The sequence below is a fragment of the Pseudothauera lacus genome (genome assembly GCF_003034845.1).
Taxonomy (GTDB): Bacteria; Pseudomonadota; Gammaproteobacteria; order Burkholderiales; family Rhodocyclaceae; genus Pseudothauera; species Pseudothauera lacus.
The window spans coordinates 54,741-110,100 of the sequence record NZ_PZKC01000010.1 but is presented as its reverse complement, the minus strand read 5'-3'; the positions used below and the strand labels follow the sequence as shown (position 1 = coordinate 110,100).

The 55,360-nt window shown below is 64.5% G+C and carries 53 protein-coding genes and 1 tRNA gene (1 of these 54 running past the window's edge); 32 read left to right on the top strand and 22 right to left on the bottom strand.

From position 1 onward, the window contains the following. The first annotated feature begins 25 nt into the window (after positions 1 to 25). Positions 26 to 127, top strand: coding sequence for a ribbon-helix-helix domain-containing protein (locus C8261_RS17855; protein WP_408003218.1), 102 nt, complete (start codon positions 26 to 28; stop codon positions 125 to 127). A gap of 346 nt (positions 128 to 473) precedes the next feature. Here the strand turns inward: C8261_RS17855 and C8261_RS12655 are convergent, their stop codons facing one another. Further along, positions 474 to 692 (bottom strand): DUF3820 family protein, encoded by a 219-nt coding sequence (locus C8261_RS12655; protein WP_107494082.1) that lies wholly within the window; start codon positions 690 to 692, stop codon positions 474 to 476. Positions 693 to 708: 16 nt separating this feature from the next. Between C8261_RS12655 and C8261_RS12650 the strand changes: the two genes are divergently transcribed. Continuing rightward, positions 709 to 1,476 carry an alpha/beta hydrolase gene (locus tag C8261_RS12650; RefSeq protein ID WP_107494081.1) on the top strand — a complete coding sequence of 256 codons (768 nt, stop codon included), beginning with the start codon at positions 709 to 711 and terminating at the stop codon, positions 1,474 to 1,476. A gap of 319 nt (positions 1,477 to 1,795) precedes the next feature. On the opposite strand, the gene C8261_RS12645 is transcribed toward C8261_RS12650, so the two are convergent. Next, complete coding sequence (locus C8261_RS12645; RefSeq protein ID WP_107494080.1) at positions 1,796 to 2,095, bottom strand: CcdB family protein; 300 nt, start codon at positions 2,093 to 2,095, stop codon at positions 1,796 to 1,798. Beyond that, positions 2,095 to 2,340, bottom strand: coding sequence for a type II toxin-antitoxin system CcdA family antitoxin (locus C8261_RS12640; protein WP_107494128.1), 246 nt, complete (start codon positions 2,338 to 2,340; stop codon positions 2,095 to 2,097). The genes C8261_RS12645 and C8261_RS12640 overlap by 1 nt, the downstream gene beginning before the upstream one ends. A gap of 252 nt (positions 2,341 to 2,592) precedes the next feature. On the opposite strand from C8261_RS12640, the gene C8261_RS12635 reads away from it, so the two are divergent. From C8261_RS12635 to C8261_RS12615, 5 genes are all read left to right on the top strand, one after another. After that, positions 2,593 to 6,456 (top strand): DUF3427 domain-containing protein, encoded by a 3,864-nt coding sequence (locus C8261_RS12635; RefSeq protein WP_107494079.1) that lies wholly within the window; start codon positions 2,593 to 2,595, stop codon positions 6,454 to 6,456. Positions 6,457 to 6,851: 395 nt separating this feature from the next. Further along, entirely contained in the window at positions 6,852 to 7,982 is a 1,131-nt protein-coding gene (locus C8261_RS12630) for a tyrosine-type recombinase/integrase (protein WP_107494078.1), read from the top strand. Then, on the top strand, positions 7,979 to 8,443 hold the full coding sequence (locus tag C8261_RS12625; RefSeq protein ID WP_107494077.1) for a hypothetical protein: 465 nt from the start codon (positions 7,979 to 7,981) through the stop codon (positions 8,441 to 8,443). Before C8261_RS12630 ends, C8261_RS12625 begins: the two co-directional genes overlap by 4 nt. Positions 8,444 to 8,525: 82 nt before the next feature. After that, positions 8,526 to 8,756, top strand: coding sequence for a hypothetical protein (locus C8261_RS12620; RefSeq protein WP_107494127.1), 231 nt, complete (start codon positions 8,526 to 8,528; stop codon positions 8,754 to 8,756). A 417-nt stretch (positions 8,757 to 9,173) separates the two neighbouring features. Next, positions 9,174 to 11,996 carry a DUF927 domain-containing protein gene (locus tag C8261_RS12615; protein ID WP_107494076.1) on the top strand — a complete coding sequence of 941 codons (2,823 nt, stop codon included), beginning with the start codon at positions 9,174 to 9,176 and terminating at the stop codon, positions 11,994 to 11,996. A gap of 581 nt (positions 11,997 to 12,577) precedes the next feature. Here C8261_RS12615 and C8261_RS12610 read toward each other — a convergent pair. From C8261_RS12610 to C8261_RS12600, 3 genes are all read right to left on the bottom strand, one after another. Next, on the bottom strand, positions 12,578 to 12,901 hold the full coding sequence (locus C8261_RS12610) for a hypothetical protein (protein WP_181358943.1): 324 nt from the start codon (positions 12,899 to 12,901) through the stop codon (positions 12,578 to 12,580). 22 nt (positions 12,902 to 12,923) lie between these two features. Continuing rightward, positions 12,924 to 14,492 (bottom strand): NUDIX hydrolase, encoded by a 1,569-nt coding sequence (locus C8261_RS17490; protein ID WP_219905202.1) that lies wholly within the window; start codon positions 14,490 to 14,492, stop codon positions 12,924 to 12,926. Positions 14,493 to 14,635: 143 nt separating this feature from the next. Then, a complete protein-coding gene (locus C8261_RS12600) occupies positions 14,636 to 15,517 on the bottom strand; it encodes an HrgA protein (RefSeq protein WP_107494125.1) in 882 nt (293 codons plus the stop codon). 178 nt (positions 15,518 to 15,695) lie between these two features. Between C8261_RS12600 and C8261_RS12595 the strand changes: the two genes are divergently transcribed. The 10 genes from C8261_RS12595 (at position 15,696) to C8261_RS12560 (ending at position 26,598) form a co-directional block, all read left to right on the top strand. Next, entirely contained in the window at positions 15,696 to 16,028 is a 333-nt protein-coding gene (locus tag C8261_RS12595; protein WP_107494075.1) for a helix-turn-helix domain-containing protein, read from the top strand. A 246-nt stretch (positions 16,029 to 16,274) separates the two neighbouring features. Next, entirely contained in the window at positions 16,275 to 16,631 is a 357-nt protein-coding gene (locus C8261_RS17190) for a hypothetical protein (RefSeq protein ID WP_146161681.1), read from the top strand. 80 nt (positions 16,632 to 16,711) lie between these two features. Next, the gene (locus C8261_RS12590; RefSeq protein ID WP_107494074.1) at positions 16,712 to 17,203 is read left to right on the top strand and encodes a helix-turn-helix domain-containing protein; all 492 of its coding nucleotides are present in this window, start codon (positions 16,712 to 16,714) and stop codon (positions 17,201 to 17,203) included. Positions 17,204 to 17,377: 174 nt separating this feature from the next. Then, complete coding sequence (locus C8261_RS12585) at positions 17,378 to 18,937, top strand: class I SAM-dependent DNA methyltransferase (RefSeq protein ID WP_107494073.1); 1,560 nt, start codon at positions 17,378 to 17,380, stop codon at positions 18,935 to 18,937. Next, positions 18,927 to 20,264, top strand: coding sequence for a restriction endonuclease subunit S (locus C8261_RS12580; protein ID WP_107494072.1), 1,338 nt, complete (start codon positions 18,927 to 18,929; stop codon positions 20,262 to 20,264). Before C8261_RS12585 ends, C8261_RS12580 begins: the two co-directional genes overlap by 11 nt. Continuing rightward, positions 20,261 to 21,025: a hypothetical protein gene (locus tag C8261_RS17185; RefSeq protein ID WP_146161680.1), complete on the top strand. Its 765-nt coding sequence runs from the start codon at positions 20,261 to 20,263 to the stop codon at positions 21,023 to 21,025. Before C8261_RS12580 ends, C8261_RS17185 begins: the two co-directional genes overlap by 4 nt. Before the next feature lie 45 nt (positions 21,026 to 21,070). Next, positions 21,071 to 21,601 (top strand): hypothetical protein, encoded by a 531-nt coding sequence (locus tag C8261_RS12575; RefSeq protein ID WP_107494071.1) that lies wholly within the window; start codon positions 21,071 to 21,073, stop codon positions 21,599 to 21,601. A gap of 34 nt (positions 21,602 to 21,635) precedes the next feature. Beyond that, positions 21,636 to 22,445, top strand: a complete 810-nt coding sequence (locus tag C8261_RS12570; RefSeq protein ID WP_181358942.1) for a DUF2971 domain-containing protein — start codon at positions 21,636 to 21,638, stop codon at positions 22,443 to 22,445. A gap of 42 nt (positions 22,446 to 22,487) precedes the next feature. Then, the gene (locus tag C8261_RS12565; RefSeq protein WP_107494069.1) at positions 22,488 to 23,393 is read left to right on the top strand and encodes a DUF3800 domain-containing protein; all 906 of its coding nucleotides are present in this window, start codon (positions 22,488 to 22,490) and stop codon (positions 23,391 to 23,393) included. 58 nt (positions 23,394 to 23,451) lie between these two features. Continuing rightward, complete coding sequence (locus tag C8261_RS12560) at positions 23,452 to 26,598, top strand: type I restriction endonuclease subunit R (RefSeq protein WP_107494068.1); 3,147 nt, start codon at positions 23,452 to 23,454, stop codon at positions 26,596 to 26,598. Between the two features lie 201 nt (positions 26,599 to 26,799). On the opposite strand, the gene C8261_RS12555 is transcribed toward C8261_RS12560, so the two are convergent. After that, positions 26,800 to 26,876 (bottom strand) — tRNA-Arg (locus tag C8261_RS12555). Between the two features lie 140 nt (positions 26,877 to 27,016). On the opposite strand from C8261_RS12555, the gene C8261_RS12550 reads away from it, so the two are divergent. After that, positions 27,017 to 27,475, top strand: a complete 459-nt coding sequence (locus C8261_RS12550; RefSeq protein ID WP_107494067.1) for a c-type cytochrome — start codon at positions 27,017 to 27,019, stop codon at positions 27,473 to 27,475. Positions 27,476 to 27,583: 108 nt separating this feature from the next. On the opposite strand, the gene C8261_RS12545 is transcribed toward C8261_RS12550, so the two are convergent. Together C8261_RS12545 and C8261_RS12540 are read right to left on the bottom strand one after the other, a co-directional pair. After that, positions 27,584 to 29,575 (bottom strand): UvrD-helicase domain-containing protein, encoded by a 1,992-nt coding sequence (locus C8261_RS12545; protein WP_107494066.1) that lies wholly within the window; start codon positions 29,573 to 29,575, stop codon positions 27,584 to 27,586. A 6-nt stretch (positions 29,576 to 29,581) separates the two neighbouring features. Beyond that, complete coding sequence (locus C8261_RS12540; protein ID WP_107494065.1) at positions 29,582 to 30,274, bottom strand: DUF4197 domain-containing protein; 693 nt, start codon at positions 30,272 to 30,274, stop codon at positions 29,582 to 29,584. A 27-nt stretch (positions 30,275 to 30,301) separates the two neighbouring features. Between C8261_RS12540 and C8261_RS12535 the strand changes: the two genes are divergently transcribed. Both C8261_RS12535 and C8261_RS12530 read left to right on the top strand, forming a co-directional pair. Beyond that, on the top strand, positions 30,302 to 30,799 hold the full coding sequence (locus tag C8261_RS12535) for a TlpA disulfide reductase family protein (RefSeq protein ID WP_107494064.1): 498 nt from the start codon (positions 30,302 to 30,304) through the stop codon (positions 30,797 to 30,799). Between the two features lie 34 nt (positions 30,800 to 30,833). Then, positions 30,834 to 31,373, top strand: coding sequence for a DinB family protein (locus C8261_RS12530; protein WP_107494063.1), 540 nt, complete (start codon positions 30,834 to 30,836; stop codon positions 31,371 to 31,373). Between the two features lie 24 nt (positions 31,374 to 31,397). Here the strand turns inward: C8261_RS12530 and lipA are convergent, their stop codons facing one another. From lipA to C8261_RS12475, 11 genes are all read right to left on the bottom strand, one after another. Then, entirely contained in the window at positions 31,398 to 32,345 is a 948-nt protein-coding gene (gene lipA, locus C8261_RS12525) for a lipoyl synthase (protein WP_107494062.1), read from the bottom strand. A gap of 46 nt (positions 32,346 to 32,391) precedes the next feature. Further along, positions 32,392 to 33,054, bottom strand: coding sequence for a lipoyl(octanoyl) transferase LipB (gene lipB / locus C8261_RS12520; RefSeq protein WP_107494061.1), 663 nt, complete (start codon positions 33,052 to 33,054; stop codon positions 32,392 to 32,394). Next, complete coding sequence (locus tag C8261_RS12515) at positions 33,051 to 33,263, bottom strand: YbeD family protein (protein WP_408003219.1); 213 nt, start codon at positions 33,261 to 33,263, stop codon at positions 33,051 to 33,053. The genes lipB and C8261_RS12515 overlap by 4 nt, the downstream gene beginning before the upstream one ends. A 70-nt stretch (positions 33,264 to 33,333) precedes the next feature. Beyond that, positions 33,334 to 34,191 carry a D-amino acid aminotransferase gene (locus C8261_RS12510; protein ID WP_107494059.1) on the bottom strand — a complete coding sequence of 286 codons (858 nt, stop codon included), beginning with the start codon at positions 34,189 to 34,191 and terminating at the stop codon, positions 33,334 to 33,336. Between the two features lie 73 nt (positions 34,192 to 34,264). After that, positions 34,265 to 35,392, bottom strand: coding sequence for a D-alanyl-D-alanine carboxypeptidase family protein (locus C8261_RS12505; RefSeq protein ID WP_107494058.1), 1,128 nt, complete (start codon positions 35,390 to 35,392; stop codon positions 34,265 to 34,267). A 275-nt stretch (positions 35,393 to 35,667) separates the two neighbouring features. Next, positions 35,668 to 36,564, bottom strand: coding sequence for a septal ring lytic transglycosylase RlpA family protein (locus tag C8261_RS12500; RefSeq protein WP_219905201.1), 897 nt, complete (start codon positions 36,562 to 36,564; stop codon positions 35,668 to 35,670). 7 nt (positions 36,565 to 36,571) lie between these two features. Beyond that, on the bottom strand, positions 36,572 to 37,714 hold the full coding sequence (rodA, locus tag C8261_RS12495) for a rod shape-determining protein RodA (protein ID WP_107494056.1): 1,143 nt from the start codon (positions 37,712 to 37,714) through the stop codon (positions 36,572 to 36,574). Further along, positions 37,711 to 39,588 (bottom strand): penicillin-binding protein 2, encoded by a 1,878-nt coding sequence (gene mrdA / locus C8261_RS12490; protein WP_107494055.1) that lies wholly within the window; start codon positions 39,586 to 39,588, stop codon positions 37,711 to 37,713. Before mrdA ends, rodA begins: the two co-directional genes overlap by 4 nt. Before the next feature lie 12 nt (positions 39,589 to 39,600). After that, the gene (mreD, locus tag C8261_RS12485; RefSeq protein WP_107494054.1) at positions 39,601 to 40,122 is read right to left on the bottom strand and encodes a rod shape-determining protein MreD; all 522 of its coding nucleotides are present in this window, start codon (positions 40,120 to 40,122) and stop codon (positions 39,601 to 39,603) included. Positions 40,123 to 40,124: 2 nt separating this feature from the next. Further along, a complete protein-coding gene (gene mreC / locus C8261_RS12480) occupies positions 40,125 to 41,012 on the bottom strand; it encodes a rod shape-determining protein MreC (RefSeq protein ID WP_107494053.1) in 888 nt (295 codons plus the stop codon). Between the two features lie 52 nt (positions 41,013 to 41,064). After that, positions 41,065 to 42,108, bottom strand: coding sequence for a rod shape-determining protein (locus tag C8261_RS12475; protein ID WP_107494052.1), 1,044 nt, complete (start codon positions 42,106 to 42,108; stop codon positions 41,065 to 41,067). Between the two features lie 161 nt (positions 42,109 to 42,269). Between C8261_RS12475 and gatC the strand changes: the two genes are divergently transcribed. The 8 genes from gatC to C8261_RS12435 all read left to right on the top strand — a co-directional run bounded on the left by gatC (position 42,270) and on the right by C8261_RS12435 (position 50,425). Further along, on the top strand, positions 42,270 to 42,557 hold the full coding sequence (gene gatC / locus C8261_RS12470) for an Asp-tRNA(Asn)/Glu-tRNA(Gln) amidotransferase subunit GatC (protein ID WP_107494051.1): 288 nt from the start codon (positions 42,270 to 42,272) through the stop codon (positions 42,555 to 42,557). A gap of 38 nt (positions 42,558 to 42,595) precedes the next feature. Continuing rightward, positions 42,596 to 44,053, top strand: a complete 1,458-nt coding sequence (gene gatA / locus C8261_RS12465) for an Asp-tRNA(Asn)/Glu-tRNA(Gln) amidotransferase subunit GatA (RefSeq protein WP_107494050.1) — start codon at positions 42,596 to 42,598, stop codon at positions 44,051 to 44,053. A 5-nt stretch (positions 44,054 to 44,058) separates the two neighbouring features. Further along, positions 44,059 to 44,571 carry a hypothetical protein gene (locus C8261_RS12460; protein WP_107494049.1) on the top strand — a complete coding sequence of 171 codons (513 nt, stop codon included), beginning with the start codon at positions 44,059 to 44,061 and terminating at the stop codon, positions 44,569 to 44,571. 24 nt (positions 44,572 to 44,595) lie between these two features. Beyond that, entirely contained in the window at positions 44,596 to 46,065 is a 1,470-nt protein-coding gene (gatB, locus tag C8261_RS12455) for an Asp-tRNA(Asn)/Glu-tRNA(Gln) amidotransferase subunit GatB (RefSeq protein WP_107494048.1), read from the top strand. A gap of 136 nt (positions 46,066 to 46,201) precedes the next feature. Further along, entirely contained in the window at positions 46,202 to 47,275 is a 1,074-nt protein-coding gene (locus C8261_RS12450; protein WP_235864915.1) for a YeeE/YedE family protein, read from the top strand. Positions 47,276 to 47,315: 40 nt separating this feature from the next. After that, complete coding sequence (locus C8261_RS12445; protein ID WP_107494046.1) at positions 47,316 to 48,116, top strand: class II glutamine amidotransferase; 801 nt, start codon at positions 47,316 to 47,318, stop codon at positions 48,114 to 48,116. 249 nt (positions 48,117 to 48,365) lie between these two features. Then, positions 48,366 to 48,773 carry an HIT family protein gene (locus tag C8261_RS12440; RefSeq protein WP_107494045.1) on the top strand — a complete coding sequence of 136 codons (408 nt, stop codon included), beginning with the start codon at positions 48,366 to 48,368 and terminating at the stop codon, positions 48,771 to 48,773. Between the two features lie 47 nt (positions 48,774 to 48,820). Then, positions 48,821 to 50,425 (top strand): hypothetical protein, encoded by a 1,605-nt coding sequence (locus tag C8261_RS12435; protein WP_107494044.1) that lies wholly within the window; start codon positions 48,821 to 48,823, stop codon positions 50,423 to 50,425. 18 nt (positions 50,426 to 50,443) lie between these two features. Here the strand turns inward: C8261_RS12435 and phoR are convergent, their stop codons facing one another. Both phoR and phoB read right to left on the bottom strand, forming a co-directional pair. After that, positions 50,444 to 51,769, bottom strand: coding sequence for a phosphate regulon sensor histidine kinase PhoR (gene phoR / locus C8261_RS12430; protein WP_107494124.1), 1,326 nt, complete (start codon positions 51,767 to 51,769; stop codon positions 50,444 to 50,446). 27 nt (positions 51,770 to 51,796) lie between these two features. Further along, complete coding sequence (gene phoB, locus C8261_RS12425) at positions 51,797 to 52,507, bottom strand: phosphate regulon transcriptional regulator PhoB (RefSeq protein ID WP_107494043.1); 711 nt, start codon at positions 52,505 to 52,507, stop codon at positions 51,797 to 51,799. 143 nt (positions 52,508 to 52,650) lie between these two features. Between phoB and C8261_RS12420 the strand changes: the two genes are divergently transcribed. From C8261_RS12420 to C8261_RS12405, 4 genes are all read left to right on the top strand, one after another. Further along, on the top strand, positions 52,651 to 53,073 hold the full coding sequence (locus C8261_RS12420) for a gamma-butyrobetaine hydroxylase-like domain-containing protein (protein ID WP_107494042.1): 423 nt from the start codon (positions 52,651 to 52,653) through the stop codon (positions 53,071 to 53,073). Between the two features lie 51 nt (positions 53,074 to 53,124). Continuing rightward, positions 53,125 to 53,862, top strand: coding sequence for a bifunctional demethylmenaquinone methyltransferase/2-methoxy-6-polyprenyl-1,4-benzoquinol methylase UbiE (ubiE, locus tag C8261_RS12415; protein WP_107494041.1), 738 nt, complete (start codon positions 53,125 to 53,127; stop codon positions 53,860 to 53,862). Between the two features lie 22 nt (positions 53,863 to 53,884). Beyond that, positions 53,885 to 54,742: a Tim44 domain-containing protein gene (locus tag C8261_RS12410; RefSeq protein ID WP_107494040.1), complete on the top strand. Its 858-nt coding sequence runs from the start codon at positions 53,885 to 53,887 to the stop codon at positions 54,740 to 54,742. A gap of 100 nt (positions 54,743 to 54,842) precedes the next feature. Beyond that, positions 54,843 to 55,360, top strand: the 5' portion of a protein-coding gene (locus C8261_RS12405; protein ID WP_107494039.1) for a ubiquinone biosynthesis accessory factor UbiJ. It continues 67 nt past the right edge of the window; only the first 518 of its 585 coding nucleotides appear in the window; its start codon is at positions 54,843 to 54,845; its stop codon lies off the right edge, out of view.

The following is a 55,360-nucleotide window of genomic DNA, read 5'->3' as shown; positions in this document are numbered from 1 at the left end:
TTGCCAAGAAGCCCAAGCTGAACCCATGAGCACGATGAACATCTCGCTGGCTGCCAGCGTCAGGGCCTTCGTCGACGGGCTGGTCTGCCAGGGTGGCTACGGCACCAGCAGCGAGTACGTGGGCTAACTGATCCGCAAGGGTCAGGACCGCCAACAGCTGCGCGACCTGCTGCTTGCCGGTGCGGCATCTGCCCCACCGCGCCGGTGACCGAGGCCTACTTCGACGGGCTGCGCGCACGGGTGCGCAGGGGTACGAGGATTTGCATAGGATGGTCATGCGAGGCGAAATCAGCCGTGTCAGGTTTGCTCATGAACTCTGGCGTGGAATGCCAGCGGCTTCATACAAAAATTTCGTTGTCGAGCTCATCAGGCTGAACCTGTGAGTCGCTTTCTGAGAAGACTTGTTGATAGCCACCTCCAATGCCAAGATTTCCAGAATCAGGGCGAACCGTGTGACGTCTTTCGTTGCCGGGCTAATAACTTCGCCGGCGCAGCGGATCGAGCAACCCACTCAGGTTGTTGTGGTCGAGTTCGTGCATCAGCGCCAGCAACTGGCCCAGCTGCCCGGGCGGAAAGCCGTTGCGCGCAAACCAGGCGAGGTAAGATCCGGGCAGGTCCGCGATCACCCGGCCCTTGTACTTGCCGAAGGGCATCGCGCGGGTCAGCAGCAATTCGAGGTGTTCTGGATTCATCCGTTTTCCGTCCTCCATGACGAGCGCCCCCACCCTGGCGCTCGGTTTCTGCAAGGTGAGCCGCTTGAACCTCCCCCTCTTCGACACCCCGCCCATCGAGCTGGAAACCGGCCCCGATCCGCGCTTCAGCGTGATCTGGATGCACGGTCTGGGCGCAGATGGCAGCGATTTCGAACCGATTGTCGCCGAACTGGGCCTGCCCCGCACCCCGGCGCTGCGCTTCGTCTTCCCGCACGCACCCTACCGCGCGGTGACCTGCAACGGCGGCTACGTCATGCGCGCCTGGTACGACATCGTCTCGCTGGCCCCCGACAGCCGGCAGATCGACGAAGCCGGGTTGCTCGAATCGCGTGCGCTGATCCGCCAGCTGATCGAGCGCGAAGCCGCGCGCGGCATACCCAGCGAACGCGTCATCCTGGCGGGCTTCTCGCAAGGAGGCGCGGTGGCCTACATGACCGGACTCACCCACCCCGCCCCGCTGGCCGGCATTGTCGCCCTGTCGACCTACATCCCCAGCCCCCGGTTGCTGATCGAAGGCTTCGAGGCGGCACGCCGCGACACCCCGGTCTTCGCCGCCCACGGCACCGACGACGATGTCGTCTCGCCCACACTCGGACTGCAGGCGGCCGAGCTGCTCAGGCAACTGGGCATGGCGCCGGAGTGGCGAAGCTATGAGCTGCCGCATTCGGTGAACCTTGAGGAGATCGCCGATATCGGCGCCTGGCTGCGGCGTGTGTGCGGAATGGACGGGCCCGGTGTCGAGGGCGGAGTGGTGAGCTATTAACCCGGCAATCAAATACCGTTCGGGCTGAGCCTGTCGAAGCCCAGTCGGCACGAACGCCCTTCGACAAGCTCAGGGCGAACGGAATAGCGTATTTCGTTGCCGGGTGAATAAGCGGCTTGGCCGCCGAATGAGAATGGGCGGTGCCATATCTGCATGGCTTGATGACCTTAGCGGCAACGAAGCGAAACAGGCCCCCAACTGAGGGCACGGCGGCGGCGGGCTGGCACCTTTGGGATGAGGAGCTGAGTTGGAATCCTTGCCCGTTCTTCCAGACACACGAGCCTTGAGGCAAACACGTTGTTGCCTGCGCAGTGACGGATCAGAAGCCCTGGAACAAGAGATCCAAAGCCGCAACGATTTCCGGGCGCCTGGATTCAAGTGATACCACTGGCTGCTTGAGCAACTGGTTCGGAACAGCGGCCAAGCCTTGGGTCATCATCACCACGCGATGCCCCTCAACTTCAAACACCGGGTTGAGCGTTTTCGCGAAGTGAGGAATTTCCCCTTCGGGGAACAGTGGAACCACCACGCGTGTTGCGAAATGGCCATTCACGTCCGCCTGCACATTGAGCAGATACCCAAGGTGACCAGGGTTTCGGTAGACCGTGAATTGCGCCATCAGAAGGTCCTGTACTTGGCCAAGGGCAAGCCGTTCTTTTCGACGTAGGCATTCCAGCACTCGAACGCTTCCGCGTTTTCGGCAACCCAAAGCGCTGCGCGCTTTTCTGCCACGGCTCTGGCCAAACCGGCCTCTGCCGCTTGTGAAACATTGATCCGCAATGCCTTTGCTTCTGCAAGGAGGGGTTCAGCCAACGAGACGTTGGTGGCCTTTTTTGGCGCCGTTGCGTACTGATCAATGGACATGGTTCGGGCCTTCTGATGAGGTATGGGCAAGAGCGTACTATGCATGCGCCTGGTTTGGAACATCATGAATGCGCATCGATGGCAACATCGGAGCCTCCGCATCCAGATTGATCTCGAAGCGGGCGACCAGCGCAGAATCGGACACGCCACCTTCTTGAATGCGCGCGCTCGCGGGAACCTGGTAGTCTCCCGGCATGTGCAGGAAGCCTGATCCACGACCCCGCCTCACTGTGCATTGAGGCAACTAGCCGAATGTCCCCGACCATCCGCTACTACGACATCAACGCCACCGAATTCGCCAAGGGCACGCTGGACGTAGATATGTCCGCGCTGCACAGCCGTTTCCTCGCCAACATCCCCGCAGGCGGGTTGATCCTCGACGCTGGCTGCGGCGCCGGGCGCGACGTCAAGGCCTTCGTTCGAGCCGGATTTCGAGTACGCGCCTTCGATGCTTCTGCCGAACTCGTTCGCCTCGCGCAAGAGAACGCGGGTCAGGCAGTCGAACTGCGCCGCTTCGAGGACGTCGATGAACGCAACTGTTATGACGGGATCTGGGCTTGCGCGAGCCTGCTACACGTTCCCGAGGCCGACTTGCCCGCGACCATTGGCCGCTTGTGGGCCAGCCTCAAACCGGGTGGCGTCTTCTATCTCAGCTTCAAACACGGCGAGGGCGAACGCTGCACAGGCGAACGCTGCTTTACCGATGCGACCGAGACACGGCTCGGCGAATGGGTCGCGGGGCTGCCCGAAATGGAATCGCTGGAGTGCTGGGTTACGGGGGACCAACGCCCTGGGCGCAGCGAAGACTGGCTTAATGGATTACTGCGGCGCAAGACCGTGCCGACCCGGCGCCTCTTCACTGGTGAGCCGCAACACCCACTGCTCTCTCAGCTTTGTCAATCGATCGCCCGCGCGGACGAGATTGATCTAGCAGTATCGTTCGTGCAGGCGAGTGGCCTGCGTCTGCTGCTGCCCGACCTTTATGACGCGCTCGGCCGACGAGCTCCCGAGTCTCGATCGCCGGCGCGCGTCCGTATCCTCACCAGCGACTATCTCGACATCACCGACCCCAAGGCGCTGCGCTTGCTGATCTTGCTGCAAGAGCAAGGCGCACAGGTGCGAATCTTCGAGGCTGGTGACCGCAGCTTTCATCTGAAGGCCTACCTGTTTACCCACTTACCCAACCCAAGCGCGCAGCACGGCACCGTCTTCATCGGTTCCAGCAATATCAGCCGACCCGCGCTCACCGACGGGCTGGAATGGAACTACCGCATCGACTACCCGGGTGACGATGGTTTCCTGGAAGCGCGCGCCCGCTTCGAAGAATTGTTCCGGGATTCACGTACGGTGGAACTCAACGACGCGTGGATTGAGCGCTACGAAGCGCGCCGCGTTATACCGCCACGGCCGCTCGAACCGAGCGCAGAGGAGAATGAGAAGCCCCCGACGCCAACGTCGATCCAGCAGGAAGCAATGGCCGCGCTCGCCCGCACACGGCACGAAGGTTATCGGCGGGGTCTGGTCGTCCTCGCCACAGGCCTCGGAAAAACCTGGCTCGCGGCCTTCGATGCCGAGCAGCTCGGCGCCCGTCGCGTGCTCTTCGTCGCCCATCGCGAAGAGATCCTCAAACAGGCTGCGGACACCTTTGTCCGCATCCGCCCACGCGCGCGTGTCGGTTACTACATGGGCCAGATTCGCGACACACAGGTCGACGTGCTATGCGCCTCGGTACAGACACTCGGTCGCAATGCACACCTCGAACGGTTCGCACCGCAGCATTTCGATTACGTCGTGATCGACGAATTCCACCACGCTGCAGCGCCGACCTACCGCCGACTGCTCACCCACTTCGCGCCGCAGTTCCTGCTCGGCCTCACCGCTACACCGGATCGCACCGACCAATCAGACATCCTGTCCCTCTGTGACGACAACCTAGTCTTCGACCGGAACCTTTTTGCGGGCATCGACGCTGGCCTGCTCGCTCCCTTCCACTACTACGGGGTCTGGGATGCTTCGGTCAACTACAAGGAGATTCCCTGGCGAAATGGCCGCTTCGACCCCGACAAGCTGTCGAACAAGCTCGCCACCCTCGCTCGCGCCCGCCACGCACTGAAGGAATGGCGCAAGCGCGCACAAAAACGCACGCTCGCCTTTTGCGTATCAGTACGACACGCCGAGTTCATGGCGACACAGTTCAGCCTGCAAGGCATCCCAGCAGCAGCCGTGTATGCCGGCTCGGGGCTGGCACGCGGCGAGGCACTGGAGCAACTCGCTGACGGGCGACTGGCGGTGGTTTTCTCGGTCGACCTCTTCAACGAGGGCGTCGACTTGCCCACCATCGACACAGTGCTGATGTTGCGGCCAACCGAATCGAAAATCCTCTTCCTGCAGCAACTCGGCCGCGGACTTCGCCGCGCCGAGGGCAAGGAACGTCTGGTGGTACTCGACTTCATCGGCAACCATCACAGTTTCCTGCACAAACCACAGGCACTTGGGCAGTTCGGCAGCGGATACAAGCAATTGGCGGAGTTCGCGCGCAGGGTAGAGACGCGCAGGCTCGAACTCCCCTCCGGCTGCTACATCAACTTCGACCTGGAGTTGATCGACTTCCTCAAATCACTCGATGGCGACGGCGTAGCCCGCGATTACGAGGCGCTGCGCGACGGCCTGGGACGCCGCCCGACGCTGGCCGAGTTCTACCGCAGCGGCGCTAACCTGGGACGGATGCGTCGGGAGTACGTGAGCTGGTTCGGGTTAGTGAAAACGCAGGGTGATCTAGGTGAGACCGAGTCGATCATTCTCGAAACGCACCAGATACTGCTGCGCGAACTCGAGACCACCGCGATGACCAAGAGCTTCAAGATGGTACTTCTCGAAGCCTTCCAGGAACTCGACGGCTGGCACACTGCACCCAGCCTCGGACAACTCGCGGAACGCTCATGGCAAGTTCTGCAGCGCCGCCGGCCGCTTCTCGCCGATCTCCCCGACATCGTCAGAAATACTGAAGACGGCACAACGGCCAGTTGGCAGCGCTACTGGCGGGACAATCCAGTAAACGCCTGGATCGGCGGTAATCAAACGGCAGAGAAGGACCGCCTGTTCCGTGTGCGCAGCGATTGCTTCGAGCCCGTTCTCGGAGTGCCACCCGAGCATCAGGATGCGCTCACGAATCTAGTCCAAGAACTGATCGACTATCGCCTCGCCGCCTATGAAGCCAGGCGCACCGCGACGCACAGTGCCGACAACGTGATTCCTATCCAGCGACAGCGTCCGGAGGGGACGGAGCTCCCCTACTTTCCCAATCTGCGCATCGCCTGTGGCCATTTCCGCACCGCCCGCGCCGATATCGAGGAACACCGCCGCGTGGGTGCAGACTATGGTCGCCTTGATCCCGCCCGCCACTTCATTGCCCGTGCTTCGGGCAACTCCATGAACGGCGGCAAAAACCCAATCCGTGATGGGGACTATCTGCTACTCGAACTCGTCACCCCAACCAACGCCGGCTCGATTACCGGCACCATCATGGCAATCGAGCGCCAGGATCGTACGGGGGATGATCAGTATCTGCTGCGGGCCGTCACCAAACAACGCGATGGCAGCTACGTGCTCGTCGCCAACAACCCAGACTATGAAGACATCCACGTCACGCCTGAAATGGCGGACGAACTGCGCACACTCGCCCGCCTGAAAGCAGTCATCGACCCGCTCGAACTCGCAATCGGCGAATCCTTCATGCGTGAAGAGATCCCGCCGCTGTTCGGTGTCGAGTTCAATCCGGGGAACTGGAACAGCGGGCACGTAGCGATCCCGGAGCGCAATGCCCAGGTGTTGTTGGTTACCTTGAACAAGCAAGGCAAATCCCAAGATCATCGCTATCTCGACCGCTGGATCGACGATCGCACCTTTCAATGGTCAAGCCAGAACTCGACCACCCCCGAGAGCAAGCGCGGACGGGAGATCATCGAGCACGAAAAACTGGGAATCGCCCTGCATCTCTTCGTACGAGAAACGAAGCTAACGAATGGGAAGGCCGCGCCGTTCGTGTATTGCGGGAAGGCCCGATACAGGAGCCACAGCGGCAGCGCACCAATCAGCGTCGTACTTGAAGTGGAGTGAGATGCCGCGGATACAACGCAACCACCGGCGTACTGGATCGGCTGCGCAACTACTTTGGCTGCAGGCTCAAGCAGTTGGTCGAGCACATTCCCGACAACCCGGTCAGGGCGAGCAAGGGTCAAACGGGGCCAGGGCCAGACTGACGTCACGCCGGCTTGGGCCAAGCGTGGGCACAAAAGAAAACGGGCCAGACCCGTGAGGATCTGACCCATTGATGTATCTGGCGCGCCCGGCGCGATTCGAACGCACGACCCCTGCCTTCGGAGGGCCGGGGAGTCAAGTAAATTGGTGTTCAGGCAAGTTCTTAACGTTCTGTTTTTTCGCATTTTTATATAATTGAAGTTCGCTTAAGTTCATGTTAGTTTTCCGTACGAATTCCGTACTCGGAGAAACGCATGGCAACCGCGATCAGTACAGTCGGCGACCGCAAGAAGCTTAAGGCCCGCCGCGAGCCTTACTGGAACCGCATCGAGGCCGGCTGCTATCTCGGCTACCGCAAGCTGGCAGACGGCACCGGCACCTGGATCGCACGCTGGCGCGCCGAGGACGGCGGGCAGAAATACAGAGCGCTGGGCAGTCTCGCCACCTATGACGACGCCGCGAAGGCGGCTCGCCAATGGTTCGAGCTGTGCCATGGTGGCAGCACCGAAGTCGTCGACGTCGAGGAAGCCTGCAGGCGCTACGTTGCTGACCGGCGCAGCGCGAAGGGCGACGCCACTGCCAAAGACGCCGAGGGTCGATTCAAGCGACTGGTATACGGAACGAAGTTCGGCCGTATCAAGCTACCCGCGCTGCGTACAGCACACATTACCGACTGGCGAAACTCCCAGGTCGACCGCGAGGACGACGAGGACGAGGACCCGGATGCAGCTCGCCGCGCGAAGGACTCCGCGAACAGGAATCTCGCCACACTGAAGGCTGCGCTGAACCTGGCCTACCGCATGGGCCTGGCTGGAAGCACTGCGCAATGGGACCGCGTCGAGGCCTTCAAGGGCGCGAGCAAGCGCCGCGACGTATCGTTGACGATGGCCGATCGGAAGAAGCTAATCGCTGCCGCCACGCCCGATTTGACTGTGTTCCTCCAGGTTATGTTGTTGACCGGCTGTCGCCCGGGCGAATTGGCGAGTTGCACCGTGGGCGATCTCGATCCGGCCGGCCTGCTGACTGTTAGCGGCAAAACCGGACGTCGCACCATCCCTGTTTCACCGAAGGCGCTTGCGCTGCTCAAGTCTGCCTCAGGACAGCGCGATGTTGATGAACCGCTGCTGACGCGCTCCGGAGTCGCCTGGACGCGTTTCGAGTGGCGCGACGCCTTCCAAGAGGCGCGAAAGGCCGCAGGACTGCCCGAGACCGTAGTGATGTATTCGCTGCGCCATGTCGCGATCTCGGAGATGCTGGTGAGCGGCATGGATCCGATGACCGTCTCGAAGATTTGCGGCACCAGTATCGAGATGATTTCTAGGCACTACGGCCATCTGATCCGCGAGCGCGTGCTCGCCCAGCTCGCGAAGGTACAGGCGATATGAGCCGCGAGTTCTTTGTCGACGGCGGGCTGCTGGAGCCCGGCAACAAACTGGCTGTACGCACGATGGCCAAGTACGCGCTTCGGTCGATCTCAGAGGATCGCCGAACCGCACAGGTGCGTCATGACGATGCGCTCGATTGGCTTGAAGCTGCGTTGGCTGCGATCGCAGCGGGCAAGGAGCCGAATCAGGCCTTCGGTTGGTCGCAGAGCCGCCGGGGCAACTCCGCAGGCAACCACGCATTGAGAGACTGGGAGATCAAGATGGCGGTCCGCGACCGCATGCGGGAAACCGGCGAGTCGAAGACCGTGGCCTGCGAAAACGTTTCGAGCGATTGTGACGGCGAGGTCCCGCTGAAGGCCGAGAGGATCAAGGAGATCTGCAAAGGCGTTACCGCGGACAGCGAACTTCCACAGCCCACTGATATATTTCCAATCAACCCGACGGCCTACCAGAGAGAGTGATCAATTCCGAATTGACCATTCGGTAGTGCTTTGTCTTGTGGGTGAATATCCCTGCTGACTTCAATTTATGGAGACAGCCCAGATGGAAACCCCGAGCACCACTACCCCGCGAGGCGCCTTTACCGTTGCTGAGTTTTGCAAGGCGCACAGCTTCACGAAGGTCCTGTTCTACAAGCTCATCAAAGAAGGTAGAGGTCCGAGGATCATGAAAGTCGGCTCCCGGACCTTGATCTCCATCGAGGCCGCTGCCGACTGGCGTCGCCAGATGGAAGATTGCGCCGCTCTAATGCCGTCGCGTCGCAGCAAGCACTGATAGAGGCTGCGGAATGACAGCCTCACATAAGAATGCTCCCATGCAGGTGGGCTCTCGCGGGTGCGCGATCAGCTTGGAAAGCGGGCATCCGCCTCCTTACGCCCCAACATTCTCGACGCCCCCCCAGCCGAGTGTTGATGAACTTGAGTTTACACGCGACGTTATCGCGCTTTTCGGCGCCGGCCGTCTAGTCTCGGTCGCACGCTACCTCTCGGTAGGCCGAGCGCATATCGAAGTTTATGGCCCGCTACCTCGCGGCTGGCAACGCATAATTCCTGCCTGCACCTACCGTCGTGAGGCGATGCGTATCGGCTGGCGTAACTCGCGCGGCTGGAGACTGCATCCGGTGGAGATGTGGCAAATTTGCGAGTTGGCAGCTGAGCTTGCCAGGCAGCAGACTGCGCGAAGGGGCACGTGATGACTGCCGCTACATATCAGCAGGACACGCCCGAGCGGGTCGCGAGCGCACTGAGCGTCCTCGATGCGAGTGACCGGGAGCTATGGGTCAAGATGGCCTTTGCGACGAAGGACGCCCTCGGCGAAGCAGGCCGCGATGTGTGGCTCGATTGGTCGAGCACGGCCATAAACTTCGACGAGCGTGCCGCAGCGGCAACTTGGAAGTCTGCCAAGGCGGGTGGTCCTGTCACGGCTGGGTCGCTGTACTTCGAGGCACGCCAGCGCGGCTGGCGCGACGACTCTCGCCCGATCGCGATCGATCCCGCCGAGGCCGAGCGCCGCCGTGTCGAGCGGGCCGAACGTGCCTCGCGGGCAGCCGCAGAGTTGGAAGCCGAGCGCGCGGAGGCCGCCGAGCGTGCGTGTGCGATCTGGAACGCAGCCTCCGCCAACCTCACCGATCACCCGTATGTCGAGCGGAAGGGCGGTCTCGGCTTCGGCTCGCTGGTGCGCCGCGGTCCTTGGCCGCAGGACGGCTGGTCTGACGCACTGCTGGCGCCGATCTTCGATCGGAATCAGAACCTCATGTCGATTGAGGCGATTAGCCCGGGCGGCGAGAAGCGATCGCTCCGGGGCGGCCAGAAAAGCGGCGGTTTCTGCGCGATCGGAAAGTTCTCGGATGGCGCGGTGAAGGAGGTTATCGTCGCGGAAGGCGTCGCCACGGCAGCCGCATGTGCCGACGCGACCGGCAAACCGGCGGTGGCGGCGTTCTGCAAGGGGAACCTGCGGGCGGCCGCTGAGGCAGTACGGGCGATCCGTCCGGACATCAAGATCGTCATCGCTGCGGACGTCGGCGCTGAGCGCGAAGCGCGCCAAGCTGCCGCGGCAGTTGGCGGGTATGTCGCGGTCCCGGAGGGCGTCGAAGGCGACGGCGTCGATTTTTGGGATGTTTGGTCTCAACTCGGCCCAAACGAGGCCGGACGGCAGTTGCTCGGCGTGCTGCATGGCAATCCGGTGGCGCCGGAGGTCGAAGACGCTCCAGCGGGCGATGCGCTGCTGGCCGAGCCCAATTCAGCCCTCGATCCGGCGGGCACGGCCAAGCAGCATGAAGCTACCCCTTCAGTGCCTGAAAGCGAGCGCCCATGCTTCCGTGTCTACGATGACTGGGTGGTTCTGGACACTGGCCGCAGGCTTCGACCCGGCGTGTGGCATCACACCATGTCCACCCCGAAGAGCGGCGAACCCTCGCCCGTCGATTCGTTTGTGTGCGGCCCGCTTTATGTGCTGGCCCAGACGTTCGATGGCACCGAGAGCAACTTCGGCCGACTGCTTCGTTTTCGGACCACGGCGGGCCGGTGGCGCACGTGGGCAATGCCCATGGAACTGCTAAAAGGTGACGGTGCGGACCTGCGCGGCGAGCTGCTTGCGATGGGCCTTGATATCGACCCGTGTGCGCGTCAGACGCTCTCGCGTTACCTGCAGGACCGGCCTCCGGTAAAGCGGATCCGCTGCGCCCTTCAGGTCGGATGGTGCGGCGCCGCGTTTGTGCTTCCCGATGCCGTTATAGGCCCTGATGCGTCCGGTGTAATCTTTCAGTCCGGGGAACGCGCACATGAAGAGCACGGGCAAGCTGGTACGCTCGAAGGGTGGCGAAAAGAGATAGCGGCGCGGGCGCAGGGCAACCCGATGTTCATCCTTGCACTTTCAGCAGCATTTGCTGGTCCGCTGCTAAAGCGAACGAACACGGAGGGCGGCGGGCTACACTTCGTCGGTGACAGTTCCACCGGAAAGACCACCATCTTGGAAGCCGCGTGCTCTGTATGGGGTGGTCCGGGCTACAAGCGCAGTTGGCGTGCGACCGCCAACGGCATGGAGGGCGCGGCGGCGATGTTCAACGACTGCTTGCTCGCTCTAGACGAAATCAGCGAGTGTGACCCGCGAGAAGTCGGCGCGATTGTGTATTCGCTCGGCAACGGCACCGGCAAGCAGCGCGCGAACAGAACCGGGTCAGCGAGGGCTGTGACGCGCTGGCAGGCTGTTGTTGTCTCAACCGGCGAGCGCAGCATCGGCACGACGATGGCGGATGGCGGGCACAGAACCAAGGCTGGGCAGGCGGTGCGCCTGCTCGACATTCCCGTGGTGCGGCGCTTCGGATGTTTTGACGAACTCCACGGGCTCTCGTCCGGGACTGCCTTGTCTGATGCCATCAAGCGGGCAGCACGCCAGCACCACGGAAACGCTGGGCGTGCATTCCTTGAGCGACTGACAGGGGACGCGCGAGATCTCGCGGCACAGCTTGAGAAGATCAAGTTGCTGCCGGAGTTGAACCCGAGTGACGGAGAGGGTCAAGATAGACGGGCTGCGGGCCGCTTCGCTCTGCTCGCGTTGGCTGGAGAACTGGCGACCGAGTACGGCATCACCGGGTGGAACAAGGGTGCTGCCACGGCTGCAGCCGTGACCGGTTTTGAACTGTGGCGATCGATGCGCGGAAAGGGCAACGACGAGCGTAGACAGATCCTTGATCGTCTCACGTCGTTCATCGAACGACATGGCGACAGCCGCTTTTCGGCCTGGACGGTGGACTCGACCGTGGTGCGTGATCGTGCGGGCTGGTGGAAGGCAGACGATACGGGCGGGCGGCTGTACCTGTTCACCGGCGATGGACTGCGCGAGGCGCTGAAGGGCTACGACTTCAAGCGCGCGCTCGATGTATTGGAGGCGTGCGGTGTTATCCCCAAGGCTGCGGGGACTGGCGAGCGCCGGCGGTCTGTGCGGATTCGCGGCGTGACCGCCAAGGTCTACGAGGTGAATTACTCCGCTCTGCAGGGTGGTTTCGACGTTGTGTGATCTCTTGTGCCGTCGGATGAACGAACCACGAAGCCGGTCTTGTCCCGGCTTTTTCCGTCATGCTGTGCATTCTGTGCCGGGCGTGAGACGTGCCGGCGGTACGGCAGAACTCGCTCCAGCACTGAATGTGCCGTCTGTGCCGCCTGTACGGCTCAATTTCGACAAGGTACGAGCAAGGTCGGGCACTGCGGCTTCAAGCCCTCCTGGTGGCTCGGGTTCTCTCACGCGACCCCTATTTGTAGACGGCACAAGCGGCACCAGCGGCACACTCAATAGCGACGCTGGATTCACTGTGCCGCCTAGTCAAATCGCAGGCGATACAGGTGGCACAAACCGGGAGTTCGGCTATCGGATGCCGGCACTCGCTGCTGTCGAGACCGGACCGATGTGGAGGCGGGTGTGGTGGTGTGCGCTGCCATCCCTGCCGGCCCGCTGGCCTCGCCTGCAGGCTGACCAGCGCGCACCGAGCCGCCCACGGCTGCGATACAGGCTCAACGCGGCCCGATCCGACCTGTGGCCTACGGGGGGCATCACCGGTGGGGCGTTCGGTCGTCTGGCGCGCTCCTGCGCTGCGCGGCGGATCAACGGTGAGATTTGTCATCCTGAAGACGCGCCATGACGCCCCAGACGCTCGTGCACGCGTTGTGCAGGGCTTCGTCGCGAACAGCCCCCTTGTAGTTCGGATACCGGATCGCCCGGACTTGCTCGGCCATCGCCAGAGCGACCTGCTCGCGGTCGATACGAGCACGATAGCGGTAGTCCGTGCCGGCGTTTTCAACGACGGGGGCATCAGGGAACACCGCCTCGATGTCGCCGCGGCGCCTGGCACGCACGAGCAGCGTGGCGCCGCTGGGGTCGCCCTTGTCGACGATGCTCAGGAACGAGTCGCTCAGAAAGATCCACATCAGGCATTCCTCCGGAAACGGTTCATTGTGATGCGAGCGCCTTGATGGCCTGGATGATGGGGGCGTCGTTCTTGCTCGTCAGCAGTGCGGCAAGCTCGGAGACCGGCGTCAACATTACGCACTGGCTCTCCCAGCCCATGTCCGCCGGGTTGCCACTTAGGCGGCGGGCCAGGTAGTAGCGCGTGTGGCTGGTGGAGCGGGCAACATCGACGAGGAACCCGGTGAGTTCAACCCGCAGCCCCGCCTCCTCGAACGCCTCTCGCAGCGCCGTACCCTGCAGGCTCATGCCGGCGTCGCGGGTGCCCTTGGGGAAGGTTGCCGGATAGTTCCCGAAGGCATTGCTGGGCGCCACGACCCACACGCGTCCGTCACGCTCCACGACTACCACCCCGGCCGCCGCCTTCTTGCCTGGGGGCGGAGCAAAGGGCGGTTCGTCGATCAGACTCTGTGCCGCCAGCTGCTCCCAGCCGGCGTTGTCCATGGGGGCTCCTCGCCAGGAGTCGAATCCGATGCCCGCCAGCTCCGTCGGCATGGGGCCGTCCGGGATCACCACCGCCGTGCTGGCGGCGTCCTGCCAGGTCCACAATGCGGTCGGCGTGCTGGGTGCGGTCAGCTTCACCGGCTTGCCCTTGTCGTCCGGCCGTGGATGCACCGGCGGGCCGGGGAGGAGATCCTCCTCCTCGCGAGCCTCCTGCCCCACTTCATCGTCAAGGCGCACGAAGCGCGTTCGACTCTCCCAGGTGAAGTCGCTAAGCGTGATGCCGGGGAAGAGCACCGTGTGCGTGCCCAGCACGACGCTGGTGGTGAACTGCTGGAGCACCGCAACGTAGTGCATCAGATCATCGAAATCGAGGGGGGCGTCTTCCTTCGCCCAGTCATCGACGATCCCGGTGATCTGGGAAGACACCCCCGCCAGACCTTCGCTGACGATGCAGCCGAGGTTCTCGTCCGCGTACCAGCCTGCGTCGAGGCCGAGTTGGTGGATGATCGCCTGGCCGAGACCCTTCTCGGTTCGCCAGGCTTCCAGCCCGTGAAATGCCTCATCCTCGCCGCACAGCACCGAGGTGATGCGCTGATTGATGGCCAGCAGATCGCTGTAGCTGGTTTCCTCAAACTCTGGCATGACTTCCAGCCCGGATACATGACGGGGGAGTTCCTTGCACAGCGCGCCTTTGAAAAACGGCAGCAGCAGTTCCCCGACCACCTGAGGCGAGCCCAGATAGTTGGGCTGTGTCGCTTCCTGCAGCGCGCTCACGAAGCTCGGCTCGTAGGGTTCGTGGGCCTCGTCCGAGGCGTAATACTGCAGCAGCTCGAGCAGCGTTTCTCGCGCTTCGTCCAGCGTGCCGGAGTAGCACTCGGGGTCGAGATTCACCCGTGCGAAGCGCGCCCGTGCAGGGTCGCCATCCGTCGCGAATACCACCTCGAACATCTTGTAGCCGGTCCAGCTGCGGTGGATATGCAGGGTGTCGTCCTCGAAGTAGAGAAACCACTTCTGGCCCTGGTCGACAGGGATGAAGCCCAGCCGCAGACTGCACATTTGCTGCGCGGTGAAGGCGAGGTCGAGCGAGATGCGCTCGTGGTCGCGCGGCATGGGTTGGAGGTTGTTCCAGTCGCGTTCAGTTGCTGCTCGCATCGGGATTGCCTAGTTCGGTACTACGTGATCGGCATTTCGGTGGCGTTGCTGGCGGCAGGTCGTAGCAGATGGCCAACGGAACGCTTGGGTTGCGGTTTGCCCTATTCGCCTTCCGGAATCGTGAGCGGCTTGTCCCACTCCTTCTCGGACGTTTCGCGCGTCTTGTAGAAGGCGGCAACAAGCTTGGCGAACTGCCTGAAATCCTTGTTTTCCTTGGCCAGTCGGTTGCTGGTCGTCCAGTCGACCGCATCGCGCTCTCGTGCGGGGATGCGGATGGCGCTTTCCGCAGGATTATCGACGTTGAGTTCGATTAATCCAATGCCATGCAGGCCATGCAGCATCATTAGCTCGGCATCAGTGTCTGGATCGATCTCAGCTGCCACGAGATACCCGAAGTTCGCCCATGACGAGTTCGAGACAGCTTGGAAATAGTCTCGGCGGACCGACGAGCGCGATACCCGAAGTTTGACCTCGAAGGACCACAAACGGGCTCGTTGATCACCTGCCTTTTCGGCGCAGTCTTGGATCTGTGGCTGCCAGTCGGCCATCAGATCCTCTAGGCCAACGACGTCCGGATGGAGCCACTCGTTTGCCTTGGGGCCGAGGTTGTTCGATGACGTCTTCTCGTCGATTCGCTTGGGATAGACCCGATTTTGCATAGGACCAACCCAAAGGAAGTGTGCGAGGAGCGGATAGAGGTCTGACTCCTTCAGCTTCTGCTGAGGCAACTCAAGCGTCGGTTCGCTGTCGGGGTTCGCCTCTGCGAGAGGTTCCATGTCTCCCCACGAATACTTCCGCGGTGAGGTGTCCGAGCACTTTAGCGCCGCGTATTTTTTCAGCCACTGGGGTCGGCGGCTGCTTATCTCGTTGGCGATCTGGGCCTCAATCTTCACGCCCGGCTTGCTGTTCTGCTGTTTCTTCGCGCACCAGTCAGGGAAGTTCTGAACGATGAGCCCCGCGAGCTCCGCGGAGCTGAGTTGCATTCCGGGGGTGTCGCTAAGGATCGTAACGACCAGATCCCCGAGGCTGGAGGTGACGCTAAGAGGTGAGGGTGTAGGCATTGTTGAAGGGGGAGCAGATTGCGGGAAACGATTATGCAAATCCGGTTAATCCTACGTTTTACGTAGAATCGCCACAAGAGCGTTCTTCGACTATCGAAGGATGCCGAAGTACACAACGCCCCGGACCCTGTTTGGCCGCCGCCTGCGCGAGGCGCGCTTGAGGGCGGGCATCCCTCAGGACAAGCTCGGTGTGTTGATTGGCATCGACGAGCTTTCAAGCAGTGCGCGTATCAGCCGATACGAAAACGGCACACACGAGCCCCCCTTCGCTATCGCGGAGAAACTGGCCGCTGTGCTTGGAGTTCCACCCCCATTCTTCTACTCGCCAGACGACGACCTGGCAGAGTTTGTCCGTGTGTTCGGATCCTTGCCGCCGGAGCAGAAGGCGACGCTTGTGAAACTTCTCGGGGATCTGACGAACGACGTGAAGTAGGGGGCTACGTTCGAGCGGTAGGAGAGTGCTGCGCTACAGTCTCTGGCGGTCGCAACAGGCGGGTTCGAAGATTCAGACCAGACTAGCGGCGAACTTTCGGCCAGGACTGCGTCGCCTTGCTCAGCGGCTACGTGATCGTTGCACTGCGTGGTGACCAAGGTAGAACAGCGGAGGGAAGCGTAGGCGACAACGGTAAGGCGCACCGCTCTGCTAATCTCATTGCCCTGGGCAAACCTTCGCTACGCAATGAGCATCGACAAATCTGACAAAGCGGCACCGATCGCTAAAACCTTCTCCAGTCTGGCAGCACTAGCCGAGGACGTTGAACGGGCCGAACTCGACATTCTCCGGCGGGCGCTGGATCGACTTACCGAGATCGTTGGTAAGCCGGAGTTTCTCGCGGAGCGCCAGGCCCTGATCAGAGTCGTAAATCGAGCGGTCGAAACCCTGTTTGGGAGTGACGCAGCGGTTAGCGGACCACTCGACGAGAACGGCTACTGCGGGGCCGCAATGCCCGGGCCGTGCTCATGCTTGAGCTCGCAATTTGCCAGGCTGGAGCAGCACCTACACGGTCGCCGGACAAAAGCCGATCCGCTGCCCTGAATTGCTCCACCACAGCACTACTGCGCTTCGTCCGACGTGACGCCAAACTGCTCCCTGTTCTCATTTAGAGCGGTATCGACATGGCCCAGCGTCTCACCTCCGAGCAATGGACGATTGTCCGCCAGAAGTACGAAACTGATCCGCGGCTATCGTTCTCGGATCTCGCCTCGCAGTTTGGTGTTTCCAAGCAAGCGGTCCACAAGCGTGCAACGGCCGAGAAATGGGAGCGCGTGGTCAGCCTTGCGGAGTTGGCCGCCCGCGCGCAGACAAAGGCTGATCACCTGGTTGACGGTGAAGTTGACGCTGCAAGGCTTGCGTCAATCAGGGAGTCCGGTGTCGATGAAGCCGCTGCCCGGCGCGCTGCGATTCTTGAGCGGCACCGAAGAGAGGTCGACGGCCCGCGCAAGATCGTCTATCAGGCGCTTCAAAGTGGCGACGTTGAGAAGGCGAAGCTGGCAAAGGTCATCGCAGACTCACTGAAGACCGTTCAGGATCTCGAGCGTAAGGCCTGGGGGCTGGACGCAGTGGTCGCGCCAAGAGGTGAGCACGTAATCGTGATTGAACGAGACTGAAAGCGCGATAGCGCCCAACCCTCCCCGGAGACTAACAGGCCCGCAGAAAGCGGTACTACCCTCGTTATCGAACACCGCCAACGCTGCGCCTGCCGTTGTAGTCTACTCACCTCTCAATCTAGTGGCATGTCATCCCGCCTGGCTCATCACTGCTTGGCGCAACAGTACCCATCTATGCTCGACGACATCAAGAAGACCCTCTGGGCCACGGCCGACAAGCTGCGCGCCAACATGGACGCGGCCGAATACAAGCACCTGGTGCTTGGCCTGATCTTCCTCAAGTACATCTCCGACACCTTTGCCGCCCGCCGCGTCGAACTCACCCGCCGCTTTGCCGACGAGGCCGACGACTACTTCCTGCACGACTGCGACGACGAACTCCTCGCCGAGGAACTGGAAGACCGGGACTACTACAAGGAGGTCAACGTCTTCTGGGTGCCCGAAGCCGCCCGCTGGGAAAGCATCCGCGCCGCCGCCAAGCAGCCGGACATCGGCAAGCGCATTGACGAGGCGCTGACCGTCATCGAGCAGGAAAACCCCCGCCTCAAGGGCATCCTGGACAAACGCTACGCCCGCGCTGAGCTACCGGACGGCAAGCTGGGCGAACTGGTGGATCTGATCTCCAGCATCGGCTTTGGCGAAGATGCCAACATCGCCCGCGACGTACTGGGTCAGGTCTATGAATACTTCCTGGGTCAGTTCGCCAGCGCCGAAGGCAAGAAGGGCGGCCAGTTCTACACCCCGGCTTCCATCGTCAAGACCCTGGTGGCCGTGCTCGCCCCCCACCACGGCAAGGTGTATGACCCCTGCTGCGGCTCCGGCGGCATGTTCGTGCAGTCCGAAAAGTTCATCGAAGCCCACGGCGGCAAGCTGGGCGATGTCTCCATCTACGGCCAAGAATCCAACCCCACCACCTGGCGGCTGGCGGCCATGAACCTGGCCATTCGCGGCATCGACTTCAACCTGGGCAAGGAATACGGCGACACCTTCACCCGCAACCAGCACCCGGACCTGCGAGCGGACTTCATACTAGCCAACCCGCATTTCAACGATAGCGACTGGTGGCACGGTAGCCTGGAAGGCGACCCGCGCTGGGTCTATGGAACTCCACCCGCCGCCAACGCCAACTACGCCTGGCTTCAACACATACTCCACCATCTGGGGGCACAGGGCCGCGCCGGTGTAGTACTCGCCAACGGCAGCATGAGCTCCAGCCAGAACGGCGAGGACGGCATCCGCCGTGCCATGCTGGAAGCCGACGTGGTGGAATTGATGGTTGCCTTACCTAGCCAACTCTTTTTTAACACCCCAGTTCCTGCTTGCCTGTGGTTCCTCGCCAAGCAAAAGACGGCAAGGAAGGGCGAAGTGCTGTTCATTGATGCTCGCAAGCTGGGCCGCATGATCAGCCGGGTGCAGGCGGAACTGACCGATGCCGTCATCGAACGTATCGCCGCCACCGTCGCCGCCTGGCGCGGGGAGGCGGGCGACAACACCGAGCCCTACGCCGACCAGCCCGGCTACTGCCGCAGCGTGCCCCTCGCCGAAATCGCCGAACACGGCCATGTGCTGACCCCGGGCCGCTACGTCGGCGCCGAAGCCGTTGAAGACGACGACGAAGCCTTTGCGGACAAGATGCAGGCCCTCACCGAAAAGCTGGGGGAGCAGATGGCCAAGGGGGCGGAGCTGGATGCCTTGATCCGGCAGAAGTTGGGGGGGCTGGGGTATGAGTTCTGAGTGGCAAACATACTCCGTTGACGAACTGGTCACTCAGAAGGTATTGGGGCCACCCCTTGATGGAAATCATGGCGCCATTCACCCCAAGGCCTCTGACTTCGTTCCCGCAGGCATACCGTTCATCATGGCCTCGGACATGAAAGATGGCCTTGTCGACACCATTAACTGTGCGTTCATCACGAAGCAACAGGCTGCTGCACTGCGTAAAGGGTTTGCAAAAACGGGGGATGTTCTGTTGTCGCACAAAGCGACCATTGGTCGCACGGCATTGGTCGGCAAAATCGAAACCGAATACTTGGTATTAACGCCTCAGGTGACGTATTACAGAGTGCTGGACGCCAAGCGACTAAATAGCCGATACCTGAAGTATTACTTCGACTCTGCTCCTTTTCAACAAACCTTGGGCGCTTGGGCTGGAGCAGGCTCAACACGTGCATATATTGGGATAACCGCCCAAAGAAAACTCCCTGTTGTCCTTCCCCCCATTGACCTCCAGAACGAAATCGCAAGCATTCTTGGCGCCCTCGACGACCGCATCACCCTCCTGCGCGAAACCAACGCCACCCTCAAAGCCATCGCCCAGGCCCTGTTCAAGTCCTGGTTCGTGGACTTCGACCCCGTCCGCGCCAAACAGCAGGGCCTGGCCCCGGAAGGCATGGATGAAGCCACCGCTGCCCTGTTCCCGGATGGGTTCGAGGAATCGGAACTGGGGCCTGTGCCGAGGGGGTGGCGGGTTGGGACGCTAGGTGATGTCCTTGCGCTCCGTAACGAGCGAACAAAACCATCCGACGAAACGAGGGCGCTCCCGTATGTACCAATCGAGAGCATCAGCGCCAAGATGCCGTTTCTTCAGGAATACAAATCAGGTGAAGAAGCCAATAGCAGCCTGATTCTGTTCCGCAGGGGGGATATTTTGTTTGGCGCAATGCGCCCGTATTTTCATAAAGTTTGCATTGCGCCGTTTGACGGCGTTACGCGAACGACGGTCTTTACGCTGAAATCGAACAATCTTAACGCTTCTGGCTTCGCACTTTTTCTGGCATTTCAAGAAGCCACGATTGAGTACGCGACACAGCACTCGGAAGGCTCAACGATTCCCTACGCCAAATGGGGCAAGTCGCTTGAGTACATGCCAATCATCTTGCCACCGGAGTCAGTGCAGATAGCGTTCAGCGAGGTGGTTACCTCGTTTGTCGAGCGTGCAAACGAAAACATTGAACATGCTCAAACCCTCGCCACCCTCCGCGATACCCTGCTGCCCCGCCTGATCTCCGGGCAGTTGCGATTGGGTGAAGATCAAGCTCAACCTGCGGACTTTGCTTCATGACTCCTCTTGGTTGTGACGACATCACTCATGCGATCAAAACGCTCGCGGCAATCTATCAAGTCGGCGTTGGCATGATTGAAAATGTGGCAAATGGAGACTGGCCTGATTTTCTCAGTGCACCTGATAGTTGTTATCGGGAAATTTTTGGCTCGCCGTATTTGCCATCGTTGATGGCCACACATCTAAAAGCCTCGCCGAACCGGGATTTTGGCGAAGTCACCTACTACCACCGTGCTGCTTACGACGGGACTCCTGTATGGTTTGAGGACGGATTACTTGACTCGCTTTCTGGTGCCCGGACTTTTCTAACCAAGGCGGCAAGGCTTGTTTGCATTGCCGAGAGCGATGTCGCCCTGGCAATCAAAAATATCGAAGAACGTAATGCTTTTGAGGGAATGTCTTCTGGAGGCCCCTACGCGTTTGATACCTTTGACGATGCGAAATCTGCCGAATGCACGGGGCTGGACTATTCCCTTCCCGAGTTTTTAGTCGGGACTGTATGGCAGGCGAAATACGGGGTTTCACATGCACAAGAGCTACGAGAGCAGCTACAAATATTTCTCAAGCCCGTGATCGTCAAGTTTTCAGCCAGCCCCAGCGACCCCGACGCGTATATCAACAATCTCTGGCAGTACATTTACAGGGCGCATCAAAGAGAGCCAATGCCACTGGGTAGCCACTATCCCTGCACATTCATAGGGGGCGGAAAACCGATTCCTGCTCAAAAGATCATCGAGACATTTGATATGAAGAATGATTAACCGTTTGGCTGGGCTTGCAGAGAATACATCGGGGGCGATCCTGAAATGTTTGACGAGATAAAGCATGTGCTTGGCCTCTACGGAGTCCCTTCGATTTTGATACTTCTTTTGGTCGGATTGGGAAATTTTGGCGCAGCATGGATGGCACAGATTTCCTTTCCGATGCGCCTCAAGAAGCATGCGTGGAAGTGGGAGAAGGAACAGTGGGCTACGGAACAGTTCCTCGAATCCTTGTCGCGGGTCGAGTTCATGGGAAAGCATCTCGTCCACTCAGAAGTCGGTGAGAAAGTTTCGCTTTCAAGGCTGGGCTTTAATGAAACCGAGGCAGAAATCGTCAAGGTCATCACCGATCTGCACAGCGACGGGCATCGCATCCGTCCATATCTGAATCAGCGCAACCAGGCGCTTTTTGATGATTACCTGCAGCAATCCTCTGCTGCTTTTGATGCGTCAAAAGCAAGCCATGGTGAGTGGATGCCGGATGACTGCGCAGCTGAAGAGGCTCATGTACTCCGTTTCGTTGATGAGCAGCGCAAGATCGCTGGGAGGTTCGTCGGGAAGGTAGAGGTTGTTTGATGACCGAGACAAGTGAATGAGGAGCAAGTTCGGAATGAGGAAACTCTACCGCTACCAGCCCACCCTCACACCGGGCGATGACCGCCTGAGCCTGTTGCAGAATGGGGAGGTTTGGTTTTCCGACCCGGCCAAGTTCAACGATCCTTTTGACCTGAAGCCGCGCATCAGTAATCTGATGCTGGACCGCTGGTGCGATGCTCCAGGGTTCGATGCTGCCATGCGCCGGGCGCTGTCGGAATTGCTGGCCGACCCGGCCATATACCAAGGTGCGCTGTTCATTGATCCGGCCCTGGCTAATGAATTCCGAGAGTGGACGGCGGATGATGCAGGGCATGAGAAGGCTTGGGACGCACGCCTGCAGTACGCCATCGAGAAACGTATCTCACAGTTTGGCGTGGTTTGTCTGACACCACAGTGGGACAGCCGCTTGATGTGGGCGCACTACGCGGACCAGGGCCAGGGGTTTTGCATCGAGTACGAGGTTGATTGGACATTGAATAACCAGGATGTCCGCTATGTGCCCGTTCAGTACACCTCGGAAATCCCCGAGCTATGCCTGTCCGAGGCCATGTTCACGCCCCATCAGTTTTTGTATCGGGTTCTGGCGACCAAGCATTCCGACTGGGCCTACGAGCAGGAGGTCCGACTGGTTTGCCTGACCGGCAAGGCACAGAGCGTGAAGCTAAACCCGAACTTCGTGCGCATGACCGGCCTGATCGCCGGCCATGCGATGCCGGAACCGTTACGGGCGCATCTGAAGGAAACGGCGGCACGCTTGGGGGTTACGGCTTTGGGGGTGAATACTCATGCCCACGGACGTTTTCACATGGAGCCCTTGGCATGAGCACGTACCCCGACTTTATGTCTTCGGTGGGGCAATAACTGCATGACCAGTCCAGGCACCCAGTACTCTCTATTCGAGTCCGTCGAAGCCATTCCGGTTGAGCAACCAGCCTCGGAACCTGTGGACAGGCGTTTCAGCGACTACATCGTCTACGTGGATGAAAGCGGCGACCATTCCCTGGCCAGCATCGACCGCGACTATCCCGTGTTTGTGCTGGCACTGTGCGTCTTCCACAAGCGGCACTATGCGGAGAAGATCGCCCCTGCCGTGCAGAAGCTGAAGTTCAACTACTTTGGTCACGATAGCGTGGTCTTGCATGAGAACGAAATCCGTAAGCAGAAGGGGGATTTCGCCTTCCTGAGCCATCGGCCAACGCGCGAGGAGTTCATGGATCGCCTGTCGTCAGTGATGGATGCCAGTAATTTCATTCTCATCGCTTGCGTCGTTGACAAGGTGCGCCTGAGTCGCAGTGAAGGCGCCAGTTCCAATCCGTACCACATTGCGCTCGGGGTCTGCCTTGAGGCCCTGCGCGCGTTTCTGGCCGAGAAGAGGCAGGACGAATTCAAGACGCACGTCCTGGTGGAGTGCCGTGGCAAGAAGGAGGATGCCGAGCTCGAGCTAGAGTTTCGCCGCATCTGCGATGGTGACAACGCCGGCAACCGGATACTGCCCTTCGATGTGGTCTTCGCCGACAAGAAAACCAATTTGGCCGGGCTGCAACTAGCCGACTTGGTGGCTCGCCCCGTAGGCATCAACTACATCCGCCCGCAGCAGGACAACAAGGCGTTCGAGACGCTGAAGCAGAAATTTTTCTGCGATGGGGGGAGGAACAACGTGGGATGTGGCTATGAGAATGTGGGGCTGATGATTTACCCGCCCAGAAAAGCGAAAGGCCCCGATGAACCCACCGAGGCCATAGCGCCGACCGGGAACCCCCAATCCACTTAGGTCTTGATTTTAGAGCAAAGCAGGTTGCCGTGGTTGAAAAGTTTAGGGCGGGGAAAGCATGACCGAAGACCAACTTGAGCAGGAAGCCCTGGGCTGGCTGGCGGATGTCGGCTATACCCATCGCTATGGCCTGGACATTGCTCCCGACGGCGACGCGCCCGAGCGGGCGGCCTACACTCAGACGCTGCTGCCTTTCCGCCTGCGTGAAGCAATCCACCGCCTGAATCCGCAGATACCCACCTCCGCACGGGAAGACGCCCTCAAGCAAGTTATGGAGCTGGGCGTGCCCGCTCTGCTGGCGGCCAACCGGCAATTCCACAAGTTGCTGGTCAATGGGGTGCCGGTGCAGTACGAGGTGGACGGCGAAACCCGGGGCGACTTCGTGCGCCTGATCGACTGGGAGAGACCCGACCGTAACGAGTGGCTGGCGATCAACCAGTTCTCCATCAAGGGGCCGCACCACACCCGCCGGCCGGACATCATCCTCTTCATCAACGGCCTGCCGCTGGTGCTGATCGAGCTGAAGAACCCGGCGGACGCGAATGCGGACATCTGGAAGGCTTTCGACCAGATTCAGACCTACAAGGAACAGATTGCCGACGTCTTCCAGTACAACGAGTTGCTGGTGATCTCCGACGGCAGCGAGGCGCGACTGGGTTCCCTTTCCGCCAGTGCCGAGCGCTTCATGCAGTGGCGCACCATCGACGGGGTGACACTCGACCCGCTGGGCCAGTTCAATGAGCTGGAAACCCTGGTGCGGGGCGTGCTGGCGCCGGCCTGTCTGCTCGATTACCTGCGCTATTTCGTGCTCTTTGAGGACGACGGCACCCTGGTTAAGAAAGTGGCGGGGTATCACCAGTTCCATGCGGTACGGGCGGCGATCCAGCAGGTGGTGGATGCGTCCCGCCCCGGCGGCAGCCACAAGGGCGGCGTGGTGTGGCACACCCAGGGCAGCGGCAAGAGCATCACCATGACCTGCTTTGCCGCCCGGGTGATGCGGGAGGCGGCGATGGAGAACCCCACCATCGTGGTCATCACCGACCGCAACGACCTGGACGGTCAGCTTTTTGGCGTGTTCAGCCTGGCGCAGGACCTGCTGCGAGAGCAGCCGGTACAGGCGACGACGCGGCAGGAGCTGCGCGCGCTGCTGGGCAACCGCCCGTCCGGCGGCATCGTCTTTGCCACCATCCAGAAGTTCATGCCGGGGGAGGATGAGGATGTCTTCCCGCTGCTGTCGGACCGGCACAACATCGTGGTCATCGCCGACGAGGCGCACCGTACCCAGTACGGCTTCGAGGCCAAACTCAAGATCGTGAAACCCCGCGCCATTGCGGCGGCTGCCGCCAATGATACCCAAGCGCTGCTGGCGGCAGAACCGGTGGCCCGTTATCAGGTAGGCTACGCTCAGCATCTGCGCGATGCCCTGCCCCATGCCACCTTCGTCGCCTTTACCGGCACGCCGGTGTCCAGCGAGGACCGCGACACCCGGGCCGTGTTCGGTGACTACATCCACGTCTACGACATGCAGCAGGCCAAGGAGGATGGCGCCACGGTGGCCATCTACTTCGAGTCCCGCCTGGCCAAGTTGTCGCTGAAACAGGAAGACCTGCCGGCCATCGACGACGAGGTCGATGAACTAGCCGAGGACGAGGAAGAAAGCCAGCAGGCCCGGTTGAAGAGCAAATGGGCGGCCCTGGAAAAGGTGGTGGGTGCCGAACCGCGCATCGCCAGCGTCGCCGCCGATCTGGTGGCCCATTTCGAGGAGCGCAACCAAGCCCAGAGCGGCAAGGCCATGGTGGTGGCCATGAGCCGGGACATCTGCGTGCATCTCTACAACGAGATCATCAAGCTGCGCCCCGAGTGGCACAGCCCGGACCCGGAGCAAGGCGCCATCAAGATCGTCATGACCGGCTCGGCCAGCGACAAGGCACTGCTCCGCCCGCACATCTACAGCGCCCAGGTGAAGAAGCGGCTGGAAAAGCGGTTCAAGGACCCCGCCGATCCGCTGCGTCTGGTGATCGTGCGCGACATGTGGCTGACCGGCTTCGACGCCCCGTGCGTCCATACCCTGTACGTGGACAAGCCCATGAAGGGCCACAACCTGATGCAGGCCATCGCCCGGGTGAACCGCGTGTTCAAGGACAAGCAGGGCGGGCTGGTGGTGGACTACATCGGCATCGCCAATGAGCTGAAGAGCGCACTGAAGGAGTACACCGCCAGCAAGGGCCGGGGCCGCCCGACCGTGGACGCGGCCGAGGCCTATGCGGTATTGGAGGAAAAACTCGACATCCTGCGTGCCCTGCTGCACGGCTACGACTACAGCGACTTCCTCACCGCCAGCCACAAGCGCCTGGCCGGGGCAGCCAACCATGTGCTGGGGCAAAAAGACGGCAAGAAGCGCTTTGCCGATACGGCGCTGGCCATGAGCAAGGCCTTTACCCTGTGCTGCACCCTGGATGAAGCCAAAGCCCTGCGTGAGGAAGTAGCCTTCATGCAGGCGGTAAAGGTGATCCTGACCAAGCGCGATCTCAGCCAGCAGAAGAAGACCGACGAGCAACGGGAGTTGGCCATCCGCCAGATCATCGGTGCGGCGGTGGTGTCGGAAGACGTGGTGGATGTGTTTGATGCGGTGGGGCTCGACAAGCCCAACATTGGCATTCTGGATGACGCCTTCCTGGCCGAGGTGAGAAACCTGCCCGAGCGCAATCTGGCGGTGGAACTGCTGGAGCGCCTACTGGAGGGCGAGATCAAGAGCCGCTTTGGCGGCAATCTGGTGCAGGAGAAGAAGTTCTCCGAACTGCTCGCCAACGTGATCAAGCGTTACCAGAACCGCGCGATTGAGACGGCCCAGGTGATCGAAGAGTTGATCGGGATGGCGAAGAAATTCCGCGCCGCTGCCAGCCGTGGCGAGCAACTGGGTCTGACCGAAGATGAAATCCGCTTCTATGACGCCCTGGCCGACAACGAATCCGCCGTGCGCGAGCTATCCGACGAGACGCTGAAGAAGATCGCCCATGAACTGACCGAGAATCTGCGCCAGAACCTGAGCGTCGACTGGTCAGCGCGCGAGAGCGTACGGGCCAAGCTGCGCATCATGGTCAAGCGCATTCTGCGCAAGTACAAGTACCCTCCCGATCAGCAGGAAGCCGCCGTGGAACTCGTGTTGCAGCAAGCCAAGGCACTGGGCGAGATGTGGATGACCTGATCGCGGATTGACAGAGCGGGGTGCGAGGCACGCTTGCGCGAGTTCCTGGCCTAAGGCGCTTGCAGCAGACCGAAAAACGCAGGCGCAAAAAAACCGGCTCAAGACCGGTTGTTTTGCAGAGTTGCGGGGCCCGATTTCTGGAGCGGGTTTCCGTACGGATTCCGTACAGATCTCAACGTCTCCGCTAAGCTCTTGATTTTATGGCGCGCCCGGCGCGATTCGAACGCACGACCCCTGCCTTCGGAGGGCAGTACTCTATCCAGCTGAGCTACGGGCGCGGGGTTGTCGGTGTGCAGCCTTGCCGACAAGGCGGGCAAGCATATACCGGTTGTCGGGGGAAGTCCATGCCGCAGTGCCACAAGGGCGGACTTGGCCGCTATAATCAGCGCTTTACATTCTTCCAGTCAAAGGATCCAGCATGTCGGAACATCGCGCCCCCCGCGCCGCCAAGCGCTCTCTCCGCTTTGCCCTGCCTGCAGTGGCCGTGGTTTCGGCCGCCGTGCTGGCCGGCTGTGGCCAGCAGGCCCAGGTGGATGAAGAAGTAACCGCCGCGGCGATTCTGCCGGTTGCCAAGGTTGAAGTGGTGATGCAGAAGGTGGCCGCCGGTGCCCGCACCGGCGAGGAAGTGTACAAGGCGGTGTGTACCACCTGCCACGCCTCCGGCGTGCTGGGCGCGCCGACCACCGGCGACGCCGGGCAGTGGGCGCCGCGCCTGGGCAAGGGCCTGGATGCGCTGAACGCCTCGGTCATCAACGGCCTGGGCGCGATGCCGCCGCGCGGCGGTGGTTCCGACCTGACCGATGCCGAGGTGCTGCGCGCCACGGTGTATCTGGCCAACACCGCCGGCGCCGGTTTCCCGGAGCCGGCTCAGGACTGAGCCTGCACTGACGATCCGCCGCTGGCGGCCCGGTGAGGGCACAAGTGGTGGCTGAGCCGTACGCGGGGGCGCGACGCAAGTCGCGCCCCCGTTGTTTTGTGGCCGCGCTCAGCTGCCCTTGCCGCGGTCGAGCATGGCGAGCAGGGCGGCGGCGCGGTTGCGGCCTTCATCGCGGCTGAGGGGGTCGTTGCTGCGCCGGTTGGTGAGTTTGACGTCGCCGCCCATCTCGGCGATGAAGCGGCTCAGTTCGCAGGGGCGGTAGTCGCGCCCGGCCTTGCGGCGTTCGCACCAGCTGATGGTCAGGGTGCGCTGCGCGCGGGTGATGCCGACGTACATCAGGCGGCGTTCTTCCTCCACCTTGTCTTCGTCGATGCTGCTCTGGTGCGGCAGCAGGCCTTCTTCCACGCCGATCAGGAAGACGTGGGGAAACTCCAGGCCCTTGGAGGCGTGCAGGGTGGCGAGCTGGACGCCGTCGAAGTCGGGGTCGTCCTTGTCGAGCATGGAGATCAGCGCGATGGTCTGGGCGAGTTCGATGAGGTTCTTGCCGTCCTCGTCGCCCTTGCGGGTGAGCCAGTCGACGAAGTCGCGCACGTTGCGCCACTTGCTCTCGGCCTCGCGGCTGTCGAGGTGTTCGAACAGCCAGGCCTCGTAGCGGGTGGCGGTGAGCAGGTCTTCGAGCAGGCGGCCGGCGGGTTCACGCGGCACGCGGTACTTGAGGTTGTTGATGAAGGCGGCGAAGGCCTGCACCGCTTCGAGCTGGCGGCCGTTGAGGTGTTCGGTGAGGCCTTCTTCGAAAACCGCGGCGTACAGGCTGATGTGGCGCTCGCCGGCGTAGCGCCCGAGCGCTTCCAGGGTGGCCGGGCCGATGCCGCGGCGCGGCGTGGTGATGGCGCGGATGAAGGCGAGGTCGTCGTCCTCGTTCTGGAACAGGCGCAGGTAGGAGATCAGGTCGCGGATTTCGGCCTTGTCGAAGAAGCTCTGCCCGCCGGAGATCACGTAGGGGATGCCGGCGTTGCGCAGCGCCTGCTCGATGATGCGGGCCTGGTGGTTGCCGCGGTAGAGGATGGCGTAGTCCTTGTAGGCGGTGCGCGCTTCGAAGCGGTGGGCGTTGATCTTCATCGCCACCCATTCGGCCTCGGCATCGGCGTCGCGGCAGCAATGCACGGCGATCTGCTCGCCGGGGCCGTGCTCCGACCACAGGCGTTTTTCGAACAGTTTCTGGTTGTTGGCGATGAGGGTGTTGGCCGCTTCGAGGATGCGCCGCGAGGAGCGGTAGTTCTGCTCCAGCTTGATGACCTTGAGCTTAGGGTAGTCCTGCTGCAGCAGCTTGAGGTTCTCGACGTCGGCGCCGCGCCAGGCATAGATGGCCTGGTCGTCGTCGCCCACTGCGGTGAACATGCCGCGCTCGCCGGAGAGCTGGCGCAGCAGGCGGTACTGGGCGCGGTTGGTGTCCTGGTATTCGTCGATCAGCAGGTAGCGCAGGCGGTGCTGCCAGCGCTCGCGCACCTCGGGATTGTTCTCGAAGAGCTGCACCGGCAGGCTGATGAGGTCGTCGAAATCCACCGCCTGGTAGGCACGCAGGGTGCGCTCGTATTCGGCGTAGGCCGCGGCCGCCGCCGAGGCGAGCTCGTTGTCGGCGAGCTGGGCGGCTTCTGCGGGGGTGATCATGGCGTTCTTCCATGAGGAGATCTGCCACTGCATCTGCTTGGCGATGCCCTTGTCGGCGTCCTTGGCGGCATCGGCGACGATCTGCACGGTGTCGGCGGCATCCAGAATGGAGAACTGCGGCTTGAGCCCGCAATGCACCGCCTCCTGGCGGATGATGCGCACGCCGAGGGCGTGGAAGGTGCACACCGTGAGCCCCTTCGGACTGCGTCCGCCCATCAGGTGGGCGACGCGCTCCTGCATTTCCTTGGCGGCCTTGTTGGTGAAGGTGATGGCGGCGATGTTGAGCGGGCCGATGCCGCATTCATTGATCAGCCAGGCGATCTTGTGGGTGATCACCCGGGTCTTGCCGCTGCCCGCGCCGGCGAGCACCAGCGAGGGGCCGTCCAGATAGTGGATGGCCTCGCGCTGGGGGGCGTTGAGCAGTGCCGACACGCGGCCTTACTTGACCGCGCCGAAGATGCGCCGCGCCCAGGTGCCGGCGGCCTGCACCGGGTTGGCGCGGATGGCGCGTTCTTCCTCGGCGATCATCAGGTAGAGGCCGTCGAGCGCCTTGCGGGTGACGTAGCTCTCGATCTGGGCATCCTCGGCTTTCATCAGCCCGAAGCCGGAAGCCTGCCCGGCCAGGCGGTTGTACTGACCGGCCAGCGCGAGGCGCTCGGTGTGCTGGCGCACCACCGGCAGGAAACGCTGGGTGAGGCCGGCTTCGGTGTGCTGGCGGAAGTACTGGGTGACCGAATCGTCACCGCCGCCGAGGATCTTTTTGGCGTCTTCGACGGTCAGTTGTCTGACAGCGTCGGCAAGCAGGGCACGAGCCTCGGGCACGGCGGCCTCGGCGGCACGGTTCATGGTGGTGACGAGGGCGTCGAAATCCTTGCCGCGGCCGGTCATGCGCATCAGCGGTTCGGCCTTCTGCAGCACTTCCGGCAGGGGGATCCGGACTTTCGGGTTGCCCAGAAAGCCGTCCTGGGTGCCGAGCAGATCGACCGCCCGCCCGGCGCCCTGGGTGAGCGCTTCGCGCAGGCCGGTGGCGGTGTCGCGCTCGCTGAAGGCGGCAAGGCCGGAGAGATTGAGTTGCGCCCACGCCGGTGCGCAGATGACAAGCAACAGGAAAGCCCGCAGAATGGAACGCATCACACACCCCCTAGCATTGGTCGTCGCATGAAGGTCAAGATTATCGCCGCGATCGCGGTCGTCGTTCTCGGCGTTGCCGGATTTTTCGTTTTCACCCAGAAGCCGGCCGCCCCCGAAGTCGCCTTCACCACCCTGCAGGGCGAGACCTTCCGTACCGCCGATCTGCGTGGCCAGGTGGTGCTGGTCAATTTCTGGGCCACCAGCTGCGCCAGCTGCATCAAGGAGATGCCGATGCTGGCGCAGACCTACGAGAAGTTCGCCGCGCGCGGCTATCGCACCATCGCAGTGGCGATGGATTACGATCCGCCGGCGCAGGTGCAGGCCTACGTCGAACGCGCCGGCCTGCCCTTCACCGTCGCGCTCGACCGCAGCGGCGAGGTGGCACGCGCCTTCGACGGGGTCCGCCTGACGCCGACCACCTTCCTGATCGACAAGCGCGGTCAGATCGTCCATAAATACCTCGGCGAACCCGATTTCGCCCGCCTGCACGAACTGCTGGAGCGCCTGCTGGCCGAAAGCGTCTGAGCGCGGGCTCAACCCCCACGGAGGAAAGGCGATCATGATCACCGACTGGCGCCAGCATTTCATCCGTCAATGCGACTACCAGCTGTGGGCCAACCAGGTGCTGTTCGACAGCCTCGCGCGCCTGCACCCGGACACCCTCACACAGCCACAGGGGCTGCACTTCGGCACCATCCACCACACCATGGACCACCTGCTGGTGGTGCTGCGGCTGTGGGCGGCACGCCTGCGCGGCGAAGAGGGCAGTGCCGACTTCCAGCGCATTTCCGAGGCGGACTGGCAGACCCTCAAGCACACCCTGCAGCATGAGCTGCGCGCCTTCCGCCACTGGCTGGAGCTGCAGCCGGAGAGCAGCTTCTACCTGTCGGTGCGCTACACGCGCGCCGGCGGCGAGGTCCACCACGCCGCGATGAGCGACCTCCTCACCCACCTGATGACCCACTTCGCCCATCACCGCGGCCAGGTCTCCGCCGCCGCCACCCGCCTGGGGGCGCCGGCACCGGAGATGGATTTCATCTACTTCGTGCGCGACATGGAACGCGCCGCACGCGAGGCGCAGGCGCAACAGCAGCAGTAACGGTGCGGGGGCGGCAAGCCCCGGTCACACCACCCCGGCGCCGTGGGCCTGCTGGTCGGCCCAGTAGGACGAGCGCACCATCGGTCCGCAGGCGGCGTTCCTGAAGCCCATCTTCAGCGCTTCGGTCTCGAACATCTTGAAGGTGTCCGGATGCACGTAGCGCAGCACCGGCAGGTGGCCGCCGGAGGGTTGCAGGTACTGGCCGATGGTGAGCATGTCGACATCGTGGGCACGCAGGTCGCGCATCACTGCGAGGATCTCCTCGTCGGTCTCGCCGAGGCCGACCATCAGGCCGGACTTGGTCGGCACCTCGGGGTGGCGGGCCTTGAATTCCTTCAGCAGCTTCAGCGAGTAGGCGTAGTCGGCACCGGGACGGGCCTGCTTGTAGAGGCGCGGCACGGTTTCCATGTTGTGGTTCATGACGTCCGGCGGGGCCTGGTCGAAGATTTCCAGGGCGATCTCCATGCGTCCGCGGAAGTCCGGCACCAGCACCTCGATGGCGGTCCTGGGCGAAGCGGCGCGGGTCTCGCGGATGCAGTCGACGAAGTGCTGGGCACCGCCGTCGCGCAGGTCGTCGCGGTCCACCGAGGTGATCACCACGTAGTTCAGGCGCATCGCGGCAATGGTGCGGGCGAGGTCGGCGGGCTCGTCGGGGTTGAGGGCCTCGGGCCGGCCGTGGCCGACGTCGCAGAAGGGGCAGCGCCGGGTACAGATGTCGCCCATGATCATGAAGGTGGCCGTGCCCTTGCCGAAGCATTCATGGATGTTGGGGCAGGAGGCTTCCTCGCACACGGTGTGCAGCTTGTGGTCGCGCAGGGTGGCCTTGATCTCGTTGAAGCGTTCGGCTTCCTGGCCGGCGCCGAGCTTGATGCGGATCCACTCGGGCTTCTTGAGGCGTTCGGCGGGGACGATCTTGATCGGGATGCGGGCGGTCTTGTCGGCGCCGCGCTGCTTGCGCACGGGGGTTTCCATGTCGGCTTCTCTGTGGTTCTGCGGGGGTGTTGCGTATTGTGCCCTGTTATGCGGCGCCCTGGGCAGTGGGGCTGTCCGCAGGTGCGCGGGGCGGATCGAGCGCCGGCAGCAGGCGCTGCAGGTGGGCGAGCAGGCGTTCGCCCACGGTGGCGACGTCGTCGCTGACGCCGAAGTCCTTCATGCGCACGGTGGCGAGGCCTTCGTAACCGCAGGGATTGATCCAGCCGAAGGGGGCGAGGTCCACGTCGACGTTGAGCGCGAGGCCGTGGTAGCTGCAGCCGTTCTTCACGCGCAGGCCGAGGGCGGCGATCTTGGCGCCGGCGATGTACACCCCGGGCGCTCCGGCCTTGCGCTCGGCAGTGAGGCCGTAGTCGGCGAGGCAGTCGATCAGCGCCTGCTCCATCAGATGGACCAGTTCGCGCACCTTGAGGCGGCGGCGCGGCAGGTCGATGAGCAGGTAGGCAACGAGTTGGCCGGGGCCGTGGTAGGTGATCTGCCCGCCGCGGTCGATCTTCACCAGCGGGATGGCGGAGTCGCGCCCGGCGGGCAGCAGGTGCTCGGGCTTGCCGGCCTGCCCAAGGGTGTACACCGGCGGGTGTTCGAGCAGCCAGATCTCGTCTTCGCTGTGCTCGCCGCGGGTGGCGGTGAAGTGCTGCATCGCTTCCCAGGCCGGGGCGTAATCGACCCGGCCGAGGCGTTTCACGATCACAGCACCACCTTGACCATGGGGTGGGCGGTGAGGGCGCGGTAGAGGGCGTCGACCTGGGCCTGCGAGACGGCACGGAAGGTGCAGGTGAGGGCGAGGTAGTTGCCCTTCGCGGACAGGCGCATCTCGACACTGGCGGCGTCGAAGCCGGGGGCGTGCTCCTGGACCACGCCCACCACCGCCTGGGCAAAGCCGTCCACGCGCGCACCCATGACCTTGATGGGAAAGTCGCAGGGGTATTCGATGAGGGTTTCGCGGCCCTGCTGCGGGGCGGGGGTCTGTTCAGCCACTGCGCATCACCGTGTTCTTGAAGTCCTGATACCAGGCATGCATCTGCCGGCCCACGGGGCCGGGCCGACCGCTGCCGACCGGGCGACCGTCGAGCGTGGTGATTGCCAGCACCTCCTTGGTGGAGGAGGTCATCCAGATCTCGTCGGCACTGCGTACCTCGTCTTCGAGGATCTCGCGCACCTCGTGGGGCAGGCCATGGCGGGCGGCCAGTTCGAGCACCACGTCGTAGGTGATGCCGGGGAGCATGAGGTGGCTCTTGGGCGGGGTGAGCATGACGCCGTCGCGGACGATGAAGATGTTGGAGGCCGCGCCTTCGGTGAGGAAGCCGTCGCGGAAGAGGATGCTCTCCGCGCAGCCCTGCTCGACCGCGTGCTGGCGCAGCAGGCAGTTGGCCAGCAGGGCGACGGTCTTGAGGTCGCAACGCAGCCAGCGGAAGTCCGCCGCGCTGACCGCGGCCACCCCGCTGTCGAGCTGGGCGGCCGGCGGCGTGAGCAGCGCATCGCTCATCATGAACACGGTGGGGCGGATCACCGCCGGGAAGGCGTGGTTGCGCTTGTCGTCGGCGCCGCGGCTGACCTGCAGATAGACCGACTGGTCTTCCCAGGCGTTGCGCGCCACCACCTCGCGCACCATGTCGGCCCATTGCACGGCGCTGTGCGGGTCGGGCAGGCGCAGCGCGGCGAGGGTGTTGCCGAGGCGGGCGATGTGCTCTTCGAGGCGGAAGGGGCGCCGCGAATACACCGGAATGACTTCGTAGGCGCCGTCGCCAAACAGGAAACTGCGGTCGAGCGGCGACACGCGGGCTTCGGCAAGGGGCAGATACTGCCCGTCGAGATAGCAGATGCTCATGGGGCTCTCCGCGGGTTGTCGGGTACGGGTCGGCCAGGGGCGCCGCGCCCCGGCCTGCTTCGGCAAGCCGCGCTCAGAGCTTGCGGAACCACATCACCAGGGCGTCCCACAGGCGGCCGAAGAAGCCGGCGACGGGTACGTCCTGCAGGGCCAGCACAGGATATTCTCCCAGCGTGCGGCCGTCGAGGGCCAGCGTCATGCTGCCGACCTGCTGGCCACGCTGTACCGGGGCGATGAGCGGCTGCTGGCTGGTCAGGGTGGCGGTGACCTTGTCCTTCTGGTCCTTCGGCAGCGACATCACGAAGTCCGCGGTGAAGCCGACCGGAATCTCCTTCGCCTTGCCCTTCCAGACGCGGAACTGGCTCACCGCCTGCCCGGCGCTGTAGAGCTGCACGGTATCGAAGAACTGGAAGCCGTAGTTGAGCAGCTTGAGCGATTCCTGCGCGCGGATGGTGTCCGAATCGGTCCCCACCACCACCGAGATCAGCCGGCGCGGGCCGCGCTGCGCGGAGGCCACCAGGCAGTAGCCGGCACTGCTGGTATGGCCGGTCTTCATGCCGTCGACGGTGCCGTCGAGCCACAGCAGGCGGTTGCGGTTGGGCTGGCGGATGTCGTTGTAGGTGTATTCCTTCTCCGAGTACAGGGCGTAGAACTCGGGGAAGTCGCGCACGATGGCGGAGGCGAGCACGCCAAGGTCGGCAACGGTGGTGTACAGCTGCTCGTCGGGCAGGCCGGTGGAATTGGTGAAGTTGCTGTTATGCATGCCCAGACGCTGCGCTTCGCGGTTCATCAGCTGGGCAAAGGCTTCCTCGCTGCCGGCGACCAGTTCGGCGAGCGCGACGCAGGCGTCGTTGCCGGACTGCACGATCATGCCGCGGATGAGCTCCTCCACGGTCACCGGCTTGCGCGGCTCGATGAACATGCGCGAGCCGACCTGCCGCCATGCCGCCTCCGACACCGGTACCTGCTGGTCGAGGGCGATGGTGCCGGCCTTGAGCGCGGAGAAGGTCACATAGGCGGTCATCAGCTTGGTCAGCGAGGCCGGCTCGATGCGGGTATCGGGCTCATTGGCGACCAGCACCTGCCCGGTGGACTGGTCGAGCAGCAGCCAGGCGCGCGCGGCCAGCGTCGGGCCGCCGAGGGGCTGTGCGGAAGCGGTGAAGGCGAACAGGGAGAACAGCAGGGGCAGAATGAAACGCATGGGGCAAAAGGACCTGGTCAATGACAAAGATTATTAACCCGGCAATCAAATACCGTTCGGGCTGAGCCTGTCGAAGCCCAGTCGGCACGAACACCCTTCGACAAGGCTCTCCTGAGCGTAGCCGAAGGGCTCAGGGCGAACGGAATAGCGTATTTCGTTGCCGGGTTAATAGGCAAGACGCGCATGATGCGGCGCAAAAAGGATACACGTCCCGAAGCAGACCGGTACACGGGCAGTTGGTTCAAGCTGTAAGAAGCGCGCGCAGGCCGCAGTGCTCAGCGCACGACGAGAAAGGGTTGCAGGCCAAGGGTACGGCCGATCTCGGCAGCCGCGCGGCGGGCGTCGTTCTCGTTGGGCCACGGCCCGAGCTGAAGACGGAAGCGCTCACCGTCGGCGAGCAGATGGACACGGTCGGCATAGGCTGCGAGCTCGCGATGGACGCGCCCGCGCAGGTCTTCGGCGTTGGCGCGGGTGGAGAACACCCCCAGTTGCAGGTAGGCCTGGCGGGCGCCGCCAGCCGCCGCCGGCTGCACCGGGGTGACCGCGGGCGCGGTGCTGGCAACCACCGCGGACGACGGCAGGATGGTTTCGACCTCGACCGTGGCGCTGCCGGCGTTGATGTAGCCGAGCCGGTGCGCGGCGGCGTAGGAGAGATCGATGATGCGCCCGCGCAGGAAGGGGCCGCGGTCGTTGATGCGCACCACCACCGAGCGCCCGTTGGTGACGTTGGTCACGCGCGCATAGCTGGGTATCGGCAGCGTGGGGTGGGCGGCGGTCATCGCATACATGTCGTAGGGTTCGCCGCTGGATGTGGGGTTGCCGTGGAAGCGCCGCCCGTACCAGCTCGCCACCCCGCGTTGGCGGTGCGGCTGCAGCGCGGTGGCGGGAACGTAGCGCTGACCGAAGACGGTGTAGGGACGGTTGGCGAAGCGGTGCAGGGGCTCGTCGCGCGGCACCGCATCGGGGATGCTGTCGAGGTTGGCGGGCGGATTGGCATCCGGACCGTCGTCCTTGTAATAGCCGCCACCCTGGGGCGCGGTAGGCGCGGGGCGACTGTCGCCGGCGGGCGGGGCAGACGGGGTGCTGCGCTTCGGCGTACCGCCGCAGGCGCTGAGCAGCAGCGCCAGCGCGACGGTGGTCAGCAGGGTGCAGGAAGAGGTGAAGCGGGACATGTCGGCTTCAGTCGTGGGCATTGCCGCGGTGACGGTGGATGCTCATCAGGATACCGACGCCCAGACACAGTGTCACCAGCGCGGTGCCGCCATAGCTGATGAAGGGCAAGGGCACCCCTACTACCGGCAGGATGCCGGAGACCATGCCCATGTTCACGAAGGCATAGGTGAAGAACACCATGGTGATGGCACCGGCAAGCAGGCGCGTGGCCAGCGTCGGCGCACGCAGGGCGATGACGAAGCCGCGCACCAGCAGCAGCACATACACGGCCAGCAGGGCGAGGGTGCCGACAAGGCCGAACTCTTCGGCAAGCACGGAAAAGATGAAGTCGGTGTGGCGTTCGGGGATGAAGGACAGGTGGGTCTGGGTGCCCTCCATCCAGCCCTTGCCCCACACTCCGCCGGAGCCGATGGCGATGGTGGACTGGATGATGTGGAAGCCCTTGCCGAGGGGGTCGCGGGTGGGGTCAAGGAGGGTGCACACGCGCTGCTTCTGGTACTCGCGCAGGGCGTACCACTCGGTATCCGGCTGGCACAGTTGGTCGCCGAAGACGACGATGGAGCCCAGCCCGACAACACCGAGGAGGGCCACGGGGATGATCAGCTTCCACGACAGCCCGGCGAAGAAGATCACATACATGCCGGCCGCAGCCACCAGCAGGCTGGTGCCAAGGTCGGGTTGGGTGACGATGAGCGCCACCGGCACGGCGAGCAGCGCCGCGGCGACGATGAAGGTGCGCAGATTGATGGCACCTTCGCGCTGCTGGAAGTACCACGCCAGCATCAGCGGCATGGCGATCTTCATCAGCTCGGAGGGCTGGATGCGGGTGACGCCGATGTCGAGCCAGCGCTTGGCGCCCTTGGAGGTCTCGCCAAAGGCGGCGACGCCGATCAGCAGCACCACGCCGAGCAGATAGAGCGGCACGGCGAGCGACATCAGGCGCTGCGGCGGCAGCCGCGCCGCCGCCCACATCGCGCACAGGGCGACGCCGGTATTGACCATCTGGTTGTGGGCACGCTCGGGCGAGGCCGACAGCATCAGCAGATAGCCCGCAGAGAGCAGCACCGCGAGAATGGCAAGCAGGACCGGATCGACAGGGCGGACGAAGCCACGCAGCAGGTTCACCGGATGAAAGCGCTGATCGGTCATTCTTCGCCCTCTTCGTCCTGCGGCGCGGGCTGGTTGGGGCGCGTGCCGAGGAGATGGAAATCGAGCACCTGGCGGGCGATGGGGGCAGCGGCCTGAGAGCCGAAACCGCCGTTTTCGACCAGCACGGCCATGGCGATGGTGGGCGCCTCGGCGGGGGCGAAGGCAACGAACACCGAGTGGTCGCGCAGACGTTCGGCGACCTTGCCTTCTTCGTAACGCTGGCCGCGCAGGGAAAAGACCTGTGCGGTACCGGTCTTGCCCGCCACTCCATACGCAGCGCCGGCGAAAGCCCGCGCGCCAGTACCGGACTTGTTCACCTCCACCATGGCGCGGCGCACCGCGGCGATGTTCTCTGCCCGCATGGGAATCTGCCGCACCGGCTCGGCGGCCACCGGAATGCGCTCGTCGGTCTGGGCATTGACCAGGTGACCGACCAGATGCGGACGGAAGAGCACGCCGCCATTGGCCAGCGCTGCGGTGGCATTGGCCAGTTGCAACAGGGTATAGGCGTTGTAGCCCTGGCCAATGCCCACCGAGATGGTCTCGCCGCCGTACCAGCGCTGCTGCTCGGGCTGACGGAAGCGCGTGCGTTTCCACTCCGGCGAGGGCAGGACGCCCTCGGCCTCGCCGGGCAGATCGATGCCGGTGCGCGTACCGAGGCCGAACTGACGCATGAAGCCGGCAATGCCGTCGATGCCGAGATCGTTGGCAAGCTGGTAGTAGTAGGTGTTGCTCGACACCACGATGGACTCGTGCATGTCCACCGTCCCACGCGCACGGTGATCCATGAAGCGGTGGCCGCCAAACATGAAGAAGCCGGGATCGGGCATGCGCTGGTTGATCTGGCGCTTGCCGGCCTCCAGGCCGGCAAGCGCCATGAAGGGCTTGAAGGTCGAGCCCGGCGGGTAGGTGCTGTAGATGGCGCGGTTGAGCATCGGGTGATCGGGCGAATCGTTGAGCGCCTGCCAGTCCTGGGTGGAGATGCCGTCGACGAACAGGTTGGGGTCGTAGCCCGGCATCGACACCAGCGCCAGCACGCCGCCGGTGTTGGGGTCGATGGCGACGAGGGCGCCGCGACGGGTGCCAAAGGCTGCTTCGGCAACCTTCTGCAGTTCGATGTCGAGGGTCAGCTGGAGGTCGTTGCCCGGCGTCGACGGCTGGCGCGCAAGCAGGCGCACCGCGCGTCCGCCGGCGTTGACCTCAACCTGCTCGAAGCCGGTGGTGCCATGCAGCGCGTCTTCGTAGGTCAGTTCCAGGCCGGCCTTGCCGATGTAGTCGGAGCCACGGTAGTTGGCTGTCTGGCCGCGCTCCTCGATGCGCTGCAGGTCGCGCTCGTTGATGCGGCCGATGTAGCCGATGAGGTGGGCGCCGACTTCGCCAAGCGGGTAGTCGCGGAACAGCCGCGCCTGCACCTCGACGCCGGGGAAGCGGTAGCGCTGGCCAACGAAGCGCGCCACCTCCTCATCGGTGAGACGGGTGCGGATCGGCACGCTGTCGAAATTGCGGCTCTCTTCGAGGATCTTGCGGAAGCGGCGACGGTCGCGCGGCTGGATGTCGATGATCTCGCTCAGCGCATCGATGGTCTCGTCGACCCGCCGCACCCGCGACGGATTGATCTCCAGGGTATACGCGGCGTAGTTGCGCGCCAGCGGCACGCCGTTGCGATCGACGATCTGGCCGCGGTTGGGCACCACCGGCAGCAGCGCGATACGGTTGTCCTCGGCGCGGGTGTGAAGGTACTCGTGGCGCTCGACCTGGAGGTAGTAGAAACGCCCGCCAAGCACCGCAAAGCACGCCAGGATGAACAGCAGGGCCACCAGCACGCGGGCGCGAAAGCCCTCGATTTCCTCGTCCGGGGAGCGGAACTCGGTCATCGCCGGGCGTCCTCAGATGGGCCGGTTGTCATCGCGGTCCACCGGCTGGTACTGCGGCAGCAGCAGCAGGAAGGTCAGCGGCACCCACAGCAGCACCGAGGTGAAGCTGGAGAGGAAGTACCACCAGCCGGGAAACTCGGCGCCGGCAATGAGCCGCAACGCGACCATCAGGCCCTGCGCCAGCAGCAGGATGGGCAGCACGTGCAGGGCCTGCTGCAGCGGCCCGAACCACAGCACGCGGCGCGATACGGTGGTGGCCAGATAGGCGAGGACGACATAGGCCAGGGCGTGCTGGCCCATCGCCGCACCATGACCGATATCCACCAGCAGGCCGAACACGAAGGCGGTGCCCATGCCGACCTTGAGCGGTTCGCGGATGCACCAGAAGGCCAGTACCAGCGCCACCCAGTCAGGCACTCCGGCGAGGCGGCCGGTGGGAATGTAGCTCAGCCCCAGTGCGGCGATCAGGCTGAAGAGCACGAACCAGTATCTGGCGGGCAGCAGGATGCGGCTGGAACGGTTGGTCGGCTGCATGCTCAGCGCCCTCCAGGCGGAGTCTCGGCCGCCTGCGGCGGCGGAGGCGGCAGGGCAGCGCGGCCGATGACCAGCACCTGGGTACTGCCTTCAACGGCTGCGGCCGGCTCGCATTCGATGCTGGCAAAGGCGTCCTTGGGCTCGCGCGCGACGCTGCTCACGGTGGCCACCGGCAGGCCGGGGAGGAAGATGCCGTCGAGCCCCGAGGTGACCAGTTCGTCACCTTCGACGATGTCGGCCCCGGCGAGCACGAAACGCATCTCCAGGCGCCCCTGGCCGGTGCCGAAAAGCACGCCGCGCAGGCCGTTGCGCACCACCTGCACGGGAATGGCCTGGTTCTTGTCGGTGAGCAGGGTGACTTCGGCCTGCGCGGGATAGACGCGGGTGATCTGGCCGATCACGCCGCTCGCATCGACCACCGCCAGTCCGGTCTCGATGCCGTGCTGGGTGCCGCGGTCGAGAATGACCTTGCGGGCAAAGGGGTCCGGAGCGTCGTAGAGCACGTCGGCGCCGATACTGCGCACCTGCACGCGCTGGGCCATCTCCAGCAGGCCGCGCAACTGCACGTTCTCCTGCTTGAGCTGTTCGAAGCGCAGCAACTGCTGCGCTGCGCCGAGCTGGGTGCGGCGCAGCTCGGCATTCTCGAGCTGCACCTCGATGAGGGTGGCGAAATACAGGGTGGCGTTGCGCACCACGTCGGCGGGCGCCGCAGCGGCCATCTGCAGCGGATAGGTGACCACCGAGAGGCCCTGGCGCAGCACTTCGAGATAGCGGAACTTGATGTCGGCCACCAGCATCGCCAGGCAAATCGAGACGAGCACGATCAGGCGGACCAGCGGGGCGGGTCCGCGCCTGAAGATCGGGGGCGGTTGGTGACCGACCAGGGACATGCGCAGCTAGTTCAGGGTGCCGGCGTCGGAGGGAAACCGGCGCACGGGCATCTTACTCGGAGGTGAAGATGGAGCCGAGCTTGTCCATCTTCTCCAGCGCCAGGCCGCAGCCGCGGGCGACGCAGGTCAGCGGCTCGTCGGCAACGATCACCGGCAGGCCGGTCTCTTCCATCAGCAGGCGGTCGAGGTCGCGCAGCAGCGCGCCGCCGCCGGTCAGCACCATGCCGCGGTCGGCGATGTCGGCGCCGAGTTCGGGCGGGGTCTGCTCAAGGGCGATCTTGACCGCGGAGACGATCTGGTTGAGCGGCTCGTTGAGCGCTTCGAGGATCTCGTTGGAGGAGATGGTGAAGGAGCGCGGAATGCCCTCGGCGAGGTTGCGGCCCTTGACCTCCATCTCGCGCACTTCCGAACCCGGGAAGGCCGAACCGATTTCCTTCTTGATGTTCTCGGCGGTGGTGTCGCCGATCAGCATGCCGTAGTTGCGGCGGATGTAGTTGACGATGGCGTCGTCGAACTTGTCGCCGCCGACCCGCACGGAACCCGCGTACACCATGCCGCCGAGCGAGATCACGCCCACTTCGGTGGTGCCGCCGCCGATGTCGACGACCATCGAACCGGTGGCATCGGAGACCGGCAGGCCGGCGCCGATGGCCGCGGCCATCGGCTCCTCGATCAGGTATACCTGGCTGGCACCGGCCGCCAGGGCGGCGTCGCGGATGGCGCGGCGTTCGACCTGGGTGGAGCCGCAGGGCACGCAGACGATGATGCGCGGCGACGGGGAGAACAGCCGCGAGTCGTGCACCTTCTTGATGAACTGCTTGATCATCTGCTCGGTGACGACGAAGTCGGCGATCACACCGTCCTTCATCGGGCGGATCGCGGTGATGTTGCCGGGGGTCTTGCCAAGCATCTGCTTGGCGGCACGGCCGACGGCCTGGATGGTGCGCTTGGCGTTGGGGCCGCCTTCGGTGCGGATCGCCACCACCGAAGGTTCGTCGAGGACGATGCCCTTGCTGCGCGCATAGATCAACGTGTTGGCAGTACCGAGGTCAATCGCGAGATCGTTGGAAAAATAGGAACGCAGAGAGCCGAACATGAAGGAATCCGAAACCGGTGGTATGGCCAGCGAAATTGAACGGGTACAGAGCCGCGGCAGGCGGGCACGCGGCGGCTCGCACAGCAAGCAGGGCGGGGCGTGCCCAAAAGCGTTTATGATAACCTACAAACCTTTGTGGCTTAAGCAGGTTTTGTTTCCTTATGTCGCTCTCTCTCGAACAGGTCCGGCGCGTTGCCCAGCTCGCCCGCATTGAACTCACCGACGCCGACGCCGCGGCCACCCAGGCCAAGCTGAACGGCATCTTCGACCTCATCGAGCAGATGCAGGCGGTGGACACCACCGGCATCGAACCGATGAGCCATCCGCAGGATCTCGCCACCCGCCTGCGCACCGACGCGGTGAGCGAAGCCGACCGTCGCGACGCCTTCCAGCGCATCGCCCCGCAAACCGAGAACGGCCTCTATCTCGTGCCCAAGGTCATCGAGTAAGCCGCCTTCGCGCCCCCGTCCGTTCCGCACCCGCCAAGATGATCAACGCCCCGCTTTCCGAACTGCGCCGAGCGCTCGACGCCCGCGAGATTTCCGCCGTCGAACTGGCCACCCTCTTCCTCGACCGCATTGACGCCGCCAACCCCGCGCTCAACGCCTTCATCACCGTTGACCGCGACGGTGCCCTGGCTGCCGCGCGCGAGGCCGACGCGCGCATCGCCGCCGGCAACGCCGGCCCGCTCACCGGCATCCCGCTGGCCCACAAGGACGTGTTCTGCACCGCAGGCGTGCTGACCTCCTGCGGCTCGAAGATGCTGGCCAACTTCGTCAGCCCCTACGACGCCCACGTGGTCGCCCTGCTGAAGAACGCCGGCACGGTGATGCTGGGCAAGACCAACATGGACGAGTTCGCCATGGGCTCGTCCAACGAGAACTCGCACTACGGCCCGGCGAAGAACCCCTGGGACAGCACGCGCATCCCCGGCGGCTCCTCCGGCGGCTCGGCGGTGGCGGTGGCCGCGCGCCTGGCGCCGATCGCCACCGGCACCGACACCGGCGGCTCGGTACGCCAACCGGCCGCACTCACCGGCGTCACCGGCATCAAGCCGACCTACGGCGTGTGCTCGCGCTACGGCATGGTGGCCTATGCCTCCTCGCTCGATCAGGCCGGCGCCTTTGGCGCCTCGGCGGCCGATTGCGCGGCGCTGCTCAGCGCCATGGCGGGCTTCGACGAACGCGACTCCACCAGCCTGGAGCGCCCCGCCGAAGACTACAGCCGCGATCTCGACAAGCCTCTGGCGGGCCTGCGCATCGGCCTGCCGCGGGAGTTCTTCGGCCCCGGCATGGCCGACGACGTGCGCGCCGCGGTGGACGCCGCGCTGGCCGAGTACCGCAAGCTCGGCGCCACCACGGTGGACGTCAGCCTGCCCAACGCCCAGCTGGCGATTCCGGCCTATTACGTGATCGCCCCGGCGGAAGCCTCCAGCAACCTCAGCCGCTTCGACGGCGTGCGCTACGGCCACCGCGCGGCCGAATACGGCGACCTCGCCGACATGTACGAGAAGAGCCGCGCGCAGGGCTTCGGCGCCGAGGTCAAGCGCCGCATCCTGGTCGGCACCTACGTGCTGTCGCACGGCTACTACGACGCCTACTACCTGAAGGCGCAGAAGCTGCGCCGCCTGATCGCCGAGGACTTCCGCGCCGCCTTCACCCAGTGCGACGTGATCGCCGGCCCCACCAGCCCGACCACGGCCTGGGCGATCGGCGAGAAGAGCGACGACCCGGTGCAGATGTACCTGTCTGACATCTACACCATCGCGGTGAACCTCGCCGGCCTGCCCGGCCTCTCGCACCCGGCCGGCTTCGGCGCCGGCGGCCTGCCGGTGGGCCTGCAGCTGATCGGCGACTACTTCGCCGAAGGCCGCCTGCTCAATGCCGCGCACCGCTTCCAGCAGGCCACCGACTGGCACACCCGCCGCCCGGCGGCCTTTGCCTGAACACCATGCACCCGGCACGCCCTGCCATCGCGTACCGCCGACTGCTCGCAGCAGGGGTGGCGGCCGTGCTGCTGGGCGCCTGTGCGACACCGCAGGTCACCCCGCCACCTGCTGAGCCGGTGCCCGACCTGGCCACCCAGCCGCCGGCGTCACGCGAGCGCCTGAAGCCGATGCCGCTGCGTCCGCTCAACCTGCGCACGGACTGCCAGTTCAGCGACGACGCCGGTTACAGCGCCAGTGCCCAGCTCGACATCGAGCAGTCCGACGTGCGCGCCTTCTTCGCCACGGTGAGCGTGCCGCGGCGCGGCGCCTGCCGCTTCGAACTGGCCGATTTCCGCCAGGTGCGCAAGCAGCCGCACGTCGAGCTGCGCGCCGCCGACGGCTGCTCGATCCACGTCTGGGAGCAGGGTGAACAGATCACCGTCGCCTTCGCCGGCTGTGCCAGCCGCTGCGACCGCGGCACTTTCGACTATGTATGGCCGATCCTGGTGGACCGGCCCAGCGGTCGCTGCCACTGACCGCACGCAACAACGGATACGAACATGAGCAGATCGGATTGGGAAGTCGTCATCGGGCTGGAGATTCACGCCCAGCTCAACACCGCCAGCAAGATTTTCTCCGGCGCCAGCACCGCCTTCGGCGCCGAGCCCAACCGCCAGGCCAGCGCGGTGGACATCGCCCTGCCCGGCGTGCTGCCGGTGTTGAACCGCGGCGCAGTGGAACGCGCCATCCGCTTCGGCCTGGCAATCGGCGCCACGGTGGCGCCGAAGAGCGTGTTCGCGCGCAAGAACTACTTCTACCCGGATCTGCCCAAGGGCTACCAGATCAGTCAGTTCGAGCTGCCGGTGGTGCAGGGCGGGGCGATCACCATCCGCGTCGGCGAGGGTGAGAAAGCCTACGAGAAGACCGTCAACCTCACCCGCGCCCACCTCGAGGAGGACGCCGGCAAAAGCCTCCACGAGGACTTCCACGGCATGAGCGGCATCGACCTCAACCGTGCCGGCACGCCGCTGCTGGAGATCGTCTCCGAACCCGACATGCGCTCTTCGGCGGAGGCCGTGGCCTATGCGCGCGCGCTGCACGCGCTGGTGCGCTGGATCGACATCTGCGACGGCAACATGCAGGAAGGGTCCTTCCGCTGCGACGCCAACGTCTCGGTGCGCCGCCCCGGCGGCCCGCTCGGCACCCGGCGCGAGATCAAGAACCTGAACTCCTTCCGCTTCCTGCAGCAGGCCATCGATTACGAAGTGCAGTGGCAGATCGACACCCTCGAAGACGGCGGCAGGATCCAGCAGGCCACCGTGCTGTTCGACCCGGACAGCGGCGAGACCCGCATGATGCGCAGCAAGGAAGACGCGCACGACTACCGCTACTTCCCCGACCCCGACCTGCTGCCGTTGGTCATCTCGCCCGAGTGGATCGCCCGCGTGCAGGGCGAACTGCCCGAACTGCCGGGCGCGATGAAGGCGCGCTTTGTCGATGAACTGGGTCTCTCCGCCTACGACGCCACCACGCTGACCGCCAGCAAGGAGATGGCCGGCTACTTCCAGGCCACGGTCGACGCCGCCGGCGCGGCACTTGCCAAGCCCTGCGCCAACTGGGTGATGGGCGACCTCGCCGGCCGCCTCAACAAGGCCGAGCTGGAGATCGCCGACTCGCCGGTCACCCCCGCGCAACTGGCCGGCCTGGTGCGCCGCATCGCCGACAACACCATCTCCAACAACATCGCCAGGAAGGTGTTCGAAGCGCTGTGGAACGGTGAAGGCGGTGCCGGGGCTGATGCCGCCGACCGCATCATCGACGCCCAGGGCCTCAAGCAAGTCACCGACAGCGGCGCCATCGAGGCCATCGTGGACGAGGTGCTGGCGGCCAACCCGAAATCGGTGGAGGAATTCCGCGCCGGCAAGGAGAAGGCCTTCAACGCCCTCGTCGGCCAGGTCATGAAGGCCAGCCGCGGCAAGGCCAACCCGGCGCAGGTCAACGACATCCTGCGCCACAAGCTCGGCAGCTGAGGCAGGCGGCAGCTGGCCGCGCGGGGTCGCAGCAACGCTGCATCGATACACCGCACACAAGCACCAAGCATTCTTATATTCTTGAATGCTGATCCTGTCCGCAGGTACGGACAGGCTGGTGCGGGAGACGGATGCGGTGGACCCTATCGAACTCATCGAGGCGCTCGGCGAAGACCGCGTCCTTGCCCTTGGCGGACTCGCCATCGGCGCGCTGTTCGGCTTTCTCGCCCAGCGCTCGCGCTTCTGCCTGCGTGCAGCGGTGGTCGAAGTCGCGCGCGGCAGCTTCGGCGCCAAACTGGCAGTGTGGCTGTTCGCCTTTTCCGCCGCACTCATCACCACCCAGTTGCTGGTGCTCGAAGGCGCCTTCTCCACCGTCGCGGTGCGCCAGCTTGCCAGCCAGGGCAGCCTCTCGGGCGCGCTGATCGGCGGCCTGCTGTTCGGCTGCGGCATGGTGCTGGCGCGCGGCTGTTCCAGCCGCCTGCTGGTGCTGGCGGCCAACGGCAACCTGCGCGCCCTGCTCTCCGGACTGGTCTTCGCGGTCACCGCGCAGGCTTCCCTGCACGGCGCGCTGTCGCCGCTGCGCGAGTGGCTGGCGGCGCTGTGGACCATCCCCGGCGGCAGTAGCCGCGACCTGCTCGCCCTCGGTACCTTCGGCAACAGCGGCGGGGTACTCTTCGGCCTGCTGTGGTTCGGTGCCGGCGCCTGGTTTGCCGCACGCCACCGCGTCGGCCCCTGGGGCTGGGCCGGCGGCATCGGTTGCGGCGTCATGGTGGCGCTGGCGTGGTGGTTCACCGGCCGCATGGCGGCGCTCACCTTCGAACCCACCGCAGTACAGAGCCTGTCCTTCACCGGCCCTTCGGCCGACATGCTGATGCGCGTGCTGTCGCCCCCCGGGCAGGCGCTGAACTTCGACCTTGGCATGGTGCCGGGGGTCTTCCTCGGCTCCTTTCTCGCCGCCCTGCTGTTCCGCGAACTGAAGCTGGAAGGTTTCCAGGGCGGGCCAGCGATGCGCCGTTACATCGCCGGGGCCGTGCTGATGGGTTTCGGCGGCATGCTCGCCGGCGGCTGTGCGGTGGGCGCCGGGGTATCCGGCGCGGCGGTGTTCGCGCTCACCGCCTGGCTGACCCTGTGCAGCATGTGGGCGGGCGCCGCGCTCACCGACCGGCTGGTCGACCGCAGCAGCCAGGCGGCCGCGGGCAGCGCCCCCTGAGGGCTATACTTGGCACTTTCCCCCACCTGCGAAGACCGCCATGTGCCAGCTTCTGGGCATGAACTGCAATGTGCCGACCGACATCTGCTTTTCGTTCACCGGCTTCCAGGCCCGCGGCGGACTCACCGATCACCACCGTGACGGCTGGGGGATCGGCTTTTTCGAAGGGCGGGGGGTACGCGTCTTCCTCGATCCGCGCGCCAGCATCGATTCGCCGGTGGCCGAACTGGTGCGCCAGTACCCGATCCGTTCGCTGAACGCCATCGCCCACATCCGCAAGGCCACCCAGGGCGAGGTCGCGCTGGAGAACACCCATCCGTTTCAGCGCGAGCTGTGGGGCCAGCAGTGGCTCTTTGCCCACAACGGCAACCTCGCCGGCTTCGCACCGCAGCTGTCGGGACGCTTCCGGCCGGTGGGCAGCACCGACTCCGAGCTGGCCTTCTGCCATCTCCTCGACGCCCTCGCCAGCCGGCACCCCGAAGCGCCGCCGTGCGCAGCGCAGATGTTCGAGGAACTGCGCACCCTCAGCGCAGAGATTGGCGCGCATGGCGAGTTCAACTTCCTGCTCAGCAATGGCGAACGTCTGTTCGCCCATTGCGCCACCCGCCTCGCCTTCATCATCCGCCAGGCGCCTTTTGCCGCCGCGCACCTGGCCGACCAGGATGTCACCGTGGATTTCCGCGAACTGACCGGTGCCGAGGATCGCGTGGCGGTGATCGCCACCGTGCCGCTGACCGACAACGAGGTCTGGCAGTGCCTGCCACCCGGCACCCTGATGAGCTTTCACCACGGCGCGGTGGAGCGCAGCGCGGCGACCCTGGCGGCGGCAAGCGCGAAATAATTCACGCCCGCGCGGCCAAGCCTCTTCATTTGCATACGGCATCGGGCTAAAGTTGTCGATCGGGCCGCTAGCCCGCATTTCTCACACCCTCACGTCGCGAGGGAGTACGGCGTGCCACGGCGAGTGCCATCGGCACCCGCAGCAGGGATGGTGTGAGAAATGCGGGCCAGGCACGCTGCGGGTGCATCGCCTGCCCGCCTGCTTCGCCGACGGCCATCCATCGCACTGCCATGAGCCGGAGCTCCGAGCATGACCTGTCCCTTGTGCAGCCGCAGCGGCGAAAACCTGCTCTGGGAGGATGCGCACTGCCGCGTGATCCGCGTCGATGACGCCGATCATCCGGGCTTCTGCCGGGTGATCTGGCATGCCCACGTCGCCGAGATGACCGATCTCACCGCGGCCCAGCGCGCCCATCTGCTGCAGGTGGTGTTCGCCACCGAGGCGGCGCTGCGCGCCCTGATGCAGCCGCTGAAGATCAATCTGGCCAGCTTCGGCAACATGGTGCCGCACCTGCACTGGCACGTCATTCCGCGCTTTGCCGACGACCGCCACTTTCCCCAGCCGGTGTGGGGCACGCCACAGCGCGACGGCAGGCGCCATGAGCCACCGGACGACGAGGTGCTCGCAGCACGCATTGCTGACATGATGATGGCTTAAGCTGCACAATCACCGGAACCCCGGGCGAACGCCCCAGCGGAGCACCCATGGACTACCACAACCCTGCCGAATGCCTGGCCCTGCTCAACAGACTGCACCCGGTCAATGTCGACGAGTGCCAAGGCGCCCTGAGCGCAATCGTCTGCGGGCTGCTGGAGGCCATGCCGCCGCCCAACCAGCACCTTGAGGTACTGGAGGCAGCGCGCGAACAGATTGCCTTCGTGCAGGACGAGTATGCCCGCCGCTATGCCGCCCACCCGTTGCCACCGGACAGCGAGGAGAACAAGACCCTGCTCACCGTGGTTGCGCTGTGGCAGGCGCTGGCACGCTCATACGCCCACATCGCGCGCCGCGACGCTGCCAGTGGCACGCTGGAGGAGCAGGGCCCGCTGCTGATGCAGCGGCGCATGCACTACACCGGCCTCGCCCTGCTCGAATACCTGCGCGCCCACCGCGCGGTGCCCGCGGGCATGTGGGCGGATCTGCACGAGTGCTTCGTGGTGGCCGAGCAGAGCGGGCGCATCCGCGTGCGCGTCAATGAGCCGCGCAACGAGGTGTGGAAGGCGCAGAGCGCGCTCGAGGCCTACATCGCCGTGCTGCTGATCGAGCTCGCCAACCCTTACGCGCGCAGCGAACGCGAACTGCAACTGGTCTGCGACTGGGCAACCCGCTTTGCGCCCTACTGCGACATCGGCCACGAGCTCGACCCGGCCCGGCCTACCGCCTACGGGCTGGATCTGGCGATGGACCATGCCCTGCGCCCGGTGGGCATGCTGAAGCGTGTCGACACCGTGCGCAGTTTTGACGGCACCCGCCTGGCGAGCCAGATCCAGGCCATGTTCGCCCACCTCAAGAGTGGCGCCACGCCGGCTTCGCTGGGCCTCGGCAGCGACTGCCCGATCGACCTCGCCCGCCGCCTGCTGGTCTCGCTCTACCGCCCCTGGGGCCTGGCGTCGGCCGGACGCCGGTTTCCGCGCCGTGGCGCGCGCGGCACCACCTCGCTGTGCGGTGACTGGCTGGCCATCGGCTATCACGTCGAAGGGCGCATCTTCGAACAGCCGCGCGCCTTCAGCGGCCCCAAGAGCCTGCGCAGCGACATCAGCCTGATGACCTTCGGCGAGCGTGCCGAAGAGGCGGCGCCGCCGGCGTCGCTGCAGGAGCGCGAGCAGGCCGCCGAGCGCCTGGGCTTTGCCGGCGTGCGCTGGCAGGTCGCCGACCAGTCGGTGAGCGGTTTCCGCCTGCGCCAGCTCAAGGAGCACGAGCGCCTCGAACACCATCAGCTGATCGGCATCTGCCCGCCCGACGGCGAGCACTATCTGCTCGGCCAGATCAGCTGGCTGATGTACCGCGCCGACGGCATCATGGAAGCCGGTGTGCAGATCCTCCCCGGCCTGCCCAAGGTTGTCGCCGCCCGCGTGGTGACCCTGATGGCGGGCAACCGCACGCCCTACAGCCAGGCCTTCGTGCTCCCCGAGGTGAGCGCGCTGAAGAGCCCCCCCTCGCTGGTACTGCCGCACGGCTGGTATCAGGCCAACCGCGTACTGGAACTGGTCATCGACCAGCAGTTGCGCCAGGTGCGCCTGCTGAAGTCGCTGTCGCACGGACCGAACTTCGATCAGGTCAGCTACGAGGACGTCGCGCCGGTACGCTGACGGAATGCCGCAAGGCGTTTACGGCTTGTCGGACGAAGCCAGGCGGGTGGGCGGGAAACGCACGGAGAAACGGCTGCCCACCCCCGGCGTACTGTCCACATGCAGTTCGCCCTGGTGGCGGCCAAGGATGTGCTTGACGATGGCCAGGCCGAGGCCGGTACCACCGGTCTCGCGCGAGCGCCCGCGATCGACGCGGTAGAAGCGCTCGGTGAGCCGCGGAATGTGCTCCGCGGCGATGCCGATACCGGTGTCCTCGACACTGAATTCCCCCCCATTGGCGTCGCAGCGCCAGCACAGCCGCACCTTGCCGCCCGCCGGGGTATAACGCACGGCATTGCTGCCGAGGTTGGCAAAGGCACTGTGCAGCTCCTTGCGGCTGCCCAGCAGCACGCCGTCGCCATCGAGGTGCAGGGTGACCTCGTGGCGCCCGCCGGAGAGCAGATCGACCTGCTGGTGCACCTCGCGCAGCAAGCCGGCGACCTCGACGCGCTCCTCGGCCGGCGCCGGCGCGCCGGTCTCCAGCGCCGAGAGGGTGAGCAGGTCTTCGATGAGGCGCTGCATGCGGGTGGACTGGTCGTGGGCAAGCTTGAGGAAATGGGCGATGTCCTCGCGGCTGAAGTCGTCCCAGCCGTCCATCAGCGTTTCGAGGAAGCCGCTGACCACGGTCAGCGGCGTGCGCAGCTCATGCGAGACGTTGGCAACGAAGTCGCGGCGCATGGTCTCGAGCTTTTCGAGCTGGGAGATGTCGCGCGAAATGACCAGCTTCTGGTCGTCACCGTAGGGAATCACCTGCACCAGCAGGGTCAGGCCACGCCGCCGCGCTGAGGCCATCACCAGCGCTTCTTCGTGGTCGCTGCCCTGGAGATAGCGGGCAAACTCGGGCTGGCGCACCAGATTGACCACCGGCACGCCGAGGTCGCGGCGGTGGTCAAGGCCGAAGTGCTGCTCCGACTTGCGGTTGATCCACTCGATGCTGTCGTGCTCGGCAAGATACATGACGCCGTCGGGCATCGCCTGGCTGGCCGCGCGGAAGCGCTCGAGCGCCGTCGACAGGCGCTCGCGCATGCTGTAGGCAAGCCGCGAGCGCCGCGCCAGCTCGGCAAACAGGTGGCCCCACGGCCCCGGCGCACGCGGCAGCGGCGTGCCGATGGGCTCGCGCGTCCACAGCGCCAGCGCCTCCATCTGGCGCAGCTGATGCCAGCACAGCAGGAGCAGACCGGCGATGACGGACAGCAGGGCGGCAGTGAGGCCAAAGAGGACGCCGACCGTCAGGGCCAGCGCGCCCAGCACGGCAAAGGCGCCCAGTGCGCCTGTCCACAGATAACGGACCGAACGGATGGTCATGCTCCCGCGCAGGTTGCGGAGCATGGATTATCGCACGCTGCTGTCTACGTCCGCATGGACCGAGAAGCGGTAGCCGCTGCCGCGCACGGTCTGGATGTAACGATCGTGGCCGGCCGGCTCGAGGGCGCAGCGCAGGCGGCGGATATGAACATCGACGGTGCGCTCCTCGACGAAGACGTGGTCGCCCCAGACCTGGTCGAGCAGTTGCGCGCGCGAATGCACGCGTTCCGGATGGGTCATCAGGAAGTGCAGCAGGCGGAACTCGGTCGGCCCCAGGGCCAGGCCCTGCTCGCCCGCGCTGACGCGGTGGGTGACCGGATCCAGGCGCAGGCCGCCGAGCTCGACGGCATCTTCGGTGGCCTGCGGCGCCCGCCGGCGCAGCACCGCCTTGATGCGGGCAACCAGTTCGCGCGGGCTGAAGGGTTTGGTGATGTAGTCGTCGGCGCCGGTTTCGAGCCCGGCCACCTTGTCCTGTTCCTCGCCGCGGGCGGTCAGCATGATGATCGGGATGTCGCGGGTGCGTTCCTCGGCGCGCAGGCGGCGGGCGAACTCGACACCCGACATGCCGGGCAGCATCCAGTCCAGCAGCACCAGATCGGGCAGGGCGTCGCGCACGATGCGCTGCGCCGCTTCGGCATCCGCCGCACGGACCACGTGGTGGCCGGCACGGGCGAGATTGGCGGCAATCAGTTCCTGGATCGCCGGTTCGTCTTCCACGAGCAGAATGTTGGCTGGCATGGGGATCGCTCCGTTTAGTTGAGCGCAGTGTATTGCAGTCATTTGAACTTTTGATGACAAGACACCGCCCTGAAACATGCGCACGGAAATGACGCAGAGCGATTCAGGTATGATTGGGGCCCTCACCGCCACCCCCACCGACCATGGCCGGACTCGCCCCCGACACGCCCCTGCCTACCGCCATCACCCTGCACCGCAAGAGCCGGGTGCTGGAGATCGCCTTCGACGACGGGCGCAATTTCCGCCTGCCCTTCGAGTTCCTGCGCGTCTATTCGCCGTCCGCCGAGGTACGCGGCCACGGCCCCGGCCAGGAGGTGCTGCAGCAGGGCAAGCGCGAGGTCGACATCCTGGCCATCGAGGCCGTGGGCAATTACGCCATCAAGCCGCAGTTCTCCGATGGCCACGACAGCGGGCTGTATTCCTGGGACCTCCTCCACGACCTCGGCATGCGCCAGGATGCGCTCTGGCAGGCCTATCTCGACCGCCTGCAGCGTGAAGGCGGCACCCGCGATCCGGCGCAGCTGCCGCCTCCCGCCCCCAGCGCCGGCTGCGGCCGCCATCATTGACCCTTGCCGGCGCCCGACAGCCGCCGGCCCACTCCCCTGCGGGAGCAGACGATGAACGACAAGACCACCCATTTCGGATTCAAGACCGTCGCCGAGAGCGAGAAGCACCACAAGGTCGCGGAGGTGTTCTCCTCGGTTGCCGGCAAGTACGACATCATGAACGACCTGATGTCGTTCGGCCTGCACCGCCTGTGGAAACACTTCACCATCCAGCTCTCGGGGGTGCGCGAAGGCGACCGCGTGCTCGACGTTGCCGGGGGCACCGCCGACCTCTCGCTGGCCTTCGCACGCCGCGTCGGACGCAGCGGCGAAGTCTGGCTCACCGACATCAACCACGCCATGCTCTCGCGCGGGCGCGACCGCCTGGTGGACAAGGGCTTCACCATGCCGGTGGCGCAGTGCGACGCCGAGAAGCTGCCTTTCCCCGACGACTGGTTCGACTGCGTCACGGTGGCCTTCGGCCTGCGCAACATGACCCACAAGGATGCCGCGCTGGCCGAAATGCGCCGCGTCCTCAAGCCCGGCGGCCGTCTGCTGGTGCTGGAGTTCTCGCGCGTGTGGAAGCCGCTGGAGCCGGTCTATGACCTCTACTCCTTCCGCCTGCTGCCGTGGCTGGGGGAGAAGATCGCCAATGACGCGGAGAGCTACCGCTATCTGGCCGAATCGATCCGCATGCACCCCGGACAGGAAGATCTGAAGGCGATGATGGAACAAGTCGGCTTTTCGCGTGTCGATTACTTCAACCTCACTGCCGGGGTGGTGGCACTGCACCGCGGCTACAAGTTCTGAAACTGCTGGAGACTACGTACCGATGAAACATCTACTGCTGACCCTCATGCTTGCCGTCCTGTCCTTCGGCGTCCACGTTCCCGAAGCGGAAGCCAAACGCCTGGGTGGCGGCAGCAGCTTCGGCATGCAGCGCCAGGCCACTCCGCCTGCTGCCCCGCGCCAGCCCGCCGCTGCGCCCCAGCGCCCGGCGCAGGCACAGCCGGCGGCCGCACAGAGCGGGCGTTCGTGGATGGGTCCGGTGGCCGGCCTGGCCGCGGGCCTCGGCCTCGCCGCGCTGTTCTCCCACCTTGGCCTCGGCGAGGAGTTCGGCTCCCTGCTGCTGATGGTGCTGATGGCCGCCGCGGCGTTCTTCCTGTTCCGCATGTTCTTCCGCCGTCCTGCCCAGCAAGGCGCCATGCAGTACGCCGGTGCCGGCCACAGCAACGCTGGCGAAACTGCCGCGCCGACGCCCTTCCAGGCTGCGGTCGGTGGCGGCAGTGCCGAGGCTGCACCTGCGGCCGGCGCCATCCCGGCGGATTTCGATGCCGAAGGCTTCGCACGCCAGGCCAAGGTGCAGTTCATCCGCCTGCAGTCGGCCAACGATGCCGGCAATCTCGACGACATCCGCGAGTTCACCTCGCCGGAGGTGTTTGCCGAGATCTGCATGCAGCTCAACGAACGCGGTGGCGCTGAGCAGCGCACCGACGTCGTCGAGCTCGACGCTCAGGTGGTCGAAGTCGCCGAGGAGAACGGCCGCTACATCGTCAGCGTACGCTTCAGCGGTTTGCTGCGTGAAGAGGCCGACGCCGCGCCGGCAAGCTTCGACGAGATCTGGCACATGGCCAAGCCCATCGACGGCAGCCGTGGCTGGGTGATCGCGGGGATCCAGCAAGTCAGCTAAACTGGCAACGGCCGTATCTGCCAGACGAACCGGGCGGCCCTGCGGCCGCCCTTTTCTTTTCCTTCGCGCTGCGGCGCGGCGCTCAGCGTTACCCAGGCCCATGATGGACGCCCTCTTCCTGCCCGCCCTCAATCATCTGCTCGGCGCCGCGCCGTGGGCGCGTAGCCGCCTCCAGGCCCACGCCGGAGAGGTCGCCTGCCTGCGCCTGGAGGCGCTCGCCATCCGCTTCGTGATCACTGCGGAAGGCCTGGTCGCTGGGGCCGCTGACGACGCCCCGGTGGCGGTGAGCCTCCATGTGCCGGCAAACGCCTTGCCACGCTTTGCCATGGGCCAGTTCGACGGCGCAATGGGTGCGGTGCGCATTGAGGGCAACGCCGAATTTGCCGATGCGCTGGGCTTCGTGCTGCGCAACCTGCGCTGGGACGTCGAGGAGGATCTCTCCCGGGTTCTGGGCGACGTTGCCGCGCATCGCCTGGTGGGCACGGCGCAGGCTGCGGCGGCGACGCTGCGCGACGGCGCCGGACGCATGGGGGGCAGTCTGGCCGAGTATCTCAGCGAAGAGCAGGGCATGCTGGTCCCCGCCCGTGCAGCCGAGCTTCTGGGCGAAGAGGTACGCGC

What these genes read in the sequence shown, in the direction of transcription:
- C8261_RS17855 (WP_408003218.1), top strand. Translation starts at nt 26, where the DNA reads ATGAGCACGATGAACATCTCGCTGGCTGCCAGCGTCAGGGCCTTCGTC.
- C8261_RS12655 (WP_107494082.1), bottom strand. Translation starts at nt 692, where the DNA reads ATGAATCCAGAACACCTCGAATTGCTGCTGACCCGCGCGATGCCCTTC.
- C8261_RS12650 (WP_107494081.1), top strand. Translation starts at nt 709, where the DNA reads ATGACGAGCGCCCCCACCCTGGCGCTCGGTTTCTGCAAGGTGAGCCGC.
- C8261_RS12645 (WP_107494080.1), bottom strand. Translation starts at nt 2,095, where the DNA reads ATGGCGCAATTCACGGTCTACCGAAACCCTGGTCACCTTGGGTATCTG.
- C8261_RS12640 (WP_107494128.1), bottom strand. Translation starts at nt 2,340, where the DNA reads ATGTCCATTGATCAGTACGCAACGGCGCCAAAAAAGGCCACCAACGTC.
- C8261_RS12635 (WP_107494079.1), top strand. Translation starts at nt 2,593, where the DNA reads ATGTCCCCGACCATCCGCTACTACGACATCAACGCCACCGAATTCGCC.
- C8261_RS12630 (WP_107494078.1), top strand. Translation starts at nt 6,852, where the DNA reads ATGGCAACCGCGATCAGTACAGTCGGCGACCGCAAGAAGCTTAAGGCC.
- C8261_RS12625 (WP_107494077.1), top strand. Translation starts at nt 7,979, where the DNA reads ATGAGCCGCGAGTTCTTTGTCGACGGCGGGCTGCTGGAGCCCGGCAAC.
- C8261_RS12620 (WP_107494127.1), top strand. Translation starts at nt 8,526, where the DNA reads ATGGAAACCCCGAGCACCACTACCCCGCGAGGCGCCTTTACCGTTGCT.
- C8261_RS12615 (WP_107494076.1), top strand. Translation starts at nt 9,174, where the DNA reads ATGACTGCCGCTACATATCAGCAGGACACGCCCGAGCGGGTCGCGAGC.
- C8261_RS12610 (WP_181358943.1), bottom strand. Translation starts at nt 12,901, where the DNA reads ATGTGGATCTTTCTGAGCGACTCGTTCCTGAGCATCGTCGACAAGGGC.
- C8261_RS17490 (WP_219905202.1), bottom strand. Translation starts at nt 14,492, where the DNA reads ATGCCGCGCGACCACGAGCGCATCTCGCTCGACCTCGCCTTCACCGCG.
- C8261_RS12600 (WP_107494125.1), bottom strand. Translation starts at nt 15,517, where the DNA reads ATGCAACTCAGCTCCGCGGAGCTCGCGGGGCTCATCGTTCAGAACTTC.
- C8261_RS12595 (WP_107494075.1), top strand. Translation starts at nt 15,696, where the DNA reads ATGCCGAAGTACACAACGCCCCGGACCCTGTTTGGCCGCCGCCTGCGC.
- C8261_RS17190 (WP_146161681.1), top strand. Translation starts at nt 16,275, where the DNA reads ATGAGCATCGACAAATCTGACAAAGCGGCACCGATCGCTAAAACCTTC.
- C8261_RS12590 (WP_107494074.1), top strand. Translation starts at nt 16,712, where the DNA reads ATGGCCCAGCGTCTCACCTCCGAGCAATGGACGATTGTCCGCCAGAAG.
- C8261_RS12585 (WP_107494073.1), top strand. Translation starts at nt 17,378, where the DNA reads ATGCTCGACGACATCAAGAAGACCCTCTGGGCCACGGCCGACAAGCTG.
- C8261_RS12580 (WP_107494072.1), top strand. Translation starts at nt 18,927, where the DNA reads ATGAGTTCTGAGTGGCAAACATACTCCGTTGACGAACTGGTCACTCAG.
- C8261_RS17185 (WP_146161680.1), top strand. Translation starts at nt 20,261, where the DNA reads ATGACTCCTCTTGGTTGTGACGACATCACTCATGCGATCAAAACGCTC.
- C8261_RS12575 (WP_107494071.1), top strand. Translation starts at nt 21,071, where the DNA reads ATGTTTGACGAGATAAAGCATGTGCTTGGCCTCTACGGAGTCCCTTCG.
- C8261_RS12570 (WP_181358942.1), top strand. Translation starts at nt 21,636, where the DNA reads ATGAGGAAACTCTACCGCTACCAGCCCACCCTCACACCGGGCGATGAC.
- C8261_RS12565 (WP_107494069.1), top strand. Translation starts at nt 22,488, where the DNA reads ATGACCAGTCCAGGCACCCAGTACTCTCTATTCGAGTCCGTCGAAGCC.
- C8261_RS12560 (WP_107494068.1), top strand. Translation starts at nt 23,452, where the DNA reads ATGACCGAAGACCAACTTGAGCAGGAAGCCCTGGGCTGGCTGGCGGAT.
- C8261_RS12550 (WP_107494067.1), top strand. Translation starts at nt 27,017, where the DNA reads ATGTCGGAACATCGCGCCCCCCGCGCCGCCAAGCGCTCTCTCCGCTTT.
- C8261_RS12540 (WP_107494065.1), bottom strand. Translation starts at nt 30,274, where the DNA reads ATGCGTTCCATTCTGCGGGCTTTCCTGTTGCTTGTCATCTGCGCACCG.
- C8261_RS12535 (WP_107494064.1), top strand. Translation starts at nt 30,302, where the DNA reads ATGAAGGTCAAGATTATCGCCGCGATCGCGGTCGTCGTTCTCGGCGTT.
- C8261_RS12530 (WP_107494063.1), top strand. Translation starts at nt 30,834, where the DNA reads ATGATCACCGACTGGCGCCAGCATTTCATCCGTCAATGCGACTACCAG.
- lipA (WP_107494062.1), bottom strand. Translation starts at nt 32,345, where the DNA reads ATGGAAACCCCCGTGCGCAAGCAGCGCGGCGCCGACAAGACCGCCCGC.
- C8261_RS12515 (WP_408003219.1), bottom strand. Translation starts at nt 33,263, where the DNA reads ATGGGTGCGCGCGTGGACGGCTTTGCCCAGGCGGTGGTGGGCGTGGTC.
- C8261_RS12510 (WP_107494059.1), bottom strand. Translation starts at nt 34,191, where the DNA reads ATGAGCATCTGCTATCTCGACGGGCAGTATCTGCCCCTTGCCGAAGCC.
- C8261_RS12505 (WP_107494058.1), bottom strand. Translation starts at nt 35,392, where the DNA reads ATGCGTTTCATTCTGCCCCTGCTGTTCTCCCTGTTCGCCTTCACCGCT.
- C8261_RS12500 (WP_219905201.1), bottom strand. Translation starts at nt 36,564, where the DNA reads ATGTCCCGCTTCACCTCTTCCTGCACCCTGCTGACCACCGTCGCGCTG.
- rodA (WP_107494056.1), bottom strand. Translation starts at nt 37,714, where the DNA reads ATGACCGATCAGCGCTTTCATCCGGTGAACCTGCTGCGTGGCTTCGTC.
- mrdA (WP_107494055.1), bottom strand. Translation starts at nt 39,588, where the DNA reads ATGACCGAGTTCCGCTCCCCGGACGAGGAAATCGAGGGCTTTCGCGCC.
- mreD (WP_107494054.1), bottom strand. Translation starts at nt 40,122, where the DNA reads ATGCAGCCGACCAACCGTTCCAGCCGCATCCTGCTGCCCGCCAGATAC.
- mreC (WP_107494053.1), bottom strand. Translation starts at nt 41,012, where the DNA reads ATGTCCCTGGTCGGTCACCAACCGCCCCCGATCTTCAGGCGCGGACCC.
- C8261_RS12475 (WP_107494052.1), bottom strand. Translation starts at nt 42,108, where the DNA reads ATGTTCGGCTCTCTGCGTTCCTATTTTTCCAACGATCTCGCGATTGAC.
- gatC (WP_107494051.1), top strand. Translation starts at nt 42,270, where the DNA reads ATGTCGCTCTCTCTCGAACAGGTCCGGCGCGTTGCCCAGCTCGCCCGC.
- gatA (WP_107494050.1), top strand. Translation starts at nt 42,596, where the DNA reads ATGATCAACGCCCCGCTTTCCGAACTGCGCCGAGCGCTCGACGCCCGC.
- C8261_RS12460 (WP_107494049.1), top strand. Translation starts at nt 44,059, where the DNA reads ATGCACCCGGCACGCCCTGCCATCGCGTACCGCCGACTGCTCGCAGCA.
- gatB (WP_107494048.1), top strand. Translation starts at nt 44,596, where the DNA reads ATGAGCAGATCGGATTGGGAAGTCGTCATCGGGCTGGAGATTCACGCC.
- C8261_RS12445 (WP_107494046.1), top strand. Translation starts at nt 47,316, where the DNA reads ATGTGCCAGCTTCTGGGCATGAACTGCAATGTGCCGACCGACATCTGC.
- C8261_RS12440 (WP_107494045.1), top strand. Translation starts at nt 48,366, where the DNA reads ATGACCTGTCCCTTGTGCAGCCGCAGCGGCGAAAACCTGCTCTGGGAG.
- C8261_RS12435 (WP_107494044.1), top strand. Translation starts at nt 48,821, where the DNA reads ATGGACTACCACAACCCTGCCGAATGCCTGGCCCTGCTCAACAGACTG.
- phoR (WP_107494124.1), bottom strand. Translation starts at nt 51,769, where the DNA reads ATGACCATCCGTTCGGTCCGTTATCTGTGGACAGGCGCACTGGGCGCC.
- phoB (WP_107494043.1), bottom strand. Translation starts at nt 52,507, where the DNA reads ATGCCAGCCAACATTCTGCTCGTGGAAGACGAACCGGCGATCCAGGAA.
- C8261_RS12420 (WP_107494042.1), top strand. Translation starts at nt 52,651, where the DNA reads ATGGCCGGACTCGCCCCCGACACGCCCCTGCCTACCGCCATCACCCTG.
- ubiE (WP_107494041.1), top strand. Translation starts at nt 53,125, where the DNA reads ATGAACGACAAGACCACCCATTTCGGATTCAAGACCGTCGCCGAGAGC.
- C8261_RS12410 (WP_107494040.1), top strand. Translation starts at nt 53,885, where the DNA reads ATGAAACATCTACTGCTGACCCTCATGCTTGCCGTCCTGTCCTTCGGC.